This is a genomic window from Dactylosporangium sp. CA-139114, assembly GCF_050955725.1.
Lineage (GTDB): Bacteria > Actinomycetota > Actinomycetes > Mycobacteriales > Micromonosporaceae > Dactylosporangium.
The window spans coordinates 6814366-6871181 of the sequence record NZ_CP192080.1 but is presented as its reverse complement, the minus strand read 5'-3'; the positions used below and the strand labels follow the sequence as shown (position 1 = coordinate 6871181).

Here is a 56816-nt window from a genome sequence, read left to right as displayed (position 1 = left end):
CAGCTCCCGGCGGCGGTGGCGCACCGACAGCCCGACGGTGCCGGCGACCACGAAGACCACCAGCAGCACGACGTACCCGCCGAAGCCGGTGCCGGCCACGATCAGCAGGTCGCGGGCCGCCCCGTCCGCAGAGCGCAGCGCGCGGCCGCGGTCCTCGCCCGCGTACACCCGCAGGTCCGGGCCGGCCAGCCGCGCGAGCGCGGCCGGGGACGGGGTGCCGAACACGGCGATCGCGCCGGGCCGCGCCGACAGGGCGGCCGCCCGCGCGTCGGTCAGGAACACCGCCGGCGCCGGGCCCGTGGCGACGCCGCTCACCCGCAACCGCAGCGGGTCGCCGCCCACCACGACGTCCACAGTGGCCCCCGGGGCCAGGCCGAGCCGGGCGTCGGCCACGATCTCGTCGTCGCGCCCCGGCGGATTTCCTTCCTGCAAGGTGTACGGCGAGAGCCCCGCACTCGCCCATCCGTGCCCCTCGACGAATCCGCCCGCGACGAACACCGGCACGGTCAGGTCGACGACGACGCGATCGACCGAGGGCAGCGCGCGGATCTGCGCGGCCAGCGAGACCGGCACCGTCCCGCCCTCCGGCAGGGCGATCGTGCTGGTCTGCGGGGAGCCGTCCAGGTCGCGGGACGAGACGGTCACGTCGGGCCGGGCGACGATGATGTCGGCCGCGGCGTACCGGCCCGGCGGCGGCACAGAGCGCACGCCCGACTCGACCAGGACACCCATCGCCGTCAGGATCATCGCCCCGGCCGCGAGCGCGAGCAGGGTCGCGACCGCCGAGCCGGGGCGGTGGCGCAGCATGCGGAAGGCCAGCCGGAGCATGGCTAGGACCCCCGCACCATCGAGCGGCGGTCCAGCGACGCCAGCAGCGACGCGATCCGCGTGACGCCCGGCTGGGGCTGGTCGCGCACGATGCGGCCGTCGGCGAGGACGAGCACGCGGTCGGCGTACGAGGCGGCGACCGGGTCGTGGGTCACCATCACCACGGTCTGGCCGTGCTCGTCGACGATGCCGCGCAGCAGCTCCAGCACGTCGGCGGCGGTGTTCGTGTCCAGCGCGCCGGTCGGCTCGTCGCAGAAGACCACGTCGGGGCGGCCCGCCAGGGCGCGGGCGATCGCCACCCGCTGCTGCTGGCCGCCGGAGAGCCCGGCCGGGCGGTGACCGAGCCGCTCGCCGAGGCCGACCCGGGCCACCACGTGCGCGAGCCACGCCGGGTCGGGCCGGGCGCCGGCCATGCGCAGCGGGAGCTCGATGTTCTCGGCCACGCTCAGCGCGGCGAGGAGGTTGAAGGCCTGGAAGACGAAGCCGACGCGGCCCCGGCGCAGCTCGCTCAGCCGCGTCTCGGACAGCCGCGACAGCTCGGTGTCGCCGATGAAGACCCGGCCCGACGTCGGCCGGTCCAGCCCCGCGGCGGTCTGCAGCAGGGTGCTCTTGCCCGAGCCCGAGGGGCCCATGACCGCGGTGAACGTGCCGCGGGCGAACGCGGCGTCGACGCCGGCCAGCGCGTGCACGGCCTGCGCGCCGGCGCCGTACGTGCGGGTCAGCGCCTCCACGCGCACCGCCGCCGCGGCTGCTGTCGTGACGGACATCGTCTCGTGTCCCTTCGTGTCGTCGAACCGGAAGTGCGCGCACCGAGAACGCTAGGGCGCGGTTCGACGACGGGCGATGCAGTCCGCTGGCCGATCGTGGTACAGCAGGCGCTACCGGCCCCCCGGGCGAGAGGCTAGGGCCAGGCGAGGGCGCGCAGGCCGGCCGGACCGCCGTTGACCACGTCCCGGTCGTGGCTGTGCGCCTCATCCGGGTTCCCCGGCGCGTACTGCCACAGCGCGAACGTCGTCCACCCCGCCGGCAGCTTCGGCGGCCCCTTGGTGTAGTTGGCGATGTCCAGCGGGTAGTCGCCGTAGGAGGTGTCGTTGCCCGTGCAGGGGTTCCACCAGTACGTGTTCGTGTAGATCATCGGCTTGCGGCCGATCTCGCGCTCGATGCGGCCGATGAACGCGGCGATCCAGGCCCGCATCCGCTCCGGGCTCAGGTTGTAGCAGGGGCCCGCCTTGATCCCCTCGTAGGGCCACTCGAGGTCCACGAACGGCACCAGGGTCCGGGCGTCGCGGGTGAACCGGGCGTGGCGCAGGAAGTGCTCGGCCTGCCCGACCGGGTCGCCCTTGTCGGGGCGCGCGTACACGTAGGCGCCCACGTACCGTCCCGCGGCCCGGGCGGCGAGGTAGTCGGCGTCGAAGTGCGGGTTGACGTACGACAGTCCCTCGGTCGCCTTCACGTAGACGAACTGGCTGCCGGCCGCCACCTCGGTCGGCCAGTGCACCGTGAACTTGCGGTGGTCGTGGCTGGAGATGTCGATGCCGCCGATCGGGTAGCCGGCCGGGCGGCCCTGCTCGATCGCGGCCACGGCCGAGGGTGACGGCGGCTCCGGCGGCGGGCCGGGCACCACCGGCCCGGGCGGCGCGGAGCCCACGCCCCAGACGCACCCGGTCAGCACCAGGAGGAGCAACGCGACCGAGCGCCGCTCGTGCGGGGTTCGGGCCATACGGCGAAGGCGGAGGCGTGTGACCCGCCAGACCACCCTCCACCGCACCGCCACGAGATCCAGTGTGCCCCGACTCGGCCGGCACGGCATGCGCACGACGGCTACGCCGAAGATCTACACCCCGTGATCACCGGGGCCGGCGGGCTTTGCTCGCCGGCCCCTTCGGCTGGGTCTTGGGCTGGGCCTTGGGCGGGGCCTGCCCGCGGGTGCTGTTGGCCGTCCGGCCACGCACGATGCCGATCATCTCCTCAACCAGCTCCGAGTGCCCGTCGATGGGCCACGCCAGCGCGACCGAGGACACCGGAGCGTCAACGACCGGTTTGTACTTCACGTCTTTGCGGTGGTACAGCCGGGCCAGCGACTGCGGCACGACCATCAGCCCCACCTCGGCCGCGACCCACTCGACCGCCGTCTCCGTCGACTCGGGCCGCTGCACCCCGAGCGAGGCCGGCTCCCACGCCAGCACGTCGTCGAGCGGGTGCAGCAGGGGTTCCCCGAGCTCGGCCAGCTCGGCCACGCTCAGCTCATCCGCGGCGTGCAGCACGTGGTCACGGTGGGCCAGCACGACGCTCTGCTCCTGGTACAGCGGAATCGCATGCAGCACGTCGCGGTCCACGGGCAGTCGCAGCAGCGCGGCGTGCCCGGACTCGAGCAGCTGCGCCGCGGCGTCGACGGCCGCGACCGGCACGAGCTCGAGCGGCGTCTCCGGCCGCCGCTCCGCCCAGGTGTGCCGCCAGCGGTCGATGACGACGCCGGGCACCACGAGCAGGCGGAAGGTCATTGGCGCCACGCTACCCTTACCCGGTGAGCAAGCCGAAGCAGACCCAGACGATGAAGCCCGCGACCGCCGCGCAGAAGCTCGACGTGTTCCTGCCGGCGACCCCGCGGGAGTTCCAGGAGCGCCTGGTGTCCCGCGACGAGCTCGACGAGCTGCAGCGCAACCCGCCCGAGTGGCTGGTCGAGCTGCGCCGCGACGGCCCGCACCCGCGCAACGTGGTCGCGGCCCGGCTGCGGGTGTCCAACAGCGGCCTGGCCCGCGGCGGCGTGACCGAGGCCCTGACCACCGCCCAGATCGCCGAGCTCAACGCGAACCCGCCGGAGTGGCTGATCCGCGAGCGCGAGTCGTTCGCCGAGGTCAAGCGCGAGCAGCGCCGGCTCGCCGAGCGCTAGTAGGGCTTTGTTAGGTTCGGCGTGTCGTGGGGTCGCTGGGCGGGTGCGGGTAGTTTCATGTTTTGGTGACCCCTGATGAGCTTTCGCTTGTGCGGCAACGCCTTGAGGCGTTCGCGGCCGACGTGTTCGCGTCTTTGTCTCGGTCGGATCAGCGGGCGAAGGGTGAGACGTATCTGCGTGGGTTGTTGCTGGACGGGCGGCGTAAGTCGATGCAGCCGATGGCGGCACGGCTGGGGGTGGATCATCAGGGGTTGCAGCAGTTCGTGACGACCTCGACCTGGGACACGGCGGCGGTGCGGGCGCGGCTGGCCGCCCGGGCGGTCGAGCTGATCGAGCCGGCCGCGTGGGCGATCGACGACACCGGGTTCCCGAAGGACGGTGCCGGCTCGCCAGGGGTGGCCCGGCAGTACTCCGGCACGCTGGGGAAGGTCGCCAACTGTCAGATCGGGGTGAGTGTCCACGCGGTCACCGATACGGCGTCGTGCCCCCTCGATTGGCGGTTGTTCCTGCCCGAGTCGTGGGACGTGACCAAAGCCGGACCGGCAGCGGTGCAAGCCGCCAAAGCCAAACGGCGTAAGACGTTGAAGAACGCCCCGCGGGCCGCCGTGCCGGCCGCGCCCGCTGCCGTTGAGGTCGATGTCGAGGCGGTGACCGAGGCGGCGCGGCAACGGCGCCGCAAGTCCGCGATCCCGGACGATGAGGGTCACCGTCCGAAGTGGATGCTGGCGATCGAAATGCTCGACGGGCTCGCCGAGCACGGGCTGCGGCCACCATTGGTGGCCGCGGACTCCGGCTACGGCGACAGCGGCCCGTTCCGGGCCGCCCTCGACGAACGCGGCATCTCCTACAGCGTCCAGGTCAAAGGCGAAACCCTCGCCCACCCCGCCGACGCAACACCCGTGCCACGCACTTGGTCCGGACGGGGCCGCCCACCGACCCGCACCCGCCCGGACTACCCCGACGATGCGATCAGCCTCGCCCAGCACGTCCAGGACACCGGCCGCGCCGCGGCGATCACCGTCTCCTGGCGCGAAGGCAGCAAAGGCACCCTCACCTCACAATTCGTGTTCCTACGGGTCCGTCCGGCCGGGCACCGCATCACCCGCGACCCCGACGGCACCCTGCCCGAACGGTGGCTGATCGCCGAATGGCCCGACACCGAGGACGAACCCGCCACCTACTGGCTGTCCAGCCAGGACGCCGACACCCCAGCCGCCGGCCTGATCCGCCACGCAAAGATCCGCTGGCGGATCGAACACGACTACCGCGAACTCAAAACCAGCCTCGGCCTCGACCACTTCGAAGGCCGCTCCTTCACCGGCTGGCACCGCCACGTCACCCTCGTCACCGCCGCGCACCTGTTCATCACCACACTGCGACTCGACCCAAAAGCGGATGCGCCGGCCTGACCCTCTACAAGGTCATCCACGAGCTGCAACTCCTGCTCGCAACCTGGACCGGCGCATGCCCCACCTGCCACCAAAAGCTCAAACCGTTACGCCGCAACAGACATCGACAAACCTAACAAAGCCCTACTAGGCCGTGTGTCATAAGTGCTTCGCGAGGCGGCGCAGCCAGATGTCGATGATGCTGATGGTTGTGGTGGTCTCGTACCGCACGGCGAGCTTTTCGTAGCGGGTGGCTACCGCTCGATGGGCTTTGAGCAGGTTGATCCCGCACTCCACGGCGTGGCGCTGCCGGTAGGCCACCAGGTCGAACGCTGGTGGCCTACCGCCCCGCGAACCGCGTGCGCGGCGGTGGGCGGCCTGATCAACTTTGATCGGGATGACGCACCGGATCGACCGCCGCCGCAGGTACTCCCGGTTCGCGCGGCTGCTGTACGCCTTGTCAGCCAGGACCCGGTCCGGGCGGACCCGCGGCCGGCCACCACCGGCACGGACCACCCGGATCCGGCGCAGCACCGTAGTGAACTGCGGGCTGTCCCCGCGCTGCCCGGCAGTCAGTACCAGCGCCAGGACTTTGCGGCCCTGCTCACAGGCCAGATGCAGCTTCGTGGTCCAGCCGCCCCGGGACCGGCCCAGCGCGTGATCACCCGGCTCCGCCGCGCCGTCCCCACCCGGCGGCTCGACCTGCAGATCGGGCCGCTTGCGGGCACCGGCGGCGTGCTGGTGCGCCCGGGTGATCGTCGAATCCACGCTCACGTCCCAGCCGATCAGACCCGCCGCGTCGGCGCGGCCCTGCACCACCGACAGGATCCGCGCCCAGGTACCGTCGCGCTGCCACAGCCGGTACCTGCCATAGATCGTGCGCCAGTGCCCGTAGCACTCCGGCACGTCCCGCCACGGCGACCCGACCCGGATCCGCCACCGAATCCCGTCAATAAGCTGCCGCTTACTCCACCTCGGCGGCCGGCCTGACTTCTTCCCCGTGGGCAGCAGCGGTTCCAGCAGCGCCCACTGCGCGTCGGTCAGGTCGAACCGCCTCGTCACCGCTACGCTGGCCACGAGGTCTCCGTGCAGATGGTTGTCTTGGTCGATAACCCATCTACCGGAGACCTCGCCACATATCGATCACCGACACGCCCGACCAGTCAACTCGCCACCACCACTACACGACCCACTTCTGACACACGGCCTAGGGCACCGCGCGGTCGACGACCTGGTCGAGCGGCCCGGCCCACCACGGGTGCGGGCCCGCCACCCGGTCGTGGCGGGTCCGCGTCGCCGGGGCGCAGGTCTCCCGGCGGCGCGAGCGGCCGGACCTGGACCTGGATCGGACCGGGTGCTGGCCGGCACGGCTTGCACCGCACGCGCGGACCGGCGCTCCCTAGCCCCGCACCACGAGGGTCTTGGCGGCCATGTCGCCGAGGCGGCGGCGGCGCCGCGAGGAGAGCACCACGATGAACCCGACGAGGTAGCCGAAGAAGCCGTCGACGATGCGCAGGATCGTGCGGATGGCGGCCTTGCCCGCGCCCGGCACGCCGCCGGTGGCCTCGTCGACGACCTTGATGCCGGTGACCATCTTGCCGACGGTCCTGCCCAGCATGCCCTCCATGAGGATGTAGTACGCCAGCGCGACGACGAACAGCACGAAGCTGCCGGTGGACAGCCGCGTGAAGTCGAACCCGGAGGCGTCGGTGCCGCCGAAGATCGGCTGCAGGATGACGTTGATGACGCCGAAGATGATCCCGTCGATGATCGTGGCGACGACCCGCCGCCCCGTCACGTGAACGTCCATGTGCCGATCCTCCCCAGTGGACAGAGACGGGGTGACCCTACCCGCCGGAGGCCTTGCGGGCGCGGTACGCGGCGACGTTCTGCCGGTTGCCGCAGCCGGACTCGCAGAAGCGGCGGGAGCGGTTCTTCGACAGGTCGACGAGGACGTCCTGGCAGTCGTCGGCGGCGCACACGCGGAGGCGGTCGAGGGCGCCGGCCCGGATGACGTCGACCATCGCCATCGCGAACTCGACCATGAGCCGCACGTCGAGCGGCTGCTCGGCGGCGGTCGCGTGCAGGTGGTAGTCGAACTCGTCGTGCCGGACGAGCTGGGGCAGGGCGCGGCCCTCGCGCAGCATGGCGTTGACGAGCTCGACGGCCTCGTCCTCGCCGGCGCTCCACAGCGCCCGCAGCCGGGGCCGCAGCGCCCGGACGGCCTCGAGCTCGGCCTCGTCGTGGCGGTGGGAGCCGGTGTAGCGCTGCCGGCGCACGAACGCGTCGAGCGCGGCGATGTCGGGCAGCAGCTCGCCGTCGTCGGCCGAGTCGGTGTTGACGAGGGCCGCGGTCGCGGTGAGCGTGAGTTCGGTGTCATGAGTGAAAATCTTCTTGACTCCTTACCGGCGCGGGCCTACGTTGCTGTCATGAGCATAACGCGGTTTGGCCATGACGCCCGCGGGCGCGGCGCGGCCGGGCTGGGCCTCGCGGTCCTGGGCTCGGCGATGTTCGGCACCTCCGGGGTCTTCGCCGACGCGCTGATGGCCACCGGCTGGACGCCGGGCGCCCTGGTCACCTACCGGATCGCGATCGCCGCGCTGGTGCTCACCCCGTTCGCGCTGTGGTCGCTGCGGGGCCGGTTCGGGCTGCTACGCTCGGCGCTCGGCGAGGTGGTCGCGTTCGGGGCGGTCGCGGTCGCCGGGTGCCAGCTGTTCTTCTTCAACGCGGTCCAGCGCCTCGACGTGGGGGTCGCGCTGCTGCTGGAGTACGGCGGCATCCTGCTCGTGGTGGCGTGGGCCTGGCTGCGGCACGGGCAGCGGCCGCGGCGGCTCACCGTCGCCGGGAGCGTCGCGGCGCTGGCCGGGCTCCTGCTGGTGCTGAACCCGGCCGGGGGCGGCCTCGACCCGGTCGGCGTGCTGTGGGGCATCCTGGCCGGCGCCGGTCTGGCCGTGTACTTCGTGATGGCCTCCCGCGGCGAGGGCGCCCTGCCGCCGATCGCGCTGGCGTGGGCGGGCATGGTCGTCGGCGCGCTCGGCCTCGCGGTCTTCGACGTCACCGGGCTGCTGCCGTTGCGCACGAGCGCCGCCGACGTGACGCTGCTGGACCGGGCGATGCCCTGGCCGGTGCCGATCGCCGGGCTGGCCGTCATCGCCGCCGCCCTCGCCTACGCCACCAGCATCGCCGCGACCCGCCTGCTCGGCGCGAAGGTGGCCTCCTTCGTCGGCCTGCTCGAGGTGCTCTTCGCCGTGCTGTTCGCCTGGCTCGCCCTGGGTCAGCGCCCGGGCGGCTGGCAGCTGGCCGGTGGCGTCGTGGTGCTCGCCGGGATCGCCCTGGTCCGGGCGGACGACGACGGCGGGGCCGCCGCGGCCGAAGAGATCGGGTCGGTGACCCCGGCCGCGGAGCCCGCCCTGGTGCCCGGCCCGCACGGCTCGTCCTGAGCAATGCCGGCCGTTCGGGTACGTTCGACGGCATGACGGCCCCGACCCGCCGCGAGACGCGCGCGCTGCTGGCCCGGGCCGCCGGGACGCACGCCGACGCCGAGGCGATCGTGCACGTCGTGGGTGCGGCCCGGACCGAGGTCCTCGAGGCCTACGCGGTCGCGAGCGAGCCGCAGGTGTGGACCGCGATCGAACAGATGTCGATCGAGACGGTCAAGGACACCGTGGACGGGCGGGCCCGGCTCGACGAGCTGCCCGCCCACGGCATCACCTCCGTCGCCGACGTGCTGCGCGCCGGGCCGCAGCGGCTGACCCGGGTGCCCGGCATCGGCGAGGGCACGGCCCGCAAGACCATCCACGCCGCCGAGCAGCTCAAGCGGGCCGCCCGCGACGCGCTGCGGTTCCGCATCGACTTCGACCCGAAGAACCCGGACATGACCCGCCTGGTGCGGGCGCTCTACACCTGGGGCGCGGTGTGGACCACGGCCGGCTCCCACGAGGCCGAGGCCAAGCGGCTCGCCGCGGACCTGGCCGAGCAGCGGCCGATCGCCGGGCCGGCCGAGGCCGGGCGGCTGCGGCGGCTGTTCATGCGGGCCGGCGACAAGGCGGTCGCCGACGAGGCCGCCGGCCGGGTCCGGGCGCTGGTCGACGCGGCCGAGGCGAGCGGCCTGCCCGCGGCCGCCGAGGCGGTGCGCAGGGTCCGCACGCCCCGCGACAAGCAGGTCTGGCGTGACTTCGAGCAGCACTCGGCCGACTACTACGGCCTGCTCGCCCAGGTCGTCGGCCTCGGCGGCGACGTCGCCGCGAGCGAGGGCTTCCTGCCGGCCGACATCGTCGAGCGGGTCGGCGCGCAGCAGCTGGACACGTCCCGGCTCAACGACCGGCTCCGGCTGCGCGGCTACCAGTCGTTCGGGGCCCGGTTCGCGCTCGTGCAGCGGCGGGTCGTGCTCGGCGACGAGATGGGGCTGGGCAAGACGGTCCAGGCCATCGCCGCGATGGCCCACCTGGCCGCGCGGGGCTCCACCCACTTCCTCGTCGTCTGCCCGGCCAGTGTCCTGATCAACTGGTCGCGGGAGATCGCCCGGCACTCGTCGATCCCGGTCGTCAGCCTGCACGGCAACGGCCGTGCGCGGGCGGTCGCCCGGTGGCGGGCCCAGGGCGGCGCCGGCGTGGTCACGTTCGGCTCGCTCGGCGCGCTCGAGCTGCCGCCGCCCCGGCCCGCGCTGATGGTCGTCGACGAGGCGCACTACGTGAAGAACCCGGGCGCGAAGCGGTCCCAGGCGGTCAACCGGGTCGCGGCCGAGTCCGAGCGGGTGCTGTTCCTCACCGGCACCCCGATGGAGAACCGCATCGACGAGTTCCGGGCCCTCATCGAGCACCTGCGCCCCGAGGTCGCGGCCGGCATGGGGCCCGAGCACGCGGCGATCAGCGTCGAGGCGTTCCGCCGCGCGGCCGCCCCGGTCTACCTGCGCCGCAACCAGTCCGACGTGCTCACCGAGCTGCCGGAGCTGGTGCAGGTCGACGAGTGGGAGGAGTTCGGCGCCGAGGACGGGGGCGCCTACCGCGACGCGGTGCGCGACGGCAACTTCATGGCCATGCGCCGGGCCGCGTTCGCCGTGCGCCGGCCGCAGGACTCGGCCAAGCTGACCCGCCTGCTCGAGCTGGCCCGGGAGGCGATGGCCAACGGTCGCAAGGTCGTCGTCTTCTCGTACTTCCGCGACGTCCTCACCACCGTCGGCGCCGCGCTCGGGGCCGCCGCGTGCGGGCCGATCACCGGCTCGACCCCGGTCGCCGAGCGCCAGCGGATCGTGGACCGGTTCACCGCCGCCGCCGAGCCGGCCGTGCTCGTGTGCCAGATCGAGGCCGCCGGCGTCGGCGTGAACATCCAGGCCGCCTCGGTGGTGATCCTGTGCGAGCCGCAGGTGAAGCCGTCGATCGAGGCCCAGGCGATCGCCCGCGCGCACCGGATGGGCCAGGTGCGCACGGTGCAGGTCCACCGCCTGCTCATCGCCGACTCGGTGGACGAGCGGATGATCGAGCTGCTCGGCTCGAAGGCGCAGCTGTTCGACGCGTACGTCCGGCACAGTACGATCGCGCAGGCCACCCCGGGCGCGGTGGACATGTCCGAGGTCCAGCTGGCGCGCCTGATCGTGGCCCAGGAGCAGCAACGCCTCTCGGGCGCGCCGCAGCCGGCCCCCGCGTCATGACACTCCCGTCCGGGCCGAACGGAAGGACCGCCGTGCGCCGAGCCGCCCTGCTGCCCCTCGTCCTCGTCGCGCTCGCCGGGTGCCGCGCCCCCGCCCCGGCCCCGGCCCCGGCTGCGAAGCCGGACCCGCGGCCGATCACGTCGCCGAGCGTCGCGCCGGTCGACGGCCCGGTCCCGTTCCACGTCCACCTGGACGCGGGCGAGCGGCTCAGCACGAGCAGCCCGCGCGCGGGCGCCTGCCCGGCCCTGAGCACCCGCATCATCGGCCGCGACGGCAACGTCCTCATCGCCGCCTACGGCGCGGACTGCCCGGTGAGCGGCAACGGCTCCCCGGGCAACGGCCGGCACGGCGTGTACCGCACCAGCGCCGACATCCCGTCGAGCCGCACGACCACGAGCGCCACCACCCCGCTCGGCGACGCGACGCTGTTCGAGCAGCCGTACTACGAGTGCACCAACTCCTGCCAGCACTACACCGAGCCCGTGGCGGTGATCGCCCTGAGCGCACCGGCGGGCCAGGCAATCCGCGCGCTGGTCGTGGTGGCCGAGCGCGGCAGCCTCGACCTCGCCGGGCTCCAGGCGCTGGTCACACGCCGGCTCACGCCCTGAGCCGCGGCGGGGTCAGGGCTCCAGCGCCACGCTGAAGTCGGACGTGGCACCGGCGGGGCGCAGGGAATGGATGCCGTCCGCGCGCCGCAGCCGCAGCCCGTCCTCCTCGCGGGCGCGCCGCCACGCGACGTATGCGCCCGCGCCCAGCACCGGCAGCAGCGCCGCCCCGAGGACCGCGAGCGTCACCGCCTGCGAGGTCGTGGCCGCCGCCACGGCCGGCAGGAACAACACCGGCGCCAGCGCGACCGGCCCGGCCGCCACGGCCCGCCACCAGCGGCGCCGGCGCCGGGCGACGGCCGGGCTCGCGATCGTGAAGGCCACCGCCTCGCCGCACTCGGGGCAGGGCAGCTCGGCCCGGGCGCGGCCGGTCACCGGGCGGGGCGCCTCGATCGGGTAGAGGGCGTAGGTGTTCCAGGAGCCGCCCGCCGACTCGCCGGAGCCCGTCCGGTGGGCGAGCTGCCGCATTGGCGCATCAACCGCCATCGAACTACTGTAAGGCTCAGCACCCCGGGTAGAACATGGACAGCACGGAGAGCAGGGCCAGCACCGCCCAGCCCGCGCGCAGCGCCGCCCAGAAGGGCGCCGGCGGCTTGAGCAGCAGGGACACGCCGAACGCGAGGCCGCCGAGGACGAGCTGGGCGCCGCCGTACGTCAGGATCAGCGCGGTCAGCAGGTTGAACCGCCCGCTGGGGTCCAGCGACGAGCCGCAGCCGAGCCCGTCGCCCCCGTGCGCGCGCATGACGACGATCGCGGCCACGTCGGCCAGGAGGTTGCCGACGATGGCGATCGCGACGCCGAGGGCGGACTGGAGGATACGAGGCGACATCGCGCCCGATCTTAGGCGATGACCGGCGACGCAGCAGCTAGCAGGTGCGTGCGGGTCCCGGGTCCCCCCTCAGGGCGTCGGCACCGTCACCGCCCGCGGGGCCAGGACGCGACCCCGGCCGGCTCACGCAGCGTGACGCCGAGCTCGATGGCGGCCGGACCACGTCGCTGTCCTCCCCGGCGTGCGGGACCGTCACCGAGTGCAGTCGTTGGCGACGAAGTCGAGCTCGGCCGCCGATGGTCGCCACGACGCGGAACTCGCCCGCGCCGTCGACCCGGGCGGACTCGAGCGGTTCGCCGGGGACCGCGTCGGCCGCGAACGTCCACATGCGATAGGGGGCGAGCGACGGGACGACGATCGGCCACGGGCGGTCGCGGCGCCTCCTGCCGTGCTCGTTCCCAGGGGGCGAGACCCTACGGCCGGCGGAGGCCGGTCACGACGAGGTGCACCATGCGGCGGGCGTCGTAGCCGGGGGTGGACGCGCCGATGCACAGGTTGCCGATGCCGTGCATGAGCACCAGCGCGTCCATGCCGGGCGCGATCTCGCCCGCCTCGGCGGCCGCCTCCAGGAGCCGGGCGCAGACGGGGACGAGGCGCTGCAGGAAGTACGAGTGCAGGGTCTGAAATCCGGAGTCGTCGGAGCGCATCGCCTCGGCGAGCCCGTGCTTGGTCACGAGGAAGTCCACGAACAGGTCGATCCAGGCGGCGAGGGCCGCGTGCGGAGACGGGCTCGACGCGAGCAGCGCCGGCCCCGCCTCGGCGCAGGCCTCGACCTGGTGGCGGTACACGGCCACGATGAGATCGGCCCGGGTCGGGAAGTGGCGGTAGATCGTGCCGACGCCGACCCCGGCCCGGGCCGCGATGTCGCGCACCGGTGCGTCGACGCCCGACGCGACGAACGCCGCGGCGGCCGCCTCGAGCAGCGCCTCCTCGTTGCGCCGCGAGTCCGAGCGGCGCTTGCGCGGCGTGTCGGCCACCGTAACCTCCGTCACATCCCCTGGTAGCGGAACCAGGTTCCGGATAAGTTTTAGCGGAACCGTGTTCCGCATCAACATCGTACCCTGGGAGCTTGTCATGCCCACGCCCGTGGTCTCCGTCCACCCGATCGCCCTGCCCGGTTTGACGGCGCGCGTCTGCGCGCCGGTCACCGGCACCGGCCTGCCCGTGATCGTGTTCTCGCACGGCTTCGGCCAGTCCGCACGCAGCTACGAGCCGCTGGCCGGGCACTGGGCCGCGCACGGCTTCGTCGTCGTGCAGCCCACCCACCCCGACTCGCGGACCCTGAACCGCCCGCTGGACCCCGACACCTGGCGCACCCGGATCACCGAGCTGTCCCGCGCCATCGACGAGCTCGACGCGCTGGCGGCGGCCGTGCCCGGACTGTCCGGCCGCGTGGACCGCACGCGGGTGGCGGTGGCCGGCCACTCCTGGGGCGCCCAGACCGCGAGCACGCTGCTCGGCGCGCGCACCCCGAGCGGCGAGGACTTCACCGATCCCCGCGTCTCGGCGGGCGTCCTGCTGGCCATCACCGGCCGCGGCGGCGCCGACCTGACCCCGTTCGCGGCCGAGCACTTCCCGTTCATGAGCCCGGACTTCGAGGGCATGAAGACGCCGGCCCTGATCGTGGCGGGCGACCACGACCAGTCGGCCCTGTCGACGCGCGGCCCGGACTGGTTCACCGACGCGTACCACCTGAGCCCGGGCGCGAAGACGCTGCTGACGCTGTTCGGCGCGGAGCACTCGCTGGGCGGCATCTCGGGCTACGAGTCGGCCGAGACCACGGACGAGAACCCGGCGCGCGTGGCCCTGATCCAGCGCGTGACCACGTCCTACCTGCACGGCGAACCCCTGGACGTCGACGAGACCCTGGGCTCCCTGACGTCGAAGTAGCCCCGCGTCGGAGCGTGTTCGGCGCCCGTCGCGCTGACCGGTCGCCGGCTGACCCTCGTCGCTCGCCACGCCGACGAGGGCCGCCGCGTCGATGCCGAGCCGGTCACCGAAACCGCACTTCCCCTGAGCCCTGGGCGGGTCGCGCCACCGCGCCCGGGCGGCGGCGCTACCCGGCCGCGGGCGCCAGGCCGGTGCAGCGGCGCAGGTCGGCGAAGCGCCGGGCCGCGGCCGTCGCGGCGGTGCCGGTCACCGGGCGCGGCTGGCCGGTGCCCGAGACCACGGCCGGGACGAAGTCCGCCCGGGTCGCGGCCCGGCCGTGGACCGTCACCCGCAGGACGCCGGTGTCGGCCGAGCCCACGTACCACACGAAGTTGCCCAGCCCGTAGGCCACGTAGGTCCGGCCGAGCCAGCCGTCGCCCTGCAGCACGTGGGCGTGCGCGCCGATGATGAGGTCGGCGCCCGCGTCGGCCAGGGCCGCCGCGAACGACTGCTGGTCCGCGTTCGGGCACGAGACGGTCTCGGTACCCCAATGGTTGAACACGACCACCACGTCCGCCCGCGCGCGGGCGGATCGCACCGCGGCCACGGCCCGGGGCACGTCCCACGCCATCGCGATGCCCGGGGTCGACGGGCCCGCCTTCCAGCTCTCGGCGAGGGTGTGGATCTGGCTGAAGCCGAGCAGCGCCACCCGGACGCCCCGCACGGTGAGGACCAGCGGCGCGTACGCCTCGTCGATCGTCCGGCCCCCGCCGAACACCGGCAGCCCGCTCGCGGCCGCGGCGTCGAGGGTGTCGGCGAAGCCGGTGCGGCCGTAGTCGAGCGCGTGGTTGTTCGCGATCGTGACGGCGTCGATGCCGGCCGCCCGCAGCGCGTCGTACGCCACCGCCGGCGCCCGGAAGTGGAACTCCTTCGGTTCCGGCGTGCCCCGCTCGGTCACCGTGCTCTCGAGGTTCACCACCGCCAGGTCGGCCCCGGCCAGGACCGGCGCCATCGGCCCGACCGCGGTCGCCGGGTCGCGCAGCAGGCCCGCGGTGCGCCCGGTGAAGTGCACGTCGCCGGCGAAGGCGAGCGTGAGGTCGACGGGCGCCGGGGAGGGCGGGGCCGAGGGAGTGGCCGTCGGCGATGGCGAGCGTGCCGCGGACGGCGACGGCGGGGCGGAGGCGACCGGGGCCGCCGAGCACCCGGCCACCAGGACGACCGCGACCAGCGCGAGCCGTCTCACGACAGGACCGGCAGCCGGATCGTCATGACCGTCCCCTGTGGATCGTTCGGGGCGACGGACACCGTCCCGCCGTGGTGCGCGGCGGTCTGCGCGACGATCGCCAGGCCCAGCCCGGAGCCGGGCATGCCCCGCGCGGCCACCGCGCGGTAGAAGCGGTCGAACACGAAGGGCCGGTCGGCCTCGTCGATGCCGGGCCCCCGGTCGCGGACGGTCAGGCTGCCACCGGATTCCAGAACCACGTCGACGGTACCGCCCGCAGGGCTCCACTTCGCCGCGTTGTCGAGCACGTTGACCACCATCCGCTCCAGCTCGCCCGGCCGGCCGTGCACGGTCACCGGGGCGAGGTCGACCTCGAACGTGAGGCCCGGCGCCCGAATCCGCACCCGCTCCACGGCCGCCGCGACGACGTCGGCGAGGTCGACCGGCTCCGGCTCCTCACGGGTCGTCTCCTCCCGCGCCAGCTCGACGAGCTCGGTGGTGAGCGTGGCCAGCTCGCCGACCTGCGCCTCGAGGTCGGCCAGCAGCCGGGCGCGCTCCTCGGGCGGCAGCCGGTGCGCGAGCTCGGGCCGCCGCTCGACCGCCAGCAGCAGCTCGATGTTGGTGCGGATGCTCGTCAGCGGCGTGCGCAGCTCGTGGCTCGCGTCCTCGACCAGGGTGCGCTGGGCGCGGCGGGACGCGTCGATGGCGCCGAGCATCGTGTTCACCGAGCGGCCGAGCCGGGCGATCTCGTCGACGCCGTGCACGGGCACGGGCCGGGTCAGGTCCATGGTGACGGCGACGTCCTCGACCGCCTCCGCCAGCCGGGAGACGGGCACCAGGCCGGCCCGGGCGACGGCCCGCCCGAGCACCGCCGCGCCCGCGATGCCGAGCGCGGAGCCGGCCGCGAGCAGCAGGCCGAGCTGGGCCAGGGTGCGCCCCGCCGGGTCCTGGTTGATGGCGACCTGCACCACGCCGCCGCCCGTGGCCGGGAGGGTCAGCATCTGGTACCGCACCCCGTCGAGCACCACCGTCTCCTGCGCGGAGCCGCGCCGGCCCGCGAGGACCTGCTTCGCCCCGGTGGTGATCGGCAGCGAGGCGGAGTCGCTGACGGCCGCCCCGTCGGCGCCGATGATCTGCCAGCGGGTGCCGAGGTCGCGCGGCCGGTGCCAGGGCGGCCCCTTGCCGTCGGGCGGGCCGAACTTCGGGCCGGTGTCGGGCAGCTGCGCGGTGCCGGCCCGCCACTGGTCGGGCTGGGCCGCGATCGCCTGCGCGTCGGTGGTCAGCTGGGACTGCAGCTGCCGGTGCTGGATCTCGAACACGGCGGCGAAGGCCACCGCGGCGACCACGAGCACCGCGACCGCGACGGCCCCGGAGACCAGCAGGGAGAGCCGGTCGCGCAGCGTCCGGCGGTGCCACCAGGCGATCACAGGGGCTCCTCCCGCAGCACGAAACCGACCCCGCGCACGGTGTGCAGCAACCGCGGCTCGCCCTCGGCCTCGAGCTTGCGGCGCAGGTACCCGAGGTACACGTGAATGCTGTTGCTCGTCTCCCCGAAGTCGTATCCCCACACGTGCTCGAAGAGCACCTCGCGGGTCAGCACCTGCCGCGGGTGGCGCAGGAACACCTCCAGGATGCTGAACTCGGTGCGGGTCAGCCGCAGCAGCCGCTCGCCCCGCCACACCTCGCGGGTCTGCGGGTCGAGGCGAAGGTCGGCGAAGCGCAGCTCACCGCCCGCCGGCGCGGCCGCGGCCGGGCGCTGGGCCCGCCGCAGCAGCGCCCGCAGCCGGGCCAGGAGCTCCTGCAGCGCGAACGGCTTGACCAGGTAGTCGTCGGCCCCGGCGTCGAGCCCGGCGACCCGGTCACCGACGCTGTCGCGGGCGGTGAGCATGAGCACCGGCACGAGCACGCCGCCGGCGCGCAGCTCCCGGCACGCCTCGAGCCCGTCCAGCACGGGCATGCTCACGTCGAGCACCACGGCGTCGGGCTCCTCGCCGCGCACGGCCCGGATCGCCTGGGCGCCGTCGGCGACGGTCTCGACCTGGTACCCCTCGAAGCGCAGCGTCCGTGCGAGGGAGTCCCGCACGGCCGCGTCGTCGTCGACCACCAGAATGCGCAAGCCCGCTCCCTCGTACATGAGACCCGAGTCTTGCGCCGGCGCGTGAGAGCACCGGCGCGGCGGGCCTAAGAATTGCCTAAGATCTCGACTCTCTCACGCAATTCTTAGGCTCGCTGCGGCGCTGTGCTTAAGCGGGGGATCGATGCTTGGTTCCATGAGCGAAGACCCCTCGAAGCAACCCCCGCCACCCCCGCCTCCTCCGGCGGAACCGATCAAACCCGCGACGGCGGCCGAGCCTCCTGCCGCGACCGAGCCTGCTGCCGCGACGGCGGCCGAGCCTGCTGCCGCGACGGCGGCCGAGCCTGCTGCCGCGCCCGCGGCCGAGCCCCCGCCCCCGGCGGCCGCACCCACCGCGCCTCCGCCTCCTCCGCCTCCTCCCTCGCCGGGACGTCCGGTGTGGGGTGGATGGCCGGGCGGCCGGCGCGGCGGGCCGGGCCGGCGCAACGGCATCCTGATCGCGATCGTGGCCCTGGTCGTCGGCTGCTGCCTCGGCGCCGGCGTGACCGCGGTCGGCGCGCTGGTCGTCGGCCACCACCGCGGCCCGGACCGCGTCGGCCCCGGCTGGGACCGCCACGACCACTACCGCGGCGGCGACCCGCGCGACGGCCGCGGGCCCGGCAACGGCTACGGGCCTGGCAACGGCAACGGTCCCGGCAACGGCCGCTTCGGCGACCGCGGCCGGCAGCCGGGGCCGGCCCCGACGACCGCCGCTCCGACGCAACCCGCTCCGACGTCGGCCGCTCCGACGCAGGCCGCTCCGACGTCGGCCGCTCCGACGCCGACGGCCTGATCACGATAAGTCGAGCAGTCCGCGCCACGACTTATCTGACTTGTACCCCAACGGGGTGTAAGTCCGATTCTGGGACTGTGGAAATGGAACGGGCACGGGGACATCACGCTGGCGATCGTCGTGATGTCCCCGTGGTCGGACACCATTTCAAAATGTTCAGCATGTGCGCGGGTGTGTGTGGGCGGGCTCGTGGTTTCGGGCGTATTCTGGGAGAATTCTTGGTATGGGGCAGTTGCAGTTGTTCAGTTCGCGGGAATTGGCTGCTCTGCGGGATCGGACGAAGGCCCGGAATTGGTGGCCGGGGAAGGACGAGTTTCGGCAAGAAGCGCAGCGACGGCGTGAGTGGGGCTTGGTGAGGCGACACGCGGAGAAGCTACGCCGCATCCACGGCGCCGTGGCACCCGCGCCCGCGTCGTCTGTGTCCGCGTCGTCTGTGTCCGCGCCGTCTGTGTCGACGCCGTCTGTGTCGACGCCGTCTGTGTCGACGCCGTCTGTGTCGACGCCGTCTGTGTCGACGGTTGATTGCCGCGGTCCGGGAGGCACTGCGGCCGCATCGCTTTCCGGCCGGCGCACCGCAGAAACAGCCCCGGCCCAGCCATCATTCTGCCAATCCAGGAAATCGAGTGACGCGGCGATCCAACCGGTCCGGAATGCGCAATTCCACCACCGCGACGCCATTGTGCCAAGCCCGCCACAAGACACGATCCGAAAGCCGACGGATCCGGCGCGAAGCGACTGCACCGTGTCAATTGACGGACGCTGCCCTCCGTTGTCTGCCCGGCCGGAACAGGCCCCGGCCGCGGAAGATTGCGGGCCTCGACCCGGGCGCGTGCGTGCCGCGCCCGGCCGGAGGACCGCGCCTGCACGCGAGGCGGCGGCGGACCTGACATCGCCGACAGGGCGCCGCCGCCGTGCTGCCCCGCCGATGGGTGCGAGGAGCCCTGAGCGAGGCCGCGCGTCTGGCCGGCTCGTTGGTAGTTCGGCCGGTCAGTGCGAGCCGACTCGGGAGCGCCGTGTGCGTAGCCGGGTCGTCGGCGATCGGCCCGTCCGCGCCGGTCCACGCAGTTCCGCGCCGGTCCGCGCCGGTCCACGCAGTTCCGCGCCGGTCCGCGCCGGTCCACGCAGTTCCGCGCCGGTCCGCGCCGGTTCCGCGCCGGCCCGCGCCGGCCCGGGCAGGGTGGGGCCGAGGTGGTGCCGGGCGTGCGTGGCCGCACCGGCAGCGCCCGCCCCGCCGGCCGGTGCCGGGTGGTCAGAAGTTGTGGGCCGCCCCGGCCGGCGGCAGTCGGCTGCGGCGGCCCGGGCGGGTGCGCGCCGCGCCCCACCAGCACCGCGCCGCTGACGAGCGCGAGGATCCCTGCGAGCGCGGTCGGCGCCGCCGGGTCGCCGGCGACCGGCAGGGCCGCCGCGGACGTGGGTGGCGCGACGGTCACCGCGAGTTTCATCGCCCGCGCCGTCCCGTCGGGCGCGACGCCCTGGGCGAGCACAGTGTGTGCCCCGGCGGCCAGGCCGGCCGGCACGGTGACGGTCTTGGTGAAGTTCCCGCTCGCGTCGGTGACGGCGGTACCGAGCGACTGCGGCGCCGAGTACAGCGTGACCTCGACGGTCGAGTAGGCCGCGAAGCCGGGTGCCGATGACCGTCAGCTGGGCGCCGGGCCGGTTGCTGGAGATGTCGCCCTGGTCCGTGGTGAGCGTGAGCGGCGTGTCCGGCACGGTCGCGGGCGCGGCCGGGGCCGGCGGGGTCACCGGCGCAGACGGCCCGGCGGGAGACGACGGACCGGCGGCCGAGTTCGCCACGACCGTGACCGTGTACGTGGTGCCGGCGGTCGCCCCGAGCACGCACGTGAGCGCGCCGGTCGTGGTGCACCCGGCAACCTCGGTGCCCGAGTCGGGTGCGGGCGCCGTGCAGCTGACGGTGATGGAGGAGACGCGGGCCGTGGCGGTGACGGTGCCGGGCGCGTCCAGCCTCGGTGCCCGAGTCGGGTGCGGGCGCCGTGCAGCTGACGGTGATGGAGGAGACGCGGGCCGTGGCGGTGACGGTGCCGGGCGCGTCCAACCTTGGCGCCAGAGCCGGGTGCGGGCGCCGTGCAGCTGACGGTGATGGAGGAGACGCGGGCCGTGGCGGTGACGGTGCCGGGCGCGTCCAAACCTTGGCGCCCGAGTCGGGTGCGGGCGGGTGACCTGGCTGCCCGCGCTCGGGTCGCCGTCGCCGACCGCGTTCACCGCGCGGACCCGCACGGTGTAGGCCGGCCCGTTGGTGAGCCCGCCGACGATGCCGGTGCGCGCCGCGCCCGAGCCGGTGGCCGTGGCGGCGAACTCCGGCCAGGTGGTGCCGTCGGCGGTGTACGCGTACCGCAGCATCGTGGAGCCGCCGTCGGAGCCCGGCGTGAACGTGATCGTGGGCGCGGCCGGCAACCCGTCAGACCGGGACCTTCCAGGAGACGCGCGTGCCGCGGCCCTCCAGCGGCTCCACCGTGCACTCGCCGCCCAGGTCCGCCGCCCGGGCGCGCATGTTGGGCAGCCCGTGCCCGGCCGGGGAACCGCCCGGCAGGCCGACGCCGTCGTCCTCCACGGTCAGGCTCAGCGCGCCGCCGCCGACGACGACGAGGACCCGGGCGGACGCGGCCCGGGCGTGCTTGGCGACGTTGCTCAGCGACTCGCGCAGCACCGCCAGCACCGCCGTGCGCTGGGCGTCGGGCACCGCGGTGTCGACCGGCCCGTCGATGCGCAGCACCGGGCGGAAGCCGAGCGGGTCCTCGGCCTCGTCGACCAGGTCCCGCAGCGCCTTGCGCAGACTGTTGCCGGCCGCCCCGCGCAGCTCGAAGATGGCCCCGCGGATCTCCCGGATCGTCGTGTCCAGGTCGTCGGTGACGCGGACGATGCGCTCGCGGACGTCGTCCTGGGAGCTGCGGTACGCCGCCCCCTGCAGCTGCATCCCGGCCGCGAACAGCCGCTGGATGACCACGTCGTGCAGGTCGCGGGCGATGCGCTCCCGGTCGCCGACGACGGCGAGCATCTCGCGCTCGTCCTGCGCCCGGGCGCGTTCGAGGGCGAGGGCGGCCTGCCCCGCGAACGTCTCGACCATCGCCAGCTCCAGGCCCTCGGTGATCGGTGCGCTCTCCCGGCCGAACGCGACCACGAGCGCCCCGAGCGCCACTCCGCCGACCGCCAGGGGCACGAGCAGCGCGGTGCCCGTCGGCAGCAGGATCGGCCAGCTCGCCGCGGCCCCGAGGTCGGTGACGACGGCGACGTGCCGGTGCTGCAACACCTCCGCGAAGTCGCTGCCGGCGACCGGGATCGACCAGCCGGCCGCGGCCGCCGGGCCGCCGACCGCCACCTCCACCACGAGCCGGTCCTCCGCGGCCAGCAGTACCATCGCCAGCTCCGCCCCGGCGACCTCGCGGGCCCGGGTGGCGACGAGCTCGAGGGCCTCGGTGCGGCGCACCTCGCCCAGCAGCACGCCGGTGATCTCCGCCGCGGCGCCGAGCCAGCGCTGCCGCCGCTCCGCCTGGGCGTAGAGGCGGGCGTTGTCGATCGCGGCCCCGGCGGCCACGGACAGCGCCGCGACCAGGTCCTCGTCGTCCTGCGTGAACTGCTCGCCGCCGTGCTTCTCGGCCAGGTACAGGTTGCCGAACACCTGGTCGCGGATGCGCACGGGCAGGCCCAGGAAGCTGTGCATCGGCGGATGGTTGGGCGGGAACCCGTAGGCGCGCGGGTGCTGGGTGATGTCCTTGAGCCGGATCGGCCGCGGCTCGTCGATGAGCAGGCCCAGCACGCCGTGGCCGCGGGGCAGATCGCCGATCTCGGCCCGCTGCTCGGGCGAGACGCCGTGGTTGATGAACTCCACCAGCATCCGGTCCGAGCCGATCACGCCCAGCGCGCCGTACCGCGCCCCGGCCAGCGTGCACGCCGCCGCCACGATGCGCTGCAGCGTGCTGTGCAGATCGAGGTCGGAGCCGATCGCGACCACCGCGTCGAGCAGCGCGCGCAGCCGCTCGCGGCTCGTCTGCACCTCCCCGACGCGGGTGAGCAGCTCCTGCGGCAGCGCGTCGAGGTCGACGCGGGACAGCTCCGGCAGCGGCAGCGGCGAGTTCACGGCTTCTTTTGTAGCAACCGCGACGCGAGCACCGCCGCCTGCGTCCGTCGTTCCAGGCCCAGCTTCGCCAGCAGGCTGGAGACGTAGTTCTTCACGGTCTTCTCGGCCAGGAACATCCGCTCGGCGATCTCGCGGTTCGTCAGCCCCTCGGCCACGAGCAGCAGGATCTTGCGCTCCTGCTCGGTGAGGTGCTTGAACTCGTCGGGCTGCTCGGGGCCGTTGCGGATGCGCTCGAGCACGCGCGCGGTCACCGCGGGGTCGAGCAGGGACTGCCCGGCCGCGACCCGGCGCACCGCGTCGACGAGGTCGGTGCCGTGGATCTGCTTGAGCACGTAGCCCGACGCGCCCGCCATGATCGCCGCGAACAGGGCCTCGTCGTCGTCGTACGACGTCAGGATCAGCGCGTTGATGTTCGCGTCGATCGAGCGCACGTCGCGGCACACGTCGATGCCGCTGCCGTCGGGCAGCCGCCCGTCGAGCACGGCGACGTCCGGCCGCAGCGCCGGGATGCGGTGCGTGGCCTCGACGGCCGAGCCGGACTCGCCGACGACCTCGATGTCGCCCTCGCGCTCGAGCAGCTCCCGCAGGCCGAAACGCACGACCTCGTGGTCGTCGAGCAGGTAGACGCGGATCATGCCTCCTTCATACCCAATCCGGGGGCCGGAAAGAAGGGACCTTCGGCACTGTCGTCGCCCCGCGCGGCGTGGCCTTGTAGGAACATGGACATCACCGCGCGCGGGTTGCGCCCGCACGAGCGCACCGCCGCCGAGGCGCTGTTCCGCGCGCTCGCCACCCGGCACGGCGTCGACGGGGCCCTGCGGCTGCGGCTCACCGGGGCCGCGGTGCCGGGCGGGCCGATGCTCGTCCAGGCCAACCTGCGGCTCTTCGGCGCGCCCGCGCGCATCCAGGTCGCCGGGCGCGATCCCGCCGAGGCCATCGCGACCGGGGCCACGCGCCTGGACCGGCAGGTGCGCCGCCTGTCCACGCGGTGGGAGGCGTGGCCCTGGCCCGACCCGGAGCGCCGCCCGCTCGCCGTGCCCGGGCGGCCCGCGATCACCAGGATCAAGAGCCCGCGGCTGTACCGCCAGAGCTTCTGCCAGGCCGCCGCGCACCTGGCGGCCATGGACTACGACGCGTACCTCTTCGTCGACGCCGCCACGGGCGAGGACGCGCTGGTGCACCGGGCCGGCCCCACCGGGCTGCAGCTGACCCGGCAGCGCAGCATGCACCCGGCCGGGGGGCGCGCGACCCCGGCGCCGACGGTGAACCCGCGCCGGCCGCCGGTGCTGAGCCCGGACGCGGCGGCCGCGCGCATGGCCGAGGGCTGGCTGCCGTTCCTGTTCTTCACGGATTCCGGGACGGGGCGGGGCAGTCTGGTGTACCGCCGCTACGACGGCGGCACCGGCCTGGTGCGGCCCGGAAAAGTCCCGCCGCGAATATGACCTTCGGCCCTGCGCGGGCTCCCCTTCGCGAAACAGAATCGCGTCATGGACAAGCTCGACCTGGCGCGGTGGCAGTTCGCGATCACCACCGTGTACCACTTCATCTTCGTGCCGATCACGATCGGCCTCTCGGCGCTCGTCGCCGGGCTGCAGACCGCGTGGGTGCGCACCGGCAAGGACCAGTACCTGCGCGCCACGAAGTTCTGGGGCAAGCTGTTCCTGATCAACTTCGCGATGGGCGTGGTCACCGGCATCGTGCAGGAGTTCCAGTTCGGCATGAACTGGAGCGCGTACTCGCGCTTCGTCGGCGACATCTTCGGCGCGCCGCTGGCCATCGAGGGCCTGCTCGCGTTCTTCCTGGAGTCGACGTTCCTCGGGCTGTGGATCTTCGGCTGGGACCGGCTGCCCAAGCGGGTGCACCTCGCCACCATCTGGCTCGCCTCCGTCGGCACCATGCTCTCGGCGTACTTCATCCTCGCCGCGAACTCGTGGATGCAGCATCCGGTGGGGTACACGATGAACGCCGGGCGTGGGCGCGCCGAGCTGACGGACATCTGGGCGGTGCTGGGCAACAGCACCGCCCTGGTGACCTTTCCGCACACCCTCGCCGCGTGCTTCCTGACCGCCGGCGCGCTGCTGCTCGCGGTCAGCGCCTGGCACCTGCGCCGGCGCAACCAGACCGAGGTGTTCCGCCCCGGCCTGAGGCTCGGGGCCTGGGTCGTGCTCGTCTGCGGCGTCGCGGTGCTCATCACCGGCGACCTGCAGGCCCGGATCATGACCGAGCAGCAGCCGATGAAGATGGCGGCCGCCGAGGCGCTCTACGACACCAGCAAGCCCGCGTCGTTCTCGATCTTCACGATCGGGTCCCTGGACGGGCGCGAGGAGGTGTACAGCGTGCGCATCCCGTCGCTGCTGTCGTTCATGGCCACCGCCGACCCGCAGGGCGAGGTCGAGGGGATCAACGACATCCAGCGGCAGTACGCCGACAGGTACGGCGAGGGCGACTACGTGCCCTACGTGCCGATCACGTACTGGTCGTTCCGGCTCATGATCGGCTTCGGGGTGCTCGCGATGGCCGTCGCACTGATCGCGCTCTGGAGCACCCGCAGGGGGCGGTTGCCCGGTGGGCGCTGGCTGTGGCTCGCCGCGGTGTCCACGGTCGCGATGCCGCTGCTGGCCAACTCCTTCGGCTGGATCTTCACCGAGGTCGGCCGGCAGCCCTGGACGGTGTTCGGGCTGTTCAGGACCGCCGACAGCGTGTCGCCGTCGGTGGCCACGAGCCAGGCCGCGTTCTCGGTCATCCTGCTGACCCTGCTGTACGGCGGGCTGGCGGTCATCGAGCTCGTGCTCATGCTGCGCTACGCCAAGGCCGGGGCGCCGGAAATTGTCGTACCCGACGACGAGGATGAGCCCGACCGCCCGCTCGCGTTCGCGTACTAGAAGGGAGGCACCCTGATGGCACTCACCACCGTCTGGTTCATCCTCATCGCCGTGCTCTGGGCCGGGTACTTCCTGCTCGAGGGCTTCGACTTCGGCGTCGGCCTGCTGCTGCCCGTGCTGGGGCGCGACGACCGCGAGCGCCGGCTGCTCATCAACACCATCGGGCCCGTCTGGGACGGCAACGAGGTGTGGCTCATCGTCGCCGGCGGGGCCACGTTCGCCGCGTTCCCGGAGTGGTATGCGACGCTCTTCTCCGGCTTCTACCTGCCGCTGCTGCTGATCCTCGTCGCGCTCATCCTGCGGGGCCTCGCGTTCGAGTATCGCGGCAAGTCCGACAGTCCACAGTGGAAGCGCTGGTGGGACCTGGCCATCATCGGCGGCAGCCTGGTGCCCGCGGTGCTGTGGGGTGTCGCGTTCGGCAACATCGTGCGCGGGGTGCCGATCAGCGCCCAGCACGAATACGTCGGCGGCTTCTTCAACCTGCTCAACCCCTACGCGCTGCTCGGCGGGCTCACCACCCTGACGCTGTTCCTGCTGCACGGGGCCGTGTTCCTGGCGCTGAAGACCGACGGGGAGATGCGCGAGCGGGCCGGCAAGCTCGCCGTGCGGCTCGCGGTGCCGGCGGTCGTGATCGCCGCCGCCTTCCTGCTGTGGACCCAGCTGGCCCACGCCGACGCGTGGGGCTGGGCGCTGTCCGGCGCGGCCGCGGCGGCGCTGGCCGGGGGCGTGCTCGCGGCCCGGGCGCGCCGCGAGGGCTGGGCGTTCATCGCCACCGGCGCGACCATCGTGCTCGCCGTCGCCGCGCTGTTCGTGACGCTCTTCCCCGACGTGATGCCCACGACGCTCGTGGGCGGCGACTCGCTCACGACGACCAACGCGGCCTCGACGCCCTACACGCTGAAGGTCATGACCTGGGTCGCGGTGTGCTTCACCCCGATCGTGCTGGTCTACCAGGCGTGGACCTACTGGGTGTTCCGGCGCCGGCTGACCGTCGAGCACATCCCGGCCGGCGGGCACTGATGCGGCCCCTGGACCCGCGGCTGCTGCGCCACGCCCGGGCGACGCGCACCTTCATGGTGCTGTCGGTCGCCCTGGGCGTGGCCCTGGCCGGGCTCGTCGTCGCCCAGGCGACCCTGCTCGCCGAGGCGATCACGCGGGTGTACCTGCACGGCGCCGACGTCCGCGCGATCGGGCCGGTGCTGGCCGGGCTCGCCGCGGTGGTCGTGCTGCGCGCGGCGGTCGCCTGGGCCCAGCAGGCGGCCGCGACCCGGGCCGCGGCCGCGGTCAAGCGGGAGCTGCGGGCCCGGCTGCTGGCCCACGCGGCCGCGCTCGGGCCGGCCGCGGCCCCGCCCAGCGGGCGCCTCGCGACCCTGGCCACGCGGGGGCTCGACGCGCTGGACGCGTACTTCGCGAAGTACCTGCCGCAGCTCGTCCTCGGCGTGCTGGTGCCGGTCATCGTGCTGGCCCGGCTCGCCCCGGCCGACCTGGTCGCGGCCGGCACCGTGGCGCTCACGCTGCCGCTGATCCCGGTCTTCATGGCCCTCGTGGGCCTGCACACGGAGGCGGCCAACCGGCGCCAGTTCCGGCTGCTGACCCGCCTGTCGCACCACTTCCTCGACGTCGTGGCGGGCCTGCCGACCCTGCGCGTCTTCGGCCGGGCCAAGCGCCAGGCCGCCGTCATCGCGCGGATCAGCGCCGAGCAGCGCCGCGTCACCATGCGCACGCTGCGGGTGGCGCTGCTGTCGTCGCTGGTGCTGGAGCTGCTCTCGACGCTGTCGGTCGCGCTGGTCGCGGTCGGCATCGGCCTGCGCCTGGTCGACGGCGACCTCGGCCTCGCCACGGCGCTGCTGGTGCTGATCCTGGCCCCGGAGGCCTACCTGCCCCTGCGCCAGATCGGGGCCAACTACCACGCGAGCGCCGAGGGCCTGGCCGCGGCGACGGAGGCCTTCGCGATCCTGGAGACGCCCCTTCCCGCGGCCGGGGCCTCGGTGCCTCCGCCCGCGCCGGTGGTGTTCGACCGGGTCGTGGTCACCTACCCGGGCCGTCCGGCGCTGCCACCGTTCTCGGCCACCGTCGCGCCCGGGGAGCTGGTGGCGCTGACCGGGCCGAGCGGATGCGGCAAGTCGACGCTGCTGTCGGTGCTGATGGGGTTCGCGACGCCGTCCGGCGGCACCGTGACCGTCGGCGGCACCGCACTGGCCGCCGCCGACCTGGACGCCTGGCGGCGCCGGGTGGCCTGGCTGCCGCAGCGGCCCTGGCTCGGCGCGGGCACCATCGCCGACAACATCCGCCTCGGCGCCGGGGACGTGTCCCTCGCCGCGTTGCGCGCCGCCGCGGCCGAGGCCGGCGCGCTCGGGTTCATCGAGGCGCTGCCCGACGGGTTCGACACGCCGCTGGGCGACGACGGGGCGGGGCTCTCGGCCGGCCAGCGCCGGCGGATCGCCCTGGCCCGGGTGTTCCTGCGCGACGCGCCGCTCGTGCTGCTGGACGAGCCGACGGCCGGCCTGGACCCGGCGACGGAGGCCGAGCTGCTCGCCGCGATCCGGGCGCACGCCGTGGGCCGCACCGTCATCATGGCCGCGCACCGCCCGGCGCTGGTCGCCATCGCCGACCGGGCGATCGCGCTCCCGGCCGGGGCGGAGGTGGCCCGATGAGCCGGCTGGCACTGCTGCGCCCGGCGGCGGGAAGGCTGTTCGTGGCGCTCGTGGCCGGGGTCGCGGCCGCGGCCTGCGCGGTCGGGCTGATGGCGACGTCGGCGTGGCTCATCTCCCGGGCGGCCGTGCACCCGCCGGTGCTGCACCTCATGGTGGCGATCGTCGCCGTGCGGGCGTTCGGGATCGGGCGGGGCGTGTTGCGGTACGTCGAGCGCGTCACCGGGCACGACGGCGCGCTGCGGGTGCTGGGGGAGCTGCGGGTGCGGGTGTTCCGGCGCCTGGAGCGGCTCGCGCCGGCCGGGCTGGCCGGGTTCCGCCGCGGCGACCTCGCGGCCCGGCTCGTCGACGACGTCGAGTCGGTCGTCGACCTGGTCGTGCGCGTCGCACTGCCCATCGCCGTGGCCGCCGTCACCGGGCTCGCGTCCGTGCTGCTCGTGTGGTCGCTGCTGCCCGCGGCCGGTGTGGCCCTGGCGGCGGGCGTGCTGGTGGTCGGCGTGGGGGTGCCGCTGCTGCAGGCCGCCCTCGTCCGCCGGGCCGACGCCCGCCTGGCCCCGCTGCGCGGCACGCTGGCGGCCGGCACCGTGGACCTCGTGCAGGGACTGCCGGACCTGATCGCGGCCGGCGCGGTCGGCGACGCCCTGGCCGCCCTGGACCGCACCGACCGTGAGCTGCTGACGGCCACCCGCCGATCGAGCGCCGCGACGGGCGTGTCGGCGGCGGTGACCGCCCTGTGCACCGGCCTGGCCGTGCTGGCCGCCCTGATCGCGGGCGCGCTGGCCGTGCGGGGCGGCACCCTGCACGGCGAGCTCCTGGCCGTGGTCGTGCTGACCCCGCTGGCCGTCTTCGAGATCGTCGGCGCGGTTCCGCCGGCCGCCCAGCACCTCGCCGCGGCCCGCACCGCCCTGCGCCGCCTCGCCGAGGTGGCGGCGGCGCCCGACCCGGCCCCGGATCCGCGGACGCCGGTCGCGCTGCGGCCCGGTGCGGCTCCGGCCGTGACGCCGGTTGCGCTGCGGCCCGGCGCGGCGGCTCCGGCCGTGACGCCGCTCGCGCTGCGGCCCGGTGCGGCGGCTCCGGCCGTGACGCCGCTCGCCGCCGCAGCACGTGTCGCCGCGTCGGATGGTGTCGTGCCGGAGGTCGTCGTGCCGGATGTCGTCGCGCCGGTCGTGCGGGTCGAGGGGGTGGCGGCGCAGTGGGTGCCCGGACGGCCGGTCGTGCGGGACGTCTCGTTCGTGCTGGAGCCCGGGGCACGGGTCGCGCTCACCGGGCCCAGCGGGTCCGGGAAGTCGACGATCGCCTCGCTGCTCGTGCGGTGGCTCGACCCCTGCGCGGGACGGATCACGCTCGGCGGCGTCGATCTGCGCGACGCGCGGGGGGACGACGTGCGGCGGATCGTCGGGCTCCTCGGCGACGACGCCTACCTCTTCGACAGCACGATCGAGGCGAACCTCCGCATCGGCAAGCCCGGCGCCACCGAGGCCGAGCTGGCGTCCGTGCTGCGGCGGGCGCGGCTCACGGAGTGGGTGCGGGGGCTGCCCGACGGCCTCGCGACGAGCGTCGGCGAGCACGGCGTCGCGGTCTCGGGCGGCCAGCGGCGGCGGATCGCGCTCGCGCGGGCCCTGCTCGCGGACTTCCCGGTGCTCGTGCTCGACGAGCCCACCGAGCACCTCGACGAGGAGAACGCGGTCGCGCTGCTGCGGGACCTGAGGGCCGCGACCCGGGGCCGGACCGTGCTGCTGATCACGCACCGCACGGACGCCCGCGACTATGTGGACTCGGTCATCACCCTGCACCCGAACGCCGGCTCGCCGGCCGCGGCGTCGACGGACCACCACCCCGCGGTCTCGACGGCCCGCCACCCCGCGGTCTCGACGAACCGCCACCCCGCGGTCTCGACGGCCGCGGGCTCGCGCGGCGCGGCCGTGGCTTCGGCGGGCGAGGGTTCGCGTGCGGCGGTGGTGGCTTCGGCGGGTGAGGGTTCGCGTGCGGCGGTGGTGGCTTCGGCGGGTGAGGGTTCGCGTGCGGCGGTTGCGGCTTTGGCGGGGGAGGGTTCGCGTGCGGCGGTTGCGGCTTTGGCGGGGGAGGGTTCGCGTGCGGCGTTGGTGGCTTCGGCGGGCGAGGGCTCGCATGGAGCGCTGGTGGCGTCGGCGGGCGGAGGCTCGCCCGGGGGGCGTCTGTGGCTGTGAACGGAGGTGAGGGCGATGGGGTCGATGCGCTCGCTGGGGCGGCGCCGGTGTCTTGAGCTGCTCGGCTCGGTGGCCGTGGGGCGCGTGGTGTTCACCGACCGGGCGCTGCCCGCGATCCGGCCGGTCAACCACCTGCTCGACGGCGAGACGATCGTGATCCGCGGCAACCTCGGCGGCGGGCTGGCGTCGGCCGCCGCGGCGCACGGGTCGCTCGTGGTCGCGTACGAGGCCGACGAGATCGACGCCGGCACGCACGCCGGCTGGAGTGTTGTGGTGACCGGGACCGCGCGGCTGGTCATGGACGAGGAGCGGCTGCGGCGCTACGAGGAGGCGCTGCGGCCCTGGGTCGACGAGCCGATGAACTGCGTGATCGGCATCGACTGCGACCTGGTCAACGGCTACGAGATCACCGGGACGAATCTGTCCAGAGCGGGATGAAACCGGCAAAGGTCGGAGAGGTCCCGGGGCATCGGTGACTTCCGGCCCTGCCCGCCGGCGCGGGTCCGGGCGACCGTTGGATGAACACCGCACAGCGCCCCGCCTGAGGAGACCGCCATGAACCGCAACCTTCGCGCCGAGCTCGATCTCGTGGCCGAGGCGTCCATCGCGGCGCTGCGGGCCCCTTCGATCCTCAACAGCCAGCCCTGGCGGTGGCGGCTGGCCGGAGACCACGCCGAGCTGTGGGCCGACCGGTCCCGGCAGCTCAGCGGGCTGGACCCCGACGGGCGACTGCTCACGCTCAGCTGCGGCGCCGCGCTGCACCACGCGGTCGTGACGCTGCACGCGGCCGGGTACGAGGCGGCCGTCGACCGGCTCCCCGACGCGGCCCAGCCCGATCTCGTCGCGCGGTTCGGGCGCGGCCCGGCCCGCCCCGGCCACGGCTCGACCCACTTCGGCCAGGGTCCGGCCCGCCCCGGCCACGGCTCGACCCACTCCGGCCAGGGTCCGGCCCGTTCCGGCCTCGGCCCGGCGGCGAACGCGAGCACCGGCGACCGCGGCCGCGACAACGCGGCACCCGACGCGCTGGGGGCGGCCCAGCCTTTGGCCGCGACGGTGACGCGGCGGCGGTGGGTGTGCACGGCGGCGGTCGGGATGGTGCCGGTGGCGCGGCCGGGGTGGGTGTGCACGGTGGCGGCAGGGGTTGTGCCGGTGACGTGGCGGCGGTGGGTGTGGGCGGTGGCGGTCGGGATGGTGGCGGTGGCGTGGCCGGGGTGGGTGTGCACGGTGGCGGCAGGGGTTGTGCCGGTGACGCGGCGGCGGTGGGTGTGGGCGGCGGCGATCCGGTTCTTGACGCCGAGCTGGCCGCGGCGATCGAGCGGCGGCACACCGACCGGCGCCCGTTCGGCGACGAGCGGCCCGCCGACGCGGTGCTGGACGAGCTGCGGGCGGCGGCGGGGCGGCACGGGGTGCACCTGCAGATCGTGCGGGACGACCAGGTCACGGCGTTCGCGGGCGCGGTCGCCCACGCCGGGGAGGTCGAGCGGGACGATCCGCGGTTCCGGGCCGACCTGCGGTCCTGGACCAACCGGGCGCACGGGGACGGGGTCACGACGCACAGTGTGGTGGCGACCACCCGGCGCACGGTCGCGCCGCGGGACTTCGCGCTCAAGGCGGGGCTGGCGGCCGGGCCGGGGAGCGACCGGGGCACGGTGTACGCGATCTTCGTCACCGACGGTGACGAGGCCCGGGACTGGCTGGCGGCCGGAGAAGCGCTCTCCGACGTGTGGCTGACGCTCACCGCGCGCGGGCTGGCCGCGTCGCCGATCAGCGAGGTCGTCGAGGTCGCCGGTGTGCGCAACGCGCTGCGGGGGCTGCTCGGCGGAATCGGCAACCCGGCCGTCGCGATGCGCATCGGCGTCCCGGTGCAGGAGGACGCGCCACCGGCGACCGCTCGCCGCTCGCCGTCCGCAGTGCTGAGCTGATCGGTTCCGCTCGGCCGGAGCCGGTTGTCATCCGCCGTGCTCGGCTGACCGGTTCCACGCTCGGCCGATGCCGGTCGCCGTCCGCCGCGCTCGGACGGCCGGTTCCGCGGCGGTCAAGGCCGTGCGCAAGGACGCCGACGCAGGCAAGTCGAGCGATGCGCGGCGGCCGGCGCGCGGTGCGGGAGGCGATGCGCGGCCGGTGGGCGGCGTGGTGCGGGAGGCGGTGCGTGGCGGCGGGCGGGTGGCGTGGTGCGGGAGGCGGTGCGCGGCGGCGGGCGGGTGGCGTGGTGCGGGAGGCGGTGCGCGGCGGCGGGCGGGTGGCGTGGTGCGGGAGGCGGTGCGCGGCGGCGGGCGGGTGGCGTGGTGCGGGAGGCGGTGCGCGGCGGCGGGCGGGTGGCGTGGTGCGGGAGGCGGTGCGCGGCGGCGGGCGGGTGGCGTGGTGCGGGAGGCGGTGCGCGGCGGCGGGCGGGTGGCGTGGTGCGGGAGGCGGTGCGCGGAGCCGTGCGCGGCTCGGGGTAGCGTCGGGCGCGTGGCGGGGCTCGCGGGGCGGATTCGGCAGCGGCTCGGGGTGCGCATGCGCTCCGCGCTCGCCGCCTCCGTCGTCGTCGCCGTCGCGTCCGTGCTCACCGGTGTCGCGTTCGTCATCGCCGCGCGGCTCATCCTCACCGGCAACGTCGACCAGGACACGAGCGACCGGGCCGCCCAGGTGGCCGGTGCGCTCGACGACGACGCCGCGCTCGCCGCCGTCATGCGGCCGTCGCTGCGGGACCGCACCGTCGTGCAGGTGCTCGGCGCCGACGGCCGGGTCCTGCGCGCCTCCGCGCTCATCGCCGGGGCCCAGCCGATCTCCTCGCTGCGGCCCCAGCCGGGGCAGACCAGGCGGGAGCAGCGCCGGCTGGCGGTGGCGCACGACGAGTACTTCCGGATCACCGCCCTCGGGGTCGACTCGGACGCGGGGCCGCGCACGGTGCTCGTGGGGCAGTCCATCGACGAGATCGACGACGGCACCGAGGCCGCGATCGGGGCCCTGGCCGTCGGGCTGCCGCTGCTGACCGTGATCGTGGGGGTCGCGACGTTCCTGTTCGTCGGGCGCTCCCTGCGGCCGGTCGACGCGATGCGCCGGCAGGCCGAGACGATCACCGGGCGGAACCTGCACACGCGGCTGCCCGTCCCGCCGACCGGTGACGAGATCGCCGCGCTGGCCGCGACCATGAACGGGATGCTCGACCGCATCGAGTCCGCCACCGCGGCGCAGCGCCGGTTCGTGGCCGACGCCTCGCACGAGCTGCGCAGCCCGCTGTCCACCGTGCTCGCGGGCCTGGACCTGCTCGGGGACGCGCCGCCCGTGGTGCGGATGCGGCGGGAGAGCGACCGCATGGCCCGGCTCATCTCCGATCTGCTGCTGCTGGCGCGGGTGGACGAGAAGGGGCTGCAGCTGCGGCGGGAGGACGTCGACCTCGACGATCTGGTCTATCTGGAGCGGGAGCGGCTCACCGCCGAGCGGCCCGAGCTGCGGGTCACCGCGCGCTCGGCGCCCGTGCGGGTGAGCGGCGACCCGCACCACCTGCAGCGCGTGCTGCGCAACCTGCTCGACAACGCGGCCCGGCACGCGCGGCGGGCGGTGGAGGTGACGGTGGAGGCTCGGGACGGTACCGCCGAAATCACGGTGTCCGACGACGGGCCGGGCATCGCCCCCGCGGACCGGGACCGGGTCTTCGACCGGTTCGTCCGCCTCGACGAGGACCGCTCGCGCACCGGCGGCGGGACCGGGCTCGGGCTGCCCATCGCCCGCGACATCGTGACCGCGCACGGGGGCACGCTGACGGTCGAGGAGTCCAGGGCCGGCGGGGCACTGCTCCGGCTGAAACTGCCGCGATAAAGCGAAACTTGCGCCGTGAGCGGGCGATGAGCCGAGTGGATGAGACCTCGGACCGGTGGATGGACGGTGGCGCGCCTGCTCGCCGCCGGCTACCTGCTGGCCATCGGCGGGCTGCTGGTCGTCGGCGCGGCCGCCTACGTGCGCATCGGCACCCTGCTCGACGCCCGGGCCTCGGTCGAGGCCGGCCACGCGGTCATCGACGACATCGACACGCTGCGCGAGGAGCTGCAGAACGCCGAGCGGGGCCAGCGCGGCTACGTGATCACGGGCAACGCGCGCTACCTGGACCCGTACACCGCCGCGGTCGCCGCCATTCCGGCCACGCTGGACCGGCTGGCGGCCCGGACCCCGGGCGACGCGACCCTCGCGCAGGTGCGCGATCGGGTCGCGGACAAGCTGAGCGAGCTCGCCGACACGATCGACCTGCGGCGCACCGAGGGTTTCGAGGCCGCGCAGCGCATCGTCGACACCGACCGCGGCGCCGCCGACATGGCCGCCATCGAGAGCGGCCTGAGCCGGATGCGCACCGCCCAGCAGATCCGGCTCGCCGCCAACCAGCGCGAGACGGCGGCCGCGGCGATCGCGACCCGCCGCTCCATCCTCGGCGGCGCCCTGCTCACCGCCGTGCTGGCCGCCGTGGGCGCCTGGTGGGTGACCCGGCAGGTGTCCCGCCCGATCGCTGCCGTCACCGCCGCCGCCCGCCGGGTCGCCACCGGCGAGGTGGTGGTCGCGCCCGTGGCGGGCGGGGCGGCCGTGCGCGGGCCGGCGGAGCTCGCCGAGATGGCCGACGCGGTCGACGAGGCGACCCGGGTCGTGCTGCACGCGCGCGACGAGGCGATGGCCGCCACCCAGGCCAAGTCCGCGTTCCTGGCCACCATGAGCCACGAGATCCGCACCCCGCTGAACGCCGTCATCGGCATGACGGGGCTGCTGCTGGACACCGACCTGGGCGCGGAGCAGCGCGAGCTCGCCGCGACCGTGCGCGACAGCGGCGAGGCGCTGCTGGCGATCATCAACGACATCCTCGACTTCTCCAAGATCGAGGCGGGGCAGCTGGAGCTCGAGGACGCCGTGTTCGACCTGCGGGAGTGCGTCGACAGCGCGCTCGCGCTGGTGGCGGTGCCCGCGGCCGGCAAGGGTCTCGAGCTCGTCGCCGACGTGACCGAGGCCCCGCCGCTGCGCGGGGACGTGACCCGGCTGCGGCAGGTGCTGGTGAACCTGCTGTCCAACGCGGTGAAGTTCACGTCCAGCGGCGAGATCGTGGTGACCGGGTCGTTCGCGCTCGCCGACGACCGCGTCCGGGTGGAGCTGGCGGTCGCCGACACCGGGATCGGCATCCCGCCGGAGCGCATGGACCGGCTCTTCCGCTCCTTCAGCCAGGTGGACGCGTCGACGACGCGGACGTACGGCGGAACCGGCCTCGGCCTCGCGATCAGCCGCCGGCTCGCCCGGGCCATGGGCGGCGACCTCACGGTGGTGAGCCGGCCCGGCGAGGGCTCCACGTTCACGCTTACGGTGCTGCTGAAGATCTCGGCGACCGCGCCGCCGGCGGTCACCGCGGACCTCGGCGGGCGCCGGGCGCTCGTGCTGTCCGGCAACGCCACGCTCCGCCGGGTGCTGTGCGCGCAGCTCACGCAGTGGGGCATGGAGTGCGTGCCGGACGCGTCCACCGCCGAGGTCGTGCTGACCGACGGCCGGTCCGCGGCGTTCGACGGGCCGAGCATCCTGCTCAGCACCGTCAACGCGCCCCGGCCGCCGGGCTTCGCGGCGGTGCTCGCCAAGCCCGTGCGCACGGCGGCGCTGCAGGCCGCGCTGGACCGCGTCCTCAACGGGCCGGCGGAGTCCTCCGCGGCCGAGGATCCGGCGGTGGTACCGCCCGTGCGCCCCCTGCGCATCCTGGTCGCCGAGGACAACCAGGTGAACCAGACCGTCGCCACGATGATGCTGGCCAGGCTCGGCCACCGCGCCGACGTGGCCGCCAACGGCGCGGAGGCGCTCGACGCGGTGCGGCGGGTGCGGTACGACGTCGTGCTCATGGACGTGCAGATGCCGGTGCTCGACGGCCTCGACGCCACCCGGCGTATCCGCTCCGAGCTGCCGCCCGCGGCGCAGCCGCACATCATCGCGCTGACCGCGAGCGCGCTCATCGAGGACCGGGCCGCGTGCGAGGCGGCCGGGATGGACGACTTCCTCACCAAGCCGATGCGCCTTACCGACCTGGCCGCGGTGCTGTCCGCGTTCACCAGCGCCCAGACCTTCGCGGAGCCCGTCGCGCAGCCCGAGGCGGCGGCGGAGCCGGACGGGCTCGAGGACGGCATCCGGGCCCGGATTCGCGAGCTCACCGACGACGATCCCTCGCCGCCGGAGCTGGAGCTGGTCGGGCGGGTGCTGGGCTCCTTCTGTGCCAAGGCCCCGGAGACGCTCGCCCGGCTCACCGACGCCGTCGGCCGGGGCGACTCTGCCGCCGCCGTCGGCGCCGCGCACACCCTCACCGGCGCCGCGGGCAACGTCGGCGCGGCCGTGCTGGCGCGGCTCAGCGGCGAGTTCGAGACCCGGGCCCGCGGCGGGCTGCCGCACGACGCGACACGGGCGCTGGAGGAGCTGCGGCACGAGCTGGACCGCGTGGTGGCCGCGGTGACCACGGTCCGCGAAGGGCTGCGCTAGAAGCCCATCACGGGCACGGCCTCCACGGCGCTCCAGGCCAGGGCGCCCGCGGTGCACGCGGCGAGCGCGGCGATCCCGTAGAGCGGCCACGCCCGCGGCCCGCGGCGGCGGGCGAAGGACCAGGTGGCCACGGTGATGCCCGCCGCGGCCTGCAGCGCGCCGGTGGCCGGCCCGCCGCGGAGCGCGTCGCCGGTGAACAGCGGCGCGGCGACGATCGCGATCCCGGCCCCGGCGAGCAGCCCGCACGCGATGCCGGCGGCGATCGCGGCGCGGCGGGCCCCGTCGGCGCGCACCGCGTGGGCGAGCGCGCCGAGCGGGGCGCCGCCGGCGACGGACAGCAGCATCCAGTAGCCGAAGGCCCGCAGCAGCGGCCCGAACTCCCCGCCCGGGCGCAGGCCGCCGGGCAGGTTGAGCCAGTAGTAGCAGCCGGTCGCGGTGCACAGCACGATGACCGCCGCGGCCGCCGCCCCTCGCCGTGTGCGGGCCGGGTATGCCGCGGCGAACGCGGCGCAGCCCCAGGCGAAGCCGGTGCTGGCCACGAACTGCAGGACCGTGCGCAGGGGGCCGTCGGCGAGATCGGCGCAGAAGGCGGCGATGCCGAGCGCCACGCCCGCGGTCAGCGGCCAGCCGATGCCGATCCGCTGCCGGGCGGACGCTGCGTGGGACTCCACCATGAAGCCATGATCCAGCCGAATGACGCGCGGCGCTGCCCCTTGGAGGCTTTTGGGCGAGTGCTGCGTGAGTTCAGGCGTTCTCGCGCGGCTGCACGGCCAGCTGCACGGTCTCCAGCGCCCGCACGGACTCGACGGCGAGCGGTTCGAGCTCGCCGAGGCCCGGCACGGCGTGCATGGCGGGCGCGAGGTCGGCCAGCAGCCGCGCCGTGTCCAGCGCCAGGAGCGCCGCCTCGGTCGGGTCGTCGTCGCCGAGGCGGGCCTTGATCTCGCCGCCGAGGCTCGGCAGCGTGGACTCGTCGGTCTCGGGCGGGAGGCGTTCGGCCAGCGCCGGCGGGTCCGGGGTGTGGACACGGCGCCGGCGCAGGGCGGCGACGAGCGGGCGGCAGTCGCCGTAGCGGTCCAGCAGCGCCACGAGCTCGAGCGCCCGGGTCACGAGCCGGGGCCGGCCGGGGAACCGGTCGAGCCATGCCAGCAGCGCCTCGTCGCCGCCGACGTGCTCCATGATGTGCTGCAGGCAGGAGGCGATGGGCGTGCACGGCGGCTCGGACTGCCCGACGAAGTATGCCACCTGCCCGGCGAGCGCCGCCTCCTCGGCGGCGCCCAGCCGCCCGGCCCTGAACCTTCCGGCCGCACTCAGGTCGAGGCCGCCTACGGGAAAGGTCGTCACGGGCGGTGGGCTACCCGCCGTCAGACCGGCGAAACCGTGCGGCCGAGGACCGTCCACGCCGTCGCGGTGACCTCGATCGGGCCGGTCGCGGGCAGCAGCGTCGCGCAGCGCTCGCGCAGGGCCTCGCGGCGCGGCCCGTCCAGCGTGCGCACGTAGTCACCGGCCGGCCCGACACCCAGCGTGAACGGCTCCCACCACGCGTCGAAGCCGGCGAAGGTCGTGCGCACCGTCAGCTCGGCCGGTTCGAGGTCCCGCAGGCCGGCCGCGCGGAAGAGCTCGGCCAGGTGGCCCTCGCGCGCGCCGGCGAGGCCGGACTCGTCGCGGGCGGCCGGGTCGAGCTCCAGCGCGGCGCGCCAGAACACGGCCAGCGGGCCGCCGCCGCCCGCGTGGTCCCACACGCACGCGGCCACCAGGCCATCGGGCCGGGTGACGCGGGCCATCTCGCGCAGCCCGGCGACGGGGTCGGCCATGAAGTGCACGACGAGCTGGGCCAGAGTGCGGTCGAAGGTCGCGTCGGCGAAGGGGAGCCGCTCCGCCGCCCCGCTACGCACGTCGGCGTCGGGGAAGCGCTCGCGGGCCGTGGCCACGAACGACTCGGACGGATCGACGGCGGACACGGACGCGGCCCCGAGCCGCTGGACGAGCTCGGCCGTGAGCGCCCCGGTGCCGCAGCCGACATCGAGCGCGCGCTGCCCCGGCGAGACGCCCACGAGGTCGGCGAAGCGCGTCGCGAGGGGGACCGAATACCGCCCCATGAACCGCCCGTAGGCGTCCGCCTGCACCTCGAAGCTCACCCCGGCGATGCTAGACCCGCATCTCAACGGCCCGCAGTGGGCAAGATGGACGTATGGCCCTGCAGCGTTTGTCGCAAGTCGTCGATCTCGCCGTGTCCGCCGCGGGCACGGCCGCCGGGACCGCCGCGGCCGTCGTCGCGCTGCCCGGGCGGGTGGTGCGCCTGGTCGGCGGCGCCGAACTGCTCCTGGCCCGCGCCACCGCGACCCTCGACGCGGCCGACGACGCGATCGGCCGGGTCCGCGCGCTGAGCACCTCGGCCGCGGACCTGATCGACCAGGCGGGCCGGATCGCGACCCGGGCCGACGCGATCGCCGGGCAGGCCGCGCGGACGGCTACGAACGCGGACGCCCTCGTCGTGCGGGCCGGTGCGACGGCCGCGACCGCGGATGTGGTCATCGGCCAGGCGCGGCAGATCGCGACGGGCGCCGACGCGCTCGTCGCCCAGGCCGCCCAGACGGCCGCGAGCGCCGAGGCCCTCGTCAAGCAGGCCGGTGAGACGGCCGCGAGCGCCGACGCGATCGTGGCGCAGGCGGAGCAGACGGCCACGAACGCGGACGCCGTCGTCGCCCAGGCCGCGCGGGCGGCGGACACCGCGGAGGAGCTGCTCGGCGGCTACGAGCCGGCGCTGCGCCGGTTCATCGAGAACCTCTCGCCCGACGAGGTCGACGCGGCGATCCGCATGGTCGACGACCTGCCGCGGCTCGCCCATCACCTCAACACCGACATCCTGCCGATCCTCGCGACCCTCGACCGGGTCGGCCCCGACATCCACGAGCTGCTCAACGTCACCCGCGACCTGCGCCAGGCGATCGTCGGCATCCCCGGCTTCGCCATGTTCCGCCGGCGGGGCGAGCGGCACGAGCACGAGATCGAGGAGCATCACGACCACGGGCGCGAGGACGGGGACGAGCGCTGAGGGCTACAGGGCGATCCCCGGCTCGGGCAGGGCGACGGCGGTCGCGCGCGCCGATGCCGCGCGGGCGCCGGCGACCGCCACGGCCGCCATGTTCGTGCCCACCACGATCACGATGCCGGCCCAGACGTGCGCGGCGGGGACCTGGCCCAGGATCGCCGCGCCGGCGAGCGCCGCGAACACCGGGTGCACGCTCTGCAGCAGCCCGAAGAAGCGCGGCGGCACGCGGCGCAGGGCGATGACGTCCGCGGCGTAGGGCACGACCGAGCACAGCACGCCGGCGCCGAGCGCGTAGAGCAGCCCGGCCGCGGTGAAGCGGCCCTGCACGGTCAGCGCGACGGCGACCGGCAGGTAGAGCACCGCCGCGACCGTCGTGCCCACCGCCGGGCCCTGCAGGCCGGGCAGGCGCGCGCCGACGAGCCGGTTGAGCAGGATGTATGCGGCCCAGCACGCCCCGGCGAGCAGGCCGAGGCCGAGCCCGGCCAGGTCGGTGCTCGGGCCGGGCAGGACGAGCACGTAGACGCCGATCCCCGCGACGACGGCGCACAGCAGGTCGACCGGCGTGCGCGAGCCGCACAGCGCGACGGCGAGCGGGCCCAGGAACTCGAGGGTGACCGCGAGCCCGAGGCCGATGCGGTCGACCGCGGTGTAGAGGCTGATGTTCATCGTCGCGAAGACCAGCCCGAGCAGCAGCGCCGGCCACCACTGCGACCAGGTCAGGCGGCGCAGGTCGGGCCGGGCCACGGGCAGGAGCACCGCCGCCGCCACGAGCTGACGGACCGCGACGACGCCCGCGGGCCCGATCGCGGGGAAGGCGCGCGCGCCGAGGGCGGCGCCCGCCTGGTTGCCGGCCGCGCTGGCGAACATGGTCGCGAGGGCGCCGCCGGTGCCGAGGTTCAGCCTGCTCACGACCATGATTCTGGGCCGGGGCAGCGGGGGCGCGGAAATGCGTGCGGTGCGTCATTCATACGCTGTACGCATGGATCTGGAGCTGCGGCAGCTGCGCGCGTTCGTCGCCGTCGTCGAGACCGGCACCTTCACCGACGCGGCCGGGGCGCTCGGGCTGTCGCAGGCGGCGGTGTCGCGGTCCGTGGCCGCGCTCGAAGCGGCGCTCGGCGCGCGGCTGCTGCACCGCACGACCCGGCACGTGCGCCTGACCGCGACCGGCACCCAGGTGCTGCGCCGCGCCCGGGCGGTGCTGGACGAGGTCGCGCACCTGCGGCGGGTCGTCGAGCGTTCGCGCACCGAGCTGCGGGTGGGCTACGCCTGGGCGGCGATGGGCCGGCACACGCGCCGCATCCAGCGGGCCTGGTCCGGGCTCCATCCGGGCGTGCCGCTGGTGTTCGTCCAGCACAACAGCCTCGCCGCCGGGCTGACCGACGGTACCGCCGACGTCGCCGTGGTCCGCCGCGCGCTGGAGGATCCGCGGTTCGCGACGGCCGGGGTCGGATTCGAGCACCGCTGCGCGGCCGTGGCCACGGAGCACACCCTCGCGCGCAAGCGCACGGTGCGGCTGGCCGACCTGACGCGGTACACGATGGCGATCGACGATCGGACGGGCACGACGAGTCTCGGCCTCTGGCCGGCGGGCGCGGGGCCGGCGTCGGTGCGCCCGACGCGGGGCACGGACGAGTGGCTCACCCTCATCGCGGCGAACCAGGCCGTCGGCGTGACCTCGGAGGCGACGGCGCACCAGAACCCGCGCCCGGGGGTGGCCTACCGCCGGATGAGCGACGCGCCGCCGATCGAGGTCCGGCTGGCCTGGTGGCGCGACGACCCGCCCGCCCACCTCGACGACCTGATCGCGCTGACCCGCGACGCCTATGGACCGTGAGCCTCGGCTCCGGTCGGCCGGGCGGATTGATGCGCTCCGGTACGCTGCCCGGCATGAGTCTGCCGCAGCGGACGGCGATCCTGGAGGCGATGCACCGCGAGGCGGAGGTCGGCGACAAGACGCTGGCGCCCAACAGCTACCTCGTGCTCGTCGCGCCCGGCGACCACCCGCGGCTGGTGCCGCTCGCGGGGCCGCTGGCTCGCGCGCAGGCCGAGTTCCTGGCCGAGCAGCGCTGGGGCGTCGCCGACGAGGTGGTCGTGGAGCTGCAGCCCGACGACACCGTCCCGCCCGGCTCGTTCAAGATCATCGCTGACGTGCGCAAGGCCCGCACCCGCCGCGAGGACGAGGCCGGGCGCGGGGTCACGCTGCTCATCGACGACGGCCGGCGGTACACGGTCCAGGCCGGCGAGACCGTCATCGGCCGCGGCCGCCAGGTCGACCTGCGCGTGCGCGACGAGGGCGTGTCGCGGCGGCACGCGGCGCTGCGCTACGACGGCAGGACGGTGGTGCTGACGGACCTCGGCTCGACGAACGGCACGCTGCTCAACGACCGCCCGGTGACCGAGCCCGTGGCCGTGAACCCCGGCGACGTGATCACGCTGGGCGGCGTGACCCTGACCGTCCAGGGCATGCGCTGACCCACCGCCCGCCAGGGTCCACAGTGGACGCCATCGGGCCGGCGATTCCAACCGACAGGCCCAATGAGTCCGGCTCTCGGACCGCTAGGATCGAGCGGCATGACCCGGTCCGCGGACACCTTGGGCGATGCGCGCGAAATCCTCCTGGGCAGGCGTTCGGCGACGATCAAGCTCCTCGACACGCTGCTCGGCGCCGGAATCCTCGCCGCGGGGCCGATCGGCCTGGCCACGGGCCAGCCGTGGCTGCTCGCGGCGTGGGGCTGGATCGACCAGAAGAACGAGCTCATCGTCCGGCTGGACGAGCTGGTGCGCAAGGGCCGTGCGAAGCTGCGCAAGTCGTCGGGCCGGCCGCGGCACGAGCTGCTCGCGGCCACGCACGCGGCCCTGACGGCCGGCGCGTTCTTCGCCGCGCTGCGCGACGAGCTCGGCCCGGTGTACGACGAGCTGGAGCTGACTGAGGCCGACCTGGCCCGGCTGAGCGTGACCGCGGACCAGCGCGAGGCGCTGCACAAAACGGTCGACCTGCTGCTGCGGATCCCGATCGACCTGCCGTGGTCCGGCCGCGGGTTCGAGGCCAACCTGAAGGGCCAGATCCTGCCCCACTACCTCATGCTCACTGCCAGGTGCCTTGACTTCTTCACCGGCTTCCGGGCCTTCTCCGCGAACCTCGGCGAGTATTCGCCGCGCCGCGCCGACGCGATCGCGCAGCGGGCGGCCGAGCGGTATCGCGCCGACTTCCTCGGCCTGGCCGCGGAGATCCCGGAGTTCCGGATCTGGGCGGAGTTCGGCGAGCACCTCGCCGAGCAGAACGCCCTCGCGCGGATCGAGGAGCTGACGCGGTTCCTTGCCGCCCCGGCCAAGGCCGCCCGGCCGGCGCTGCGCAACCTCCATCGCGCCGTCCTCGCCGCGCCCATCGTCGACCTCGAGGAGGCGACCGGCGATGTCACGGCCGTGCGGGTGCCGAGCGTGGAGCGCGGGTACATCGAGCCGGCGTTCCGCTGGGCGGTGATGGGCCCGGATTCGCTGCCCGCCCACGAGGACTGGTGGGGCCGGCAACCCCTGGGGTTAGACCTCGCCGGATTCGTCGCGGCCCACGTCGTGTCGCCCGCCGCCGCCGAGCGGCCGATGGTCGTGCTCGGCCACCCGGGCAGCGGCAAGAGCCTGTTCACGAAGGTCTGCGCCGCGCGGCTCGACGCGTTCGTCACCGTCCGGGTGCCGCTGCGGGACGTTCCCGACCCGACGGCCGGCGTGTACCGCCAGATCGACGACGTCCTGCGCGCGGCCAGCCACGAGCAGGTCGAGTGGCGGACGCTGTGCGAGTCCGGGGGCCCTGCGGTGCGGGTCGTGCTGATCGACGGCCTCGACGAGCTGATGCAGGCCACCGGGGCCACCGAGTCGCGGTACCTGCGCAACGTGATGGACTTCCAGCGCACCGAGGCGGCCGTCGACGGCCCGGTCTCCGTCATCGTCACCTCACGGACGCTCGTCGCCGACCTGGCCGCGATCCCCGAGGGCTGCCTCGTGGTGCGGCTGGAGGAGTTCACCGACGAGCAGATCGACGCCTGGGCCGGGCGCTGGGCCGAGGCGAACGAGCCCGGCGTCGCGGCCGGTCAGGTGCGCCCGGTCGCGGCCGACGCGCTGCGGGGCTACGGCGACCTAGCCCGGCAGCCGCTGCTCCTGTTGCTCCTGGCGATCGTGGCCGCGGATCGGGAACTGCCCGCCGACGGTACGTCCGTCGGCCTCTACCGCATGCTCCTCGACGACTACATCCGCCGTGAGCTGGCCCGGCCCGACAACCAGGCGTCCGGCCTCGCCGAGGACGAGCGGCGGGAGGCCGAACTGTGGAAGCTCGGCCTGGTCGCCTTCGGCATGCTCAACCGCGGCCGCCAGCACCTCGCCGAGCGCGACCTCGAGGCCGACCTGCTGGCCCTGCCGGGCCCGATCCCGGTCGCCGAGGTCCAGCGGCGCGACCTGGGCCGCTCCCTCGATCCGGCGCGCCGCATCATCGGCCGCTTCTTCTTCGTCGTCGCGGCCGAGGCCGACGGCGGCGCCGGCGGCCGCAGCTACGAGTTCCTGCACGCCACGTTCGGTGACTATCTTGTCGCCTTTCACACCTTCGAGCTGCTGCGGGACGCGGCCGCCGCCCGCTCGCTGCGCACGGCGTCGCAGTCCTGGGACGACGATCTGCTGTTCGCGCTGCTGTCCCAGCGGCTGCTGGCGGGGTACGGCTCCCGCGCCCTCGGCCTCTTCGCCGAGCAGGCCCGCGGCGACGCGGCCGTCGCGGGCGTACTGGAGCACATCGCGGCCATCGCGCAGGACCGCTGGGGCCCGGGCCGCCACGCCGCCTACGCCCCGTCGAGCCGGGTCGCCGTCCAGCGCATCGCGACCTACTCGGCCAACATCGTCTCCCTGCGGCTGGCCATGGCCGACGAGCCGGTGGAGCTCGCCCGCCTGTGCCCGCCGCACGCCGACGTCCGCTCGTCGTGGGCCAACCAGGTCCGCCTGTGGGACGCCGCGCTGCAGCCCCTCGCCGGGCGGGCCGCCTTCATCAGCGGGCTACACGTGGTGGACGGCGACGGTCTGACGGCTTCGTGGCGTCCGTCCTCTGGCTATCTCGATGAGATGGTGGAGATCGCTGCTCTGAACGAGCCTCGCGCGATGCAGCTCGCCGCCGGACGGGCGCTGCTCACCGGTGACGACGGCCCCATGGACCAGCCGGGCCCGGCGATGGCGCGGGATCTGGCGGAGCTGCTGCTGCGCGGCTACGCCTCCCCGGAAAGCCTCGCGATCCTCGCCGACGTGAGCCGCATCCCCGGCGAGCTGCACGACCTCGCACTTAGTGCGGCGGCCCGGCACGGCGGAAGTCTCGACGCCGCGACGGCGAACGATGTCCTGACCCTTCGCAGCAAGCGCATGGACGAGGCCCACGCGATGCTGGCGGTGCGGCACGGGATCCCGGTCAAGCAGACAGGCTCGAGCGAGCTCTGGGCTATCATGCTCCGCCTGGGGGCCCAGCTCAACGGCGTGCGCTCGGGCGGGGTCAGCGACACACCCGAGGGCCGGGCGATGCTCGCGCTGCCGCCCGAGCTCGCCCGCAAACTCATTCCGGAACTCGCGGCCTCGCTGCTGTCAGCGCGGGAGCAGGACCAGGCGTGAGGAGGCCGAGCCCGTGGCCTGGGCCTGCCAGGCGCTCGGGGCGTCGGACAGGGGGACGGCCTCGTACGAGACGCTCAGGCGGCCCGCCGCGGCGTGGGCCGCGATCGTGCGCATGGTCTGCGCCCGCTCCGGCTTCGTCAGGGAGTTGTTCGTGTAGCCCAGAATCCGCAGCGAACCGCTGCGCAGCGTGGCCGAGTCGAAGGGCGCCGTCGGGGCGGCCGAGCCGCCCAGGTTGACCAGGCGGCCGCCCGGGCGCAGCACCTGCAGCGCCGCCGCGGCCGGCACGCCGAAGAGCGGGTCCAGCACCAGGTCGAGCGGGCCGTCCAGCGCCGGGCGCAGCCGGGCGGCCAGGCCGGGCACGGTGTCGTCGTCGAGCAGGGGCACCACGGCGTCCGCGCCCAGGGCGGCGGCGCGGGATCGGGCCTGCGCGGAGCGGCAGGCCGCCACCACGCGGCGGGCGCCGAGCAGGCGGGCGATCTGGATCGCCGCCTGCCCGACGATGCCGCCGCCGCCCAGGACCAGCACCTGCTCGCCGGTGCGCAGGTCGCCGCACGAGGTGAGGGACTGCCACGCCGCGACGGCGGACAGGCCCAGTGCGGCGACCAGCGCGGGGTCGGCGGCCGGGGGCAGTTCGACGACGTCGTCCGGGAGCACGTGGCAGAACTCCGCCATGCTCCCGTCGCCGGGGCGCATGCCGGCGTCGGTGGCGAACCACACGGGCGTGCCGTCGGGCAGCGCTCCGACGCCCTGGACCCCGGGGACGTACGGGACCGGCGGGGCGCCGAAGTACGACGTCCCGGTCGCGCACAGCACGTCCAGCGGCGTGATCGGCGCGGCGGTCACGGCCACCCGGACACCGCCGGACGGCGAGGGCTCGTGCGCGGCCACGACCGGCGGCTGTCCACATCGGACGATCAGGGCGGCCCGCATGTCAGGTCGCGATGTCCGGGTACGGCAGGTCGAAGTGTGCCAGCCGCAGCGCGTACTCCTTCTGGAACCCCAGCGGCTCGGGGTGATCGCGCTCGAACATCGCGATGAACAGCGTCAGTGTCAGGAACGGGTGCGCGCCGAGCTCGAACAGCGCCACGTAGTCGTGGCCGGCCAGCGCGGCCCGCTCCCGCGCCGAGAACGCCTGCCACGTCGAGGCCTCACCGGTGTGGCAGTTCAGCAGCGCGTTGGCCAGGTTGGCCTCCCACCACGCGACCGTCTCGGCGGGCTCGGTCCGGTAGCGCTCGACGAGCTCCGGGTCGCGGTCCACGGTGAAGAGGAACTTGTCCAGCAGGTACTTGCTCATGCCGGCCCCCCCGACGGATACCAGGTGAAGTACGCCTCCATGGTGTGGAACAGGTCGTAGGTGTCGACGTAGTCCGCCTTCCGGCCGGCCCCGGCGACGCCCATCATGAGCATGAAGTCCATGAACCCGTGCGTGGCGTTGCCCGGCGCGTGCAGGCTGTCCAGCGTCACCTCCGACAGGCACCCCTCGAGGTCGCCGTTGGCGATCCACTCCACGGCGCGGGCGTCGAACTCTGGGTCCGGGCCGTGCGGGCCGAACTGGCGGGGGCCGCCCAGCTCCAGCGACAGGTGCCCGGTGCCGATGACGGCCACGCGCAGGTCGCTCGGCCAGGCCTCGACGAGCTCGCGGATCGTCTGGCCGAGCTGGACGAAGCGCTTCGGCCGGGGCAGCGGCGGGGCGAAGATGTTCGTGTAGACCGGCACGATCGGCAGGTCGGCCTCGGGCCGCAGGGTGATGATCGGGCAGGTGATGCTGTGGTCGATGCGCAGCTCGTTGCTGAACGCGAGGTCGAAGCCCGCGTCGAGACCCTCCCGCAGCATGTACGCCGAAAGGTCCTCCTGCCCCGCGAGCCGCATCCGCGGCAGGCCGAACTCGCGCTCCTCGTTGTACCAGTTGGCGTCGTAGAACGGCGCCTTGCCGATGAGGAACTGCGGCATGTTGTCCAGCCACAGCTGGTGGAAGTGGTCCGAGCCGACCATCACCAGCACGTCCGGGCGGGCCTTGGTGAGCGTCTCCCGGAAGCGCAGGATCTTCGCCACCCACTCGTCGGCGAACGGCGGCCGGTCCTCGCCGGTGGCCGTGCTGGCCTTGTAGTAGAAGGGGTGGTGCGTCGAGGCGATCACCGCGACGATCTGGGCCACGGCGACTCCTTCCTTCTAGGGGGTGTACCGCGCGTTGCGGTCGACGGTCTTGTAGATCTCGAGGCCGAGGTTCGTGCGCCGCTCCTCGGCCAGGTGTCCGAGCAGGCCGGCCGCGCGGGCCAGCAGCGCGAACCCGCGCAGCATCTCCACCGGCAGGCCGAGGTCCGCGAGCGCGGCCCCGCAGACGCCGGCGCCGTTGAGCGGCAGGGTGCGGCCGAGGACCGCCGGGTGCACGCGGCCGATGGCCTCGAAGAGGCGCAGGTGCGGCCCGCGCAGGCCCTCGGCCTCGGCGATGCCGATGAGCACGGGGGTGCGCGGGTCCTGGACCTTGTGCACGGGGTGGCCGAGGCCGGGCACGAACCGGCCGGCCGCGCGCTGGTCCCGGACCGCCCGCTCGGCGAGTGCGTCCCAGTCCGCGTCGGTCGCGGGAAGGTCGCCCTGCCCCTGCAGTACCCCGGAAAGGAACCGCCCGCAGTCCTCGGTGACGCCCAGGAACCGGGAACCACCGCCCAGCAGACCCGCGGCCAGGGCGCCCTGGAGGGCCTCCGGGGCGCTGGCGTAGGTGACGCGCGCGGCGATCGCGGTGGGCGTGAACCCGTGGTCGGCCAGCGCGACGAGCACCGCCTCGAACACCCGCGTCTCACCCGGCGCGGGGCGACGGCCGGCCACCAGCCAGAAGGCCAGCTCGCCGAAGCCGACCTTGCCCATCAGGTCGGCCGCGAGGTCCTGGCCCAGCAGCCGGATCTGGTCGGCGTCGGACGTGCCGATGCCGGTGGGGAAGCTCAGCTCTTCAGCCATTGGCGGATCTCCTCGCCGTGCTCGTCCAGGGACGGGGGTGGCAGCTCGTAGCGCGGCGGTGTCGCCGAGAAGGTGATCGGGTTGCGCACGCCGGGGATGCCGCCGGTGACCACGACGGGGTCGAGCCCGAGTTTCTCGGCGTAGGCGACGCCGCCGTCGATCGTGTTGATCGGCGCGCACGGCACCCCGGCCGCGGTCAGCAGGGTGAACCACTCGTCCTTGCCCTTGGTGGCGAGCACCTCGACGAGCAGCGGGCGCAGGGCCTCGCGGTTGGCGGTGCGGTCCTGGTTGTGCGCGAACCGCGGGTCGTCGAGCAGGTGCTCCAGGCCGAGGACGCCGCACAGCTTGCGAAACTGCGGGTCGTTGCCCGCGATCACGATGAGCTCGCCGTCGGCGGTGGGCAGCGGCTCGTACGGGAACAGGCTCGGATGCGCGTTGCCCATCCGGAACGGCACCGTGCCGCCGGCGACGTAGCCGCTGCTGTGGTTCACCAGGCCCGACAGCGCCGAGGAGAGCAGGTTGACCTCGACGTGCTGGCCGCGCCCGCTGCCGGCCCGGTGGTGCAGCGCGGCGAGGATGCCCAGGCCCGCGTGCATCCCGGCCATCACGTCGAACACGGAGATGCCGGCCCGGAACGGCGGCCCGTCGGCGTCGCCGGTCAGGCTCATGAGGCCCGAGATGGCCTGGACCATGAGGTCGTACCCCGGCAGGGACGCCCCGGCCGCGGTGCCGAAGCCGGAGATGGACGCGTAGACGAGCTTCTCGTTGCGCTCGGCGAGGGTCTCGTAGTCCAGCCCGAACCGCTTGAGGCCGCCGGGCTTGAAGTTCTCGATGAGCACGTCGGCGCGCCCGGCGAGGGCCCGCGCGGCGGCGAGGTCGTCCGGATCGCGGAAGTCCAGCGCAATCGAGCGCTTGTTGCGGTTGATGCCGAGATAGTAGGTGGAGAGGCCGTCGCGAATCGGGGGCATCCACGTGCGGGTGTCATCCCCGCCCGGCCCCTCCACCTTGATGACGTCGGCGCCGAGGTCGGCCAGCAGCATCGTCGCGTACGGCCCCGCGAGAATCCGCGAGAAGTCCGCGACGAGCAGCCCGTCCAATGGTCCCACGCTGCCTCCGTCCGCTCTACGGACAACCGTCCGCAACTCGTTGACACGGTACATCACCGAGAACAGAATCACACCACCTAACCAATCTGCCCGCCAGGCGGACGGACGTCCGAGATTGGAGCCCCTAATGGGCGCAGTCATCTTCCGCAACGCACTGGTCCTCACCATGGACGACACCCACACCGTGCTCCCGGGCACCGATGTCCTGATCGTCGACGAGCGCATCGCCGAGATCGGCGTCGGCCTCACCGCCCCGCCCGGCGCGCAGGAGATCGACGCCTCCGGCGGCATCCTCATGCCGGGCATGATCGACACGCACCGCCACATGTGGCAGACCGCGATGCGCGGCTACGGCGCGGACTGGACCCTGACCCAGTACTTCGTCTGGTACTACCTGGAGTCCGGCAAGCACTTCCGCCCCCAGGACATCTACGCCGGCAACGTGCTCGCGGCCTGGGAGGCCCTCGACGCCGGCGTCACCACGACCGTCGACTGGTCGCACGGCCTGCAGACCACCGAGCACGCCGACGCGGCCGTCGACGCCCTGGAGTCGGTGCCGGGCCGGTTCGTCCTCGCGTACGGCAACATCCAGCAGGGCCCGTGGGAGTGGTCGGCCGCGCCCGAGTTCCGCGACTTCATCCGCCGCCGCATCACCGGCTCGGACCTGCTCGGCTTCCAGATGGCCTTCGACGTCACCGGCGACCCGGCGTTCCCGGAGAAGGCCGCGTTCGAGGTGGCCCGCGACCTCGGCGTGCCCGTCACCACCCACGCGGGCGTGTGGGGCGCGACCAACGACGACGGCATCCGGCTCATGCACGAGCACGGGTTCATGACGCCGCAGACGGTCTACGTGCACGCGGCGACGCTCACGCACGACTCGTACCACCGCATCGCCGCGACCGGGGGCAGCGTCTCGGTGTCGACCGAGAGCGAGCAGAGCGCCGGGCAGGGCTACCCGCCCACCTGGACCCTGCGCGACCACGACATCCCCGTGTCGCTGTCGATGGACACCAGCGTGTGGTGGAGCGGCGACCTGTTCTCCGCCATGCGCACGACCCTCGGCGCCGACCGGTCCCGCGAGCACCTCGTGGCCCACGACCGCGCCGAGACCGTCACCCACGTGCACCTGCGCGCCGAGCAGGTCGTGGACTGGGCGACCCGGGGCGGCAGCCGGGCCCTCGGCCTCGACGACCGGATCGGCAGCATCCAGACGGGCAAGAAAGCCGATGTCGTACTGCTCAAGAACGACGCCAGCCCCGTCATGTTCCCGATCCTCAACCCGTACGGCCACGTCGCCTTCCAGGCCCAGCGCGGCGACGTGCACACCGTCGTGGTCGACGGCCGCGTGGTGAAGCACGAGCACCGCCTCGTCGGGGCCGACCTCGCCAAGGCCCGCGCCGACGTCGAGGCGACCGTCGAGCACCTCATCGCCACCATGGGCCGCGACGCGTGGGAGCGGGGCATGAACCCCGACATCCCGGAAACCAAGGTGATGGACAATCCATACACGTACACCGACTACGACGCCGGCTCGGCGCAGTGGAAGCAATAGGGAAGGGTCTTCATGCCACGCGAAGCGGGACCGGACTTCATCGAGGCTCTCGCGCGCGGTCTGGACGTGGTGCGCTGCTTCCGGCCGGGCCGGCCGGTGATGACCCTCAGCGAGGTCGCCACCGCCACCGGCCTGGCCCGCCCCACCGTCCGGCGAATCCTGCTCACCCTGGAGGAGCTCGGCTACGTCCGCTCGTCGGGTGAGCGCGGCTTCGCGCTCACCCCCCGGGTGCTGGAGCTGGGCATGGCCTACGTCAACGCGCTGTCCGTGTGGGACGTGGCCCGCCCGCACATGGAGCGCCTGGTCGCCGCCACGGGCGAGTCGACGTCCCTGGCCCAGCTCGACGGGTCCGACATCGTGTACGTGGCGCGGGTGGCGGTGCCGAAGATCGTCACCCTCGCCGTCAACATCGGCACCCGCTTCCCCGCCCCGGCGACCTCGATGGGCAAGGTCCTCCTGGCCGCCCTCACCCCCGACGAACTGACCGCCCGGCTGGCCGAGCCGACCCGCTCGGGCATCGACCCGCGCTGGCGCCCGCCGCGCGAGGAGCTCGACGCGGCCCTGCGCGAGGTCCGCACGAAGGGCTGGGCCCTCGCCGACCAGGACCTCGCGCCCGGCATCCGCTCGGTCGCCACGGGCCTGCGCAACGGCGAGGGCCGCGTGGTCGCGGCCATGAACGTGACCGTCCACGCCGCCGAGACGACCGTCGAGCACCTGCTGGAGCACCACCTGCCGCTGCTGCTGCGCGCCGCGGCCGACATCAGCCACGACTGGTCGCTGCTGGGCACCGTCCCGCTCGCTACCGCAGCGCGCTGAGCTCCGCCGCGCTCGGCAGGCCCGCCCGCGCGCCCACGGCCGTCGTGGCCAGGGCGCCCGCGGCGCAGGCCAGGCGAGCGGCCTCGTCGAGGTCGTGGCCCGCGTCCAGGGCCCACGCCAGCGCCCCGCAGAAGGCGTCGCCCGCGCCCGTGGTGTCCACCGTGGCCACGCGGTGGCCCGGGATGTCGACGGTGCCCGACGCGCGGTGGATGCGGCACCCGGCCGCGCCGAGCGTGACGACCACGGCCTTCGCGCCCCCGGCCAGCAACGATGCGGGGGAGCCGAGCACGGCCAGCTCGTGCTCGTTGGGCACCAGCACGTCCACGAGCGACAGCAGTTCGGGCGGCAGTGGTACCGCCGGTGCCGGGTTGAGCACGAACGTCCATCCGCACCGGGCCGCCGCCAGCACCGCGTCCAGCGGCACCTCGAGGCTGGCCAGCAGCACGCCCTCGCCGGTCAGGGCGGGCACGTCGGCGGGGGAGAGGTTCGCGTTGGCGCCGGGCACGACGGTGATGGCGTTCTCGCCGGTGTCGTCGACGAGGACGACCGCGAGGCCCGTCGGGGCGGTGTCGTGCACCACGCCGGACAGGTCCACGCAGGACAGTGAGGCCGCGTCGAAATCGGGCCCGACGCGGGCGATCAGGCGGCACGAACCGCCGAGCCGTGCGACCGCCGCGGCCTGGTTGCCACCCTTGCCCCCGTGGCCCGTCGAGGAGCCGGTCGCGATGACGGTCGATCCGGGCGCGGCGATGCTGGGCACCCGCACCACGAGGTCGGCATTGACCGCCCCGATCACCACGACGCTCACAGACGGGATCGTACGTGAGCGGGACCTACTCGTGCGTGAGGGCGAGCAGCGCCGCGTGGGTCTCGGCGTCCGCGGCCGCGATCAGGCCGCCCGGGCCGGGGGTCACGGGGTGGCCGTGCAGGTCGGTCACGACGCAGCCCGCGGCCTCGCACAGGGCGATGCCGGCCGCGAAGTGGACGCTGGCGGCGACGTCGCCGTCGGTGAGGTACGCCGCCCGCCGGCCCGTCGCCACCCAGGCCAGGGCCAGGGTCGTGGACAGGACGCGGGGGCGGAACCGGGCCTCGAACGCCGGGTTCGTGAGCAGGCGGGCGACCCGGATCGCGGGGGCGTTCGGGTACGGCGGGTCCAGGTTCAGGTCGACCAGGGCCGTGTGCGCGCAGGGGCGTAGGGGGCCCCGGGTGGAGTACAGCTGCCGGGAGAACGGATCGGCGACCGCGGCGGCGATGGTTCGCCCGGCGGCTCGCAGGGCGACGTTGACCGCCACCGCCATCGTGCCCGAGGCGAAGTTCAGGGTGCCGCAGAGCGGGTCCACGAGCCAGGTCCGCCCGGTGGCTCCCGGTCCGCTGTGGCCGCTCTCCTCGCCGAGGACCGCGTCGCCGGGGCGGGCGGCGCGCAGGACGGCGAGGATCGCGGCCTCGGCCTCCAGGTCCGCCGCGGTCGCGAAGTCCCCGTCGCCCTTGTCGACGCGGGCGAGGTCGTCGCCGAAGCGGGAGCGCACCACGGCGGCTCCCGCCTCGGCCGCGGTCACCGCGAGCTCATGGTCGCTCAGCATCCGGCGAGTGTACGGCCGCTGAGCCTCCGAGCCTGAACGACGGCAACGCCTGGTTCCGTCCGGGTCGCGGCACGCGGCGGACGAGCCGTGGTCGCCGCGGGCCGGATGCGGACCATGTCCACGCGGCCACGATCCCGCGCCGGGGTGCCCGCGCCGCGTGGACGGGCGCGGGCTCGCCCCGCGACTCCCCCGGAGGTTAGAGGCCGAGCTCGTTGAAGAGGTACAGCCAGATCTCGCTGCGCGTCGGGAACGCGGGGATGGCGTGGCGCAGGCGGCCGAGCGGCACCTCGCCCACCACCGCGATCGTCGCCGCGTGCAGGAAGTCCGCGACCTCGGAGCCGGTGATCGTGGCGCCGACGATGACCTGGCGCTCCTCGTCGATCACGAACCGGCTCGTGCCGCGGGCGCCGTTGCCGTAGTAGGAGCCGCCCGCGTTGCCCGACGTCGGCAGGTCGACCACGCGCACGGTGATGCCGGCGGCGCGGGCCGACTCGGCGGTGTGCCCGACCGCGGCCACCTGGGGGTCGGTGAAGATGACGCGCGGGGCGCCGCTGCCGTCGGCCAGGTGGGTCGCGGCCATCGGCCGGCCGAGGATGTGCCCGGAGGCCAGCGCGGCCTGGTACTTCGCCATGTGCGTGAACAGCGCCCGGCCGTTGAGGTCGCCGACGACGTACAGCCAGTCGTGGCCCGGCACCCGGGTGTGCTCGTCGACGGTGACGTACCCGTTCTCGGCCAGCCCCACCGAGGCGAGCCCGAGCCCGCTCGTCTCCGGCACCCGCCCGGTCGCCACGAGCAGCTCGTCGCCGGTCGCGGTGCTGCCGTCGCCGAGGGTCACCACGACCGTCTCGCCGTCACGGCGCACCGCGGTCGCCTTCTGCGCGGTGCGGATGTCCACGCCCAGTTCGCGCAGCGACGCGGTGACCTGCTCGCACGCGAACTCCTCCTCGCGGGGCAGCAGCCGCCGCTCGCCCTCGATGAGCGTCACCTTCGAGCCCAGGGAGGCGTACGCCTGGGAGAGCTCCGCCCCGACCACCCCGCCGCCGAGCACCACCAGCCGCCCCGGCAGCGTCTTCGCGGTCGTGGCCTCCCGGTTGGTCCAGGGCCGGGCCTCGGCGAGCCCCTCGATCGGCGGCAGCGCCGGCGCGGTCCCGCCCGCGAGGATCACCGCCCGGCGCGCGACGAGCGCGGCGTCGCCGACGACCACCCGCCGCTGTCCGTCGAGGCGCCCCCGCCCGCGGAACAGGGTGATGCCGCGCTCCTGCAGCCACGGCAGCTGCCCGGCGTCGTCGAGGTCGCCGATGAGCTCGTCGCGGCGGCGCAGCACCGCGGAGGCGTCCAGCGGCCCGGTGACCGCCTCCCGCACGCCCGGCACGCGGCGCACCTCGGCCAGCAGCTCGCCCGGGCGCAGCAGGGCCTTCGACGGGATGCAGGCCCAGTACGAGCACTCCCCGCCGACCTTGCGGTCCTCGACGATCGCCACGTCCAGCCCGGCCTCGGCGAGCCGCCCGGCCGCGACCTCGCCGCCGGGTCCCGCTCCCACGACCACGACGTCGAAGCTGTGTTCCTGCATCAGGGTTCCTTCCCCTTCGCCTCCTCGGTATCTCGACCGTACGCGCACGGGTGGCGGGGTTGCGCCGGGGCGGAACAATGTGGGTGTCGGTTCTTACAGGGGAGGCACCCGGTGCACGTTCAGGACTATCTGTCCGCCATCGTCTTCGGCGCCGTCATCGGCGTCGTGGCGCGCATCATCCTGCCCGGCCGCCAGTCCATCGGCATCATCTTGACCACCCTGATCGGCATGGGCGCCGCGGTGGCCGGCACGTGGGCCGCGGACCGGTGGGACCTGCACAGCGACAAGCACTTCACGGTCGCCGGGCACAACTACGACTGGCTGGTCGTCGGTGTCCAGGTCGGCATCGCCGTCGTCGGTGTCGGCGTCGCCGCCGCCCTGACCAGTGTCTTCCGCTCGGACGACCGGCACCACCACCACGACCGCTACGACTACGACCGGTAGCCTCAGCGCTCGTTGAGCAGCCGGGCCAGGTGGGCCTGGTCCTCCAGGATCGCGGTGATGCGCGACTGGACCGCGTCCATCTGGCCGATCGTGTCGCTCGTGGTGTGGATGCCGGCCGAGACCGAGCGGGCGCTGTCCTGAATCCCGGCGATCTGCTCGGCCACCTTCTGCGTCGCCGCCGCGGTCTCGCGAGCCAGGTCCTTCACCTCGCCCGCGACGACCGCGAAGCCCTTGCCGACGTCGCCGGCCCGGGCCGCCTCGATCGTGGCGTTCAGGGCGAGCAGGTTGGTCTGGTCCGCGATCGAAGAGATGATCTTGATGACGTCGCCGATCGCCGCCGACGCCCGGCCGAGCGCGTCGACCTCGCCCGTCATCGTCGACGCGCGGCTCACCGCCTCCTGGGCCACCCCGGCCGCGTCGCTGCTCGCCTCCCGCAGCCGGGCGATCGACTCCAGCAGCATCCGGCCGGTGCGCTCCGCCGCCTCCCCGGCCCGCACGATGTCCAGCCGCTGGGAGACCAGCTGCTGCACGTTGCGCAGCGCCGAGGCCCGCGACTCGCTCAGCGAGATCCGCTCCGTGGTGAAGAAGTCCATGGTGCCGACCACCCGGCCGCCCGACTGGATCGGGAAGCAGACACCCGAGCGCACCCCGGCCCGCTGCGCCGCCGGCGCCCGCACGCAGTCGGTCAGCTCGGCGAGGTCGGCCACGAACACCAGGTCGCGCGCCCTCCACGCCCGGCCCGACAGGCCCACGCCCTCGGCGAACGTGGCCGCGAGCGTCACCTCGCGGAACTCCGGCCCGGCCGAGCCGGACTCGTAGCGGAACGCGAGCACCGGGCCGGTGCCGCGGTCCTCGACCTCCCAGTACGACCCGTAGGCCCACCCGAACGAGCTGCGCACCTTCTCCAGCGCCGCCCGGATCGCCGCCTGGCTGTCGCTGGAGTGCCCGAGCGCCGTCACCACCTCGGTCACCGCCGCGCGGTCCTTCGCGTCCTGGCGCAGCTCGGCCGCCGCGAGCACCTGGGTGCGCGCGAGCTCGGCGATGCGCAGGATCGCGTTCCACTTCTGCGTCCTGGGCTCGTCGACGTGGAAGCGGTACGGCGAGTAGTACTCGAACACCGCGACCACGCGCCCGTCCCGCACGACGGGCACGACCGAGGCCGCGACCATCCCGGCCCGCACCGCCTCCGCCGCCCGCGGGCAGTCCCGCACCTCGGTCAGGTCGCCCGCGTAGATCGCCTGCCGGCTCTGGGCCGCGCGCGTGACCATGCCCGTCGGGGCCGCCCGCACCCGGTCGAGCGCCGGCCCGGTGGCGAACCCGATCTCCAGCGTGCCGCCGGGCCCGGTCGGCAGCCAGACGGCGCCGTACTGGTAGCCGTACGAGCGCACCAGCGACTCGACGGTGATCCGCCAGGTGCTCGCCTCGTCGGCCGCCCCGCTGAGCGCGGTGACGAGCTCCTCGAGCGCCTCGACATCCCTCGGCGCCGGCTCCGGGTGGCCGGACGATGCTGAACGCGACAACAGCCTCACGCCAGGCCATCGTCACCCGGGAGCGCTTCTGTAGCTATTCGGTTCGCACATGGAACTTCCAGGAAAACGGACATGAACCGCCCATTCGCCTGGATCGTCGAAAACCCTGCGCGACTGGGCGGCCGGCGA

The 56816-nt window shown here is 74.5% G+C and carries 52 protein-coding genes (1 of these 52 running past the window's edge); 24 read left to right on the top strand and 28 right to left on the bottom strand.

Annotation, left to right across the window (positions count from 1 at the left end):
* The 4 genes from ACQP2P_RS30550 to ACQP2P_RS30535 form a co-directional block, all read right to left on the bottom strand.
* Positions 1-828, bottom strand: the 5' portion of a protein-coding gene (locus ACQP2P_RS30550) for an FtsX-like permease family protein (protein ID WP_433606617.1). Its footprint begins 1671 nt before the window's first position; only the first 828 of its 2499 coding nucleotides appear in the window; the start codon lies at positions 826-828; the stop codon falls past the left edge of the window.
* A 2-nt stretch (positions 829-830) separates the two neighbouring features.
* Entirely contained in the window at positions 831-1595 is a 765-nt protein-coding gene (locus tag ACQP2P_RS30545) for an ABC transporter ATP-binding protein (RefSeq protein WP_433606614.1), read from the bottom strand.
* A 134-nt stretch (positions 1596-1729) separates the two neighbouring features.
* Positions 1730-2548, bottom strand: coding sequence for a GH25 family lysozyme (locus tag ACQP2P_RS30540; protein ID WP_433606611.1), 819 nt, complete (start codon positions 2546-2548; stop codon positions 1730-1732).
* A gap of 127 nt (positions 2549-2675) precedes the next feature.
* Positions 2676-3329: a LysR family transcriptional regulator substrate-binding protein gene (locus tag ACQP2P_RS30535; RefSeq protein ID WP_433606608.1), complete on the bottom strand. Its 654-nt coding sequence runs from the start codon at positions 3327-3329 to the stop codon at positions 2676-2678.
* A 23-nt stretch (positions 3330-3352) separates the two neighbouring features.
* Between ACQP2P_RS30535 and ACQP2P_RS30530 the strand changes: the two genes are divergently transcribed.
* Together ACQP2P_RS30530 and ACQP2P_RS30525 are read left to right on the top strand one after the other, a co-directional pair.
* Positions 3353-3718, top strand: a complete 366-nt coding sequence (locus tag ACQP2P_RS30530; protein WP_433606606.1) for a DUF5997 family protein — start codon at positions 3353-3355, stop codon at positions 3716-3718.
* Between the two features lie 65 nt (positions 3719-3783).
* On the top strand, positions 3784-5127 hold the full coding sequence (locus ACQP2P_RS30525) for an IS701 family transposase (RefSeq protein ID WP_433604553.1): 1344 nt from the start codon (positions 3784-3786) through the stop codon (positions 5125-5127).
* Positions 5128-5265: 138 nt separating this feature from the next.
* Here the strand turns inward: ACQP2P_RS30525 and ACQP2P_RS30520 are convergent, their stop codons facing one another.
* From ACQP2P_RS30520 to ACQP2P_RS30510, 3 genes are all read right to left on the bottom strand, one after another.
* Complete coding sequence (locus tag ACQP2P_RS30520; RefSeq protein WP_433604667.1) at positions 5266-6183, bottom strand: IS5 family transposase; 918 nt, start codon at positions 6181-6183, stop codon at positions 5266-5268.
* 322 nt (positions 6184-6505) lie between these two features.
* Entirely contained in the window at positions 6506-6916 is a 411-nt protein-coding gene (locus ACQP2P_RS30515; RefSeq protein WP_433606604.1) for an RDD family protein, read from the bottom strand.
* A 37-nt stretch (positions 6917-6953) separates the two neighbouring features.
* Positions 6954-7406: a CGNR zinc finger domain-containing protein gene (locus ACQP2P_RS30510; RefSeq protein WP_433619331.1), complete on the bottom strand. Its 453-nt coding sequence runs from the start codon at positions 7404-7406 to the stop codon at positions 6954-6956.
* Positions 7407-7535: 129 nt separating this feature from the next.
* Between ACQP2P_RS30510 and ACQP2P_RS30505 the strand changes: the two genes are divergently transcribed.
* From ACQP2P_RS30505 to ACQP2P_RS30495, 3 genes are read left to right on the top strand one after another with little or no spacing between them, the layout of a single operon-like run.
* Positions 7536-8546, top strand: coding sequence for an EamA family transporter (locus ACQP2P_RS30505; RefSeq protein WP_433606601.1), 1011 nt, complete (start codon positions 7536-7538; stop codon positions 8544-8546).
* 32 nt (positions 8547-8578) lie between these two features.
* Positions 8579-10753, top strand: coding sequence for a DEAD/DEAH box helicase (locus tag ACQP2P_RS30500; RefSeq protein WP_433606599.1), 2175 nt, complete (start codon positions 8579-8581; stop codon positions 10751-10753).
* 32 nt (positions 10754-10785) lie between these two features.
* Complete coding sequence (locus ACQP2P_RS30495; RefSeq protein WP_433606597.1) at positions 10786-11361, top strand: hypothetical protein; 576 nt, start codon at positions 10786-10788, stop codon at positions 11359-11361.
* Positions 11362-11373: 12 nt separating this feature from the next.
* Here ACQP2P_RS30495 and ACQP2P_RS30490 read toward each other — a convergent pair whose 3' ends face one another.
* The 3 genes from ACQP2P_RS30490 to ACQP2P_RS30480 all read right to left on the bottom strand — a co-directional run bounded on the left by ACQP2P_RS30490 (position 11374) and on the right by ACQP2P_RS30480 (position 13164).
* The gene (locus ACQP2P_RS30490; protein WP_433606595.1) at positions 11374-11844 is read right to left on the bottom strand and encodes a hypothetical protein; all 471 of its coding nucleotides are present in this window, start codon (positions 11842-11844) and stop codon (positions 11374-11376) included.
* Between the two features lie 16 nt (positions 11845-11860).
* On the bottom strand, positions 11861-12187 hold the full coding sequence (locus ACQP2P_RS30485; RefSeq protein ID WP_433606593.1) for a hypothetical protein: 327 nt from the start codon (positions 12185-12187) through the stop codon (positions 11861-11863).
* Positions 12188-12600: 413 nt separating this feature from the next.
* Positions 12601-13164, bottom strand: a complete 564-nt coding sequence (locus ACQP2P_RS30480) for a TetR/AcrR family transcriptional regulator (protein ID WP_433606591.1) — start codon at positions 13162-13164, stop codon at positions 12601-12603.
* A 97-nt stretch (positions 13165-13261) separates the two neighbouring features.
* Between ACQP2P_RS30480 and ACQP2P_RS30475 the strand changes: the two genes are divergently transcribed.
* Complete coding sequence (locus ACQP2P_RS30475) at positions 13262-14077, top strand: alpha/beta hydrolase family protein (RefSeq protein ID WP_433606589.1); 816 nt, start codon at positions 13262-13264, stop codon at positions 14075-14077.
* A gap of 166 nt (positions 14078-14243) precedes the next feature.
* On the opposite strand, the gene ACQP2P_RS30470 is transcribed toward ACQP2P_RS30475, so the two are convergent.
* The 3 genes from ACQP2P_RS30470 to ACQP2P_RS30460 are packed head-to-tail and all read right to left on the bottom strand — an operon-like array spanning position 14244 to position 17412.
* On the bottom strand, positions 14244-15299 hold the full coding sequence (locus ACQP2P_RS30470; protein WP_433606587.1) for a CapA family protein: 1056 nt from the start codon (positions 15297-15299) through the stop codon (positions 14244-14246).
* Positions 15296-16705, bottom strand: a complete 1410-nt coding sequence (locus ACQP2P_RS30465) for an ATP-binding protein (protein WP_433606585.1) — start codon at positions 16703-16705, stop codon at positions 15296-15298. The genes ACQP2P_RS30470 and ACQP2P_RS30465 overlap by 4 nt, the downstream gene beginning before the upstream one ends.
* Positions 16702-17412: a response regulator transcription factor gene (locus ACQP2P_RS30460; RefSeq protein ID WP_433606584.1), complete on the bottom strand. Its 711-nt coding sequence runs from the start codon at positions 17410-17412 to the stop codon at positions 16702-16704. The genes ACQP2P_RS30465 and ACQP2P_RS30460 overlap by 4 nt, the downstream gene beginning before the upstream one ends.
* 376 nt (positions 17413-17788) lie before the next feature.
* Here ACQP2P_RS30460 and ACQP2P_RS30455 point away from each other — a divergent pair, with 376 nt between their 5' ends.
* Positions 17789-18184 (top strand): hypothetical protein, encoded by a 396-nt coding sequence (locus tag ACQP2P_RS30455; RefSeq protein WP_433606582.1) that lies wholly within the window; start codon positions 17789-17791, stop codon positions 18182-18184.
* A 1630-nt stretch (positions 18185-19814) separates the two neighbouring features.
* Complete coding sequence (locus tag ACQP2P_RS30450) at positions 19815-20276, top strand: hypothetical protein (protein WP_433606581.1); 462 nt, start codon at positions 19815-19817, stop codon at positions 20274-20276.
* Positions 20277-20600: 324 nt separating this feature from the next.
* On the opposite strand, the gene ACQP2P_RS30445 is transcribed toward ACQP2P_RS30450, so the two are convergent.
* Together ACQP2P_RS30445 and ACQP2P_RS30440 are read right to left on the bottom strand one after the other, a co-directional pair.
* Positions 20601-22259 (bottom strand): GAF domain-containing protein, encoded by a 1659-nt coding sequence (locus tag ACQP2P_RS30445; protein ID WP_433619329.1) that lies wholly within the window; start codon positions 22257-22259, stop codon positions 20601-20603.
* 14 nt (positions 22260-22273) lie between these two features.
* Positions 22274-22912, bottom strand: coding sequence for a response regulator (locus tag ACQP2P_RS30440; RefSeq protein ID WP_433606580.1), 639 nt, complete (start codon positions 22910-22912; stop codon positions 22274-22276).
* 84 nt (positions 22913-22996) lie between these two features.
* Here ACQP2P_RS30440 and ACQP2P_RS30435 point away from each other — a divergent pair, with 84 nt between their 5' ends.
* The 9 genes from ACQP2P_RS30435 (at position 22997) to ACQP2P_RS30395 (ending at position 36461) form a co-directional block, all read left to right on the top strand.
* Entirely contained in the window at positions 22997-23719 is a 723-nt protein-coding gene (locus ACQP2P_RS30435; protein WP_433606578.1) for a hypothetical protein, read from the top strand.
* 45 nt (positions 23720-23764) lie between these two features.
* Positions 23765-25159: a cytochrome ubiquinol oxidase subunit I gene (locus ACQP2P_RS30430; RefSeq protein WP_433606577.1), complete on the top strand. Its 1395-nt coding sequence runs from the start codon at positions 23765-23767 to the stop codon at positions 25157-25159.
* 15 nt (positions 25160-25174) lie between these two features.
* Positions 25175-26179 (top strand): cytochrome d ubiquinol oxidase subunit II, encoded by a 1005-nt coding sequence (gene cydB / locus ACQP2P_RS30425; RefSeq protein ID WP_433606575.1) that lies wholly within the window; start codon positions 25175-25177, stop codon positions 26177-26179.
* Positions 26179-27813, top strand: a complete 1635-nt coding sequence (cydD, locus tag ACQP2P_RS30420; protein ID WP_433606573.1) for a thiol reductant ABC exporter subunit CydD — start codon at positions 26179-26181, stop codon at positions 27811-27813. Before cydB ends, cydD begins: the two co-directional genes overlap by 1 nt.
* Entirely contained in the window at positions 27810-29996 is a 2187-nt protein-coding gene (locus tag ACQP2P_RS30415) for an amino acid ABC transporter ATP-binding/permease protein (RefSeq protein ID WP_433606571.1), read from the top strand. The genes cydD and ACQP2P_RS30415 overlap by 4 nt, the downstream gene beginning before the upstream one ends.
* A gap of 15 nt (positions 29997-30011) precedes the next feature.
* Complete coding sequence (locus ACQP2P_RS30410) at positions 30012-30434, top strand: pyridoxamine 5'-phosphate oxidase family protein (protein ID WP_433606570.1); 423 nt, start codon at positions 30012-30014, stop codon at positions 30432-30434.
* Between the two features lie 764 nt (positions 30435-31198).
* On the top strand, positions 31199-31918 hold the full coding sequence (locus ACQP2P_RS30405) for a hypothetical protein (protein WP_433606569.1): 720 nt from the start codon (positions 31199-31201) through the stop codon (positions 31916-31918).
* A 529-nt stretch (positions 31919-32447) separates the two neighbouring features.
* The gene (locus tag ACQP2P_RS30400; protein WP_433606567.1) at positions 32448-33797 is read left to right on the top strand and encodes an ATP-binding protein; all 1350 of its coding nucleotides are present in this window, start codon (positions 32448-32450) and stop codon (positions 33795-33797) included.
* Between the two features lie 66 nt (positions 33798-33863).
* Positions 33864-36461 (top strand): ATP-binding protein, encoded by a 2598-nt coding sequence (locus ACQP2P_RS30395; RefSeq protein ID WP_433606565.1) that lies wholly within the window; start codon positions 33864-33866, stop codon positions 36459-36461.
* Here the strand turns inward: ACQP2P_RS30395 and ACQP2P_RS30390 are convergent.
* The 3 genes from ACQP2P_RS30390 to ACQP2P_RS30380 form a co-directional block, all read right to left on the bottom strand.
* Positions 36458-37135, bottom strand: a complete 678-nt coding sequence (locus ACQP2P_RS30390; RefSeq protein WP_433606563.1) for a hypothetical protein — start codon at positions 37133-37135, stop codon at positions 36458-36460. The genes ACQP2P_RS30395 and ACQP2P_RS30390 overlap by 4 nt on opposite strands.
* 70 nt (positions 37136-37205) lie before the next feature.
* On the bottom strand, positions 37206-37802 hold the full coding sequence (locus ACQP2P_RS30385; protein WP_433606561.1) for a hypothetical protein: 597 nt from the start codon (positions 37800-37802) through the stop codon (positions 37206-37208).
* A 20-nt stretch (positions 37803-37822) separates the two neighbouring features.
* Positions 37823-38596, bottom strand: a complete 774-nt coding sequence (locus ACQP2P_RS30380; RefSeq protein ID WP_433606560.1) for a class I SAM-dependent methyltransferase — start codon at positions 38594-38596, stop codon at positions 37823-37825.
* Positions 38597-38649: 53 nt separating this feature from the next.
* Here ACQP2P_RS30380 and ACQP2P_RS30375 point away from each other — a divergent pair, with 53 nt between their 5' ends.
* Positions 38650-39513: a hypothetical protein gene (locus ACQP2P_RS30375; RefSeq protein ID WP_433606559.1), complete on the top strand. Its 864-nt coding sequence runs from the start codon at positions 38650-38652 to the stop codon at positions 39511-39513.
* A 3-nt stretch (positions 39514-39516) separates the two neighbouring features.
* Here ACQP2P_RS30375 and ACQP2P_RS30370 read toward each other — a convergent pair whose 3' ends face one another.
* Entirely contained in the window at positions 39517-40425 is a 909-nt protein-coding gene (locus tag ACQP2P_RS30370) for an EamA family transporter (RefSeq protein WP_433606558.1), read from the bottom strand.
* Positions 40426-40489: 64 nt separating this feature from the next.
* Between ACQP2P_RS30370 and ACQP2P_RS30365 the strand changes: the two genes are divergently transcribed.
* The 3 genes from ACQP2P_RS30365 to ACQP2P_RS30355 all read left to right on the top strand — a co-directional run bounded on the left by ACQP2P_RS30365 (position 40490) and on the right by ACQP2P_RS30355 (position 45138).
* The gene (locus tag ACQP2P_RS30365; RefSeq protein ID WP_433606556.1) at positions 40490-41344 is read left to right on the top strand and encodes a LysR family transcriptional regulator; all 855 of its coding nucleotides are present in this window, start codon (positions 40490-40492) and stop codon (positions 41342-41344) included.
* Between the two features lie 53 nt (positions 41345-41397).
* Positions 41398-41982, top strand: coding sequence for an FhaA domain-containing protein (locus ACQP2P_RS30360; RefSeq protein WP_433606554.1), 585 nt, complete (start codon positions 41398-41400; stop codon positions 41980-41982).
* Positions 41983-42081: 99 nt separating this feature from the next.
* A complete protein-coding gene (locus tag ACQP2P_RS30355; protein WP_433606552.1) occupies positions 42082-45138 on the top strand; it encodes an NACHT domain-containing protein in 3057 nt (1018 codons plus the stop codon).
* Here ACQP2P_RS30355 and ACQP2P_RS30350 read toward each other — a convergent pair.
* The 5 genes from ACQP2P_RS30350 to ACQP2P_RS30330 are packed head-to-tail and all read right to left on the bottom strand — an operon-like array spanning position 45112 to position 49196.
* On the bottom strand, positions 45112-46068 hold the full coding sequence (locus ACQP2P_RS30350) for a quinone oxidoreductase family protein (RefSeq protein WP_433606550.1): 957 nt from the start codon (positions 46066-46068) through the stop codon (positions 45112-45114). The two genes, ACQP2P_RS30355 and ACQP2P_RS30350, sit on opposite strands and share 27 nt — an antisense overlap.
* 1 nt (position 46069) lies before the next feature.
* Positions 46070-46432 (bottom strand): hypothetical protein, encoded by a 363-nt coding sequence (locus ACQP2P_RS30345; RefSeq protein ID WP_433606548.1) that lies wholly within the window; start codon positions 46430-46432, stop codon positions 46070-46072.
* Positions 46429-47292: an extradiol ring-cleavage dioxygenase gene (locus tag ACQP2P_RS30340; RefSeq protein WP_433606546.1), complete on the bottom strand. Its 864-nt coding sequence runs from the start codon at positions 47290-47292 to the stop codon at positions 46429-46431. The genes ACQP2P_RS30345 and ACQP2P_RS30340 overlap by 4 nt, the downstream gene beginning before the upstream one ends.
* Positions 47293-47307: 15 nt before the next feature.
* Complete coding sequence (locus ACQP2P_RS30335; RefSeq protein ID WP_433606544.1) at positions 47308-48090, bottom strand: citryl-CoA lyase; 783 nt, start codon at positions 48088-48090, stop codon at positions 47308-47310.
* Positions 48075-49196, bottom strand: coding sequence for a CaiB/BaiF CoA transferase family protein (locus tag ACQP2P_RS30330; protein WP_433606542.1), 1122 nt, complete (start codon positions 49194-49196; stop codon positions 48075-48077). The genes ACQP2P_RS30335 and ACQP2P_RS30330 overlap by 16 nt, the downstream gene beginning before the upstream one ends.
* Positions 49197-49323: 127 nt before the next feature.
* On the opposite strand from ACQP2P_RS30330, the gene ACQP2P_RS30325 reads away from it, so the two are divergent.
* Both ACQP2P_RS30325 and ACQP2P_RS30320 read left to right on the top strand, forming a co-directional pair.
* The gene (locus ACQP2P_RS30325) at positions 49324-50748 is read left to right on the top strand and encodes an amidohydrolase family protein (RefSeq protein ID WP_433606540.1); all 1425 of its coding nucleotides are present in this window, start codon (positions 49324-49326) and stop codon (positions 50746-50748) included.
* Positions 50749-50760: 12 nt separating this feature from the next.
* Positions 50761-51564 carry an IclR family transcriptional regulator domain-containing protein gene (locus tag ACQP2P_RS30320; RefSeq protein ID WP_433606538.1) on the top strand — a complete coding sequence of 268 codons (804 nt, stop codon included), beginning with the start codon at positions 50761-50763 and terminating at the stop codon, positions 51562-51564.
* On the opposite strand, the gene ACQP2P_RS30315 is transcribed toward ACQP2P_RS30320, so the two are convergent.
* From ACQP2P_RS30315 to ACQP2P_RS30305, 3 genes are all read right to left on the bottom strand, one after another.
* Entirely contained in the window at positions 51548-52372 is an 825-nt protein-coding gene (locus tag ACQP2P_RS30315) for a ribokinase (RefSeq protein ID WP_433606536.1), read from the bottom strand. The genes ACQP2P_RS30320 and ACQP2P_RS30315 overlap by 17 nt on opposite strands.
* Positions 52373-52397: 25 nt before the next feature.
* Positions 52398-53144 (bottom strand): inositol monophosphatase family protein, encoded by a 747-nt coding sequence (locus tag ACQP2P_RS30310; RefSeq protein WP_433606534.1) that lies wholly within the window; start codon positions 53142-53144, stop codon positions 52398-52400.
* Between the two features lie 196 nt (positions 53145-53340).
* Positions 53341-54714 carry a dihydrolipoyl dehydrogenase family protein gene (locus ACQP2P_RS30305; RefSeq protein WP_433606532.1) on the bottom strand — a complete coding sequence of 458 codons (1374 nt, stop codon included), beginning with the start codon at positions 54712-54714 and terminating at the stop codon, positions 53341-53343.
* A gap of 111 nt (positions 54715-54825) precedes the next feature.
* On the opposite strand from ACQP2P_RS30305, the gene ACQP2P_RS30300 reads away from it, so the two are divergent.
* Complete coding sequence (locus ACQP2P_RS30300) at positions 54826-55158, top strand: GlsB/YeaQ/YmgE family stress response membrane protein (RefSeq protein ID WP_433606530.1); 333 nt, start codon at positions 54826-54828, stop codon at positions 55156-55158.
* A 2-nt stretch (positions 55159-55160) separates the two neighbouring features.
* Here the strand turns inward: ACQP2P_RS30300 and ACQP2P_RS30295 are convergent, their stop codons facing one another.
* A complete protein-coding gene (locus tag ACQP2P_RS30295; protein WP_433606529.1) occupies positions 55161-56687 on the bottom strand; it encodes a methyl-accepting chemotaxis protein in 1527 nt (508 codons plus the stop codon).
* Positions 56688-56816: the final 129 nt, after the last annotated feature.

Excerpts from the sequence above, each read along its gene's own strand:
- ACQP2P_RS30545 (WP_433606614.1), bottom strand. The coding sequence starts at position 1,595 with ATGTCCGTCACGACAGCAGCCGCGGCGGCGGTGCGCGTGGAGGCGCTG.
- ACQP2P_RS30540 (WP_433606611.1), bottom strand. The coding sequence starts at position 2,548 with ATGGCCCGAACCCCGCACGAGCGGCGCTCGGTCGCGTTGCTCCTCCTG.
- ACQP2P_RS30535 (WP_433606608.1), bottom strand. The coding sequence starts at position 3,329 with ATGACCTTCCGCCTGCTCGTGGTGCCCGGCGTCGTCATCGACCGCTGG.
- ACQP2P_RS30515 (WP_433606604.1), bottom strand. The coding sequence starts at position 6,916 with ATGGACGTTCACGTGACGGGGCGGCGGGTCGTCGCCACGATCATCGAC.
- ACQP2P_RS30505 (WP_433606601.1), top strand. The coding sequence starts at position 7,536 with ATGAGCATAACGCGGTTTGGCCATGACGCCCGCGGGCGCGGCGCGGCC.
- ACQP2P_RS30500 (WP_433606599.1), top strand. The coding sequence starts at position 8,579 with ATGACGGCCCCGACCCGCCGCGAGACGCGCGCGCTGCTGGCCCGGGCC.
- ACQP2P_RS30490 (WP_433606595.1), bottom strand. The coding sequence starts at position 11,844 with ATGGCGGTTGATGCGCCAATGCGGCAGCTCGCCCACCGGACGGGCTCC.
- ACQP2P_RS30485 (WP_433606593.1), bottom strand. The coding sequence starts at position 12,187 with ATGTCGCCTCGTATCCTCCAGTCCGCCCTCGGCGTCGCGATCGCCATC.
- ACQP2P_RS30475 (WP_433606589.1), top strand. The coding sequence starts at position 13,262 with ATGCCCACGCCCGTGGTCTCCGTCCACCCGATCGCCCTGCCCGGTTTG.
- ACQP2P_RS30460 (WP_433606584.1), bottom strand. The coding sequence starts at position 17,412 with ATGTACGAGGGAGCGGGCTTGCGCATTCTGGTGGTCGACGACGACGCG.
- ACQP2P_RS30450 (WP_433606581.1), top strand. The coding sequence starts at position 19,815 with ATGACCGTCAGCTGGGCGCCGGGCCGGTTGCTGGAGATGTCGCCCTGG.
- ACQP2P_RS30440 (WP_433606580.1), bottom strand. The coding sequence starts at position 22,912 with ATGATCCGCGTCTACCTGCTCGACGACCACGAGGTCGTGCGTTTCGGC.
- ACQP2P_RS30435 (WP_433606578.1), top strand. The coding sequence starts at position 22,997 with ATGGACATCACCGCGCGCGGGTTGCGCCCGCACGAGCGCACCGCCGCC.
- ACQP2P_RS30430 (WP_433606577.1), top strand. The coding sequence starts at position 23,765 with ATGGACAAGCTCGACCTGGCGCGGTGGCAGTTCGCGATCACCACCGTG.
- cydB (WP_433606575.1), top strand. The coding sequence starts at position 25,175 with ATGGCACTCACCACCGTCTGGTTCATCCTCATCGCCGTGCTCTGGGCC.
- cydD (WP_433606573.1), top strand. The coding sequence starts at position 26,179 with ATGCGGCCCCTGGACCCGCGGCTGCTGCGCCACGCCCGGGCGACGCGC.
- ACQP2P_RS30415 (WP_433606571.1), top strand. The coding sequence starts at position 27,810 with ATGAGCCGGCTGGCACTGCTGCGCCCGGCGGCGGGAAGGCTGTTCGTG.
- ACQP2P_RS30410 (WP_433606570.1), top strand. The coding sequence starts at position 30,012 with ATGGGGTCGATGCGCTCGCTGGGGCGGCGCCGGTGTCTTGAGCTGCTC.
- ACQP2P_RS30390 (WP_433606563.1), bottom strand. The coding sequence starts at position 37,135 with ATGGTGGAGTCCCACGCAGCGTCCGCCCGGCAGCGGATCGGCATCGGC.
- ACQP2P_RS30375 (WP_433606559.1), top strand. The coding sequence starts at position 38,650 with ATGGCCCTGCAGCGTTTGTCGCAAGTCGTCGATCTCGCCGTGTCCGCC.
- ACQP2P_RS30370 (WP_433606558.1), bottom strand. The coding sequence starts at position 40,425 with ATGGTCGTGAGCAGGCTGAACCTCGGCACCGGCGGCGCCCTCGCGACC.
- ACQP2P_RS30365 (WP_433606556.1), top strand. The coding sequence starts at position 40,490 with ATGGATCTGGAGCTGCGGCAGCTGCGCGCGTTCGTCGCCGTCGTCGAG.
- ACQP2P_RS30360 (WP_433606554.1), top strand. The coding sequence starts at position 41,398 with ATGAGTCTGCCGCAGCGGACGGCGATCCTGGAGGCGATGCACCGCGAG.
- ACQP2P_RS30355 (WP_433606552.1), top strand. The coding sequence starts at position 42,082 with ATGACCCGGTCCGCGGACACCTTGGGCGATGCGCGCGAAATCCTCCTG.
- ACQP2P_RS30350 (WP_433606550.1), bottom strand. The coding sequence starts at position 46,068 with ATGCGGGCCGCCCTGATCGTCCGATGTGGACAGCCGCCGGTCGTGGCC.
- ACQP2P_RS30345 (WP_433606548.1), bottom strand. The coding sequence starts at position 46,432 with ATGAGCAAGTACCTGCTGGACAAGTTCCTCTTCACCGTGGACCGCGAC.
- ACQP2P_RS30335 (WP_433606544.1), bottom strand. The coding sequence starts at position 48,090 with ATGGCTGAAGAGCTGAGCTTCCCCACCGGCATCGGCACGTCCGACGCC.
- ACQP2P_RS30325 (WP_433606540.1), top strand. The coding sequence starts at position 49,324 with ATGGGCGCAGTCATCTTCCGCAACGCACTGGTCCTCACCATGGACGAC.
- ACQP2P_RS30320 (WP_433606538.1), top strand. The coding sequence starts at position 50,761 with ATGCCACGCGAAGCGGGACCGGACTTCATCGAGGCTCTCGCGCGCGGT.
- ACQP2P_RS30310 (WP_433606534.1), bottom strand. The coding sequence starts at position 53,144 with ATGCTGAGCGACCATGAGCTCGCGGTGACCGCGGCCGAGGCGGGAGCC.
- ACQP2P_RS30305 (WP_433606532.1), bottom strand. The coding sequence starts at position 54,714 with ATGCAGGAACACAGCTTCGACGTCGTGGTCGTGGGAGCGGGACCCGGC.